The following is a 57,671-nucleotide window of genomic DNA, read 5'->3' on the forward strand; positions in this document are numbered from 1 at the left end:
CATGAGTGTAAGATATCCGTCAGCTTCACCATCATTGCCTGATGCTGCTTTTGCTGCGGATGTAACGAGTGGTAATGCTCCTCTTACTGTAAATTTCACTGATCAGTCCACAGGTACGCCAACCTCATGGCTTTGGGATTTCGGAGACGGTACCAATACTACCGAGCAGAACCCTTCGCATATTTACACATCAACCGGTACTTATTCTGTGAGCCTCACGGTTTCAAATGACGATGGAAGTGACAGTGAGATCAAAACAGATTACATCGTAGTCTCAACTCCGGAAACTCCAGATACGACAAACCCTGTGATTGAGTCGGTAGTTCTATTCCCTGCCAACACAACCGCAGGTTCCACAATCAACATCAGTGTAAATGCAACTGATGACACTGGAGTAACTGCGGTTACGGCAGGAGATCTCCAGCTCACAAAAACGGATGGCATCTGGCAGGGCAGCATAACCGCTCCTTCTTCAGTCGGGAACTATTCTCTGTCAATAAATGCAACTGACGCAGCTGGAAACACTGCTGAAACTTCAGTACCTTATAGTGTAGTCAAACTGTCAGGTGGAGCTAATATTGCTGTTTCGCCCAGAGCCAGCAGTGTTACAGCAGGAAATACTGTTTCCCTGAATCTCAAAGTGAAAAATACTCAGAACATCGACGACACTTTTAAAGTTAGGATCAGTGTCAGTGAACTTCCTGCTTCCTATCAGGTAGATCTGTCCTGGTTTAATTGGACTGAGAAAACTATAACTCTCAAAGCAGGAGAAGAAGTTCTGATCCCGGTGAAAGTAACTGTTCCTGATGGAGCTGCATCCGGGCGCAAGCTTTTCAGGGCAAATGCGAACTCTGAAACGTCTTCGATTACAGGGTTTGATACGGGGTATCTGACAATAAGCTGAAAAATGTGATCTTGTGAAATGTTCGTTCCCATGAATTATTTTCATGGGACTTTTTTAAAATTTCCAGCAAATATGTGAAATTTACTTTTATCCATACAATTTGAAGAGGATACGAAAAAATGTCTCCGCCAGTTTTTCTGGCGGTTCTTCAAATAGATGTCGCATTATTTAAAATGCTGACTGCAGGTTACAGAGATGTTATTCTTTTAAAGTCCCGACAACAGGATATTTATTCATTATTTCAGCTCCATGTGGTGTGTTTTCTATCATTCCTGTAACGTCTATCCCGGCAGGGCATCCCTCGTGATCGCCATTTCTCCAGAGCTTACTATCAGAAGAGACGTCATAGACCTGGCCCTGATAAGCAACGTATATAGTCCCATCCTCATTATTTCCGTCGTATTCTGCAAGTTCTTCAAGTGTGAATTCTTTCAGTCCTGTTGACTCTGTCACATTCTGCGTTTCAGTAACAGTCGGTGTTTCAGCTGCCTCTTCTTCAGCTGGAGTTACAGATTTATCTTCCACGCATCCTGTTGCGAGGAATACGCCAAACAATACTAACAATACAATCAGTGTTTTTTTCATTATTTCACCCATATGATGTAAGTTGCTTTTTAACGACTCAGTTCCAAAATGAATTCGTGAATTGTTATCGAAAGCACAAATGCAGCTTGATTACGATGCCAAATTGGCTTTGAGTCAGTTCCACTACCTCGAAAACTGGAGAATTTTAACTGGTCGGAATCGTGATATAAATCTTGTGATTATGATGTTCATAAACCTGTTTTCATATTCATCGATTTTCATCATATTCATAATTATCATTAAAAGCAATATCAATAACATTTTTTGACAGGCTGGATAGTTGCCAAAAATTTTAAATAACTAATATATACATTAAGCTATGACCAAAAAAATCAATAATTCATTGATCTTACTGGTTTTTTATTCTTGAATTCATAAGTTCAGATTTTATTTACTCAACAAAACCCGGGAGGCTGTTCCCAGAAGAGGTGAGCCACTGAGATCTTTTACAGATGAAGAAAGGGAGATCATAAAAAGAAATATTATGAGCCGCGGGAAGGACTGCTTTGCCAGATACGGCGTTAAGAAAACCAGTATTGAGGATCTTACTGAGGGATTGGGAATTTCCAAGAGTTCTTTTTACTCCTTTTTTGACAGCAAAGAGGACCTCTTTCTGCAGATCTTTAAGGAAGAACGGGAGGCTTTAAAGGACAGCATACTCGAAAATTCCTTCCTGAAATACAGGGCTGAACCCGACAAGGCTATCAGAGCTTATCTTCAGTATGTGCTTAATATCGTTAATAACCACCCGATCTGGAGAAAAGTTTTCATCGAGAAAGAGCATCTTGAACTGAAAATTTTCCGGTCTTCAGAGGAAGAAATTAAAAAGATTTGCAGGGATAATGTGGCTACAATTCTGCCTTTCTTTGAAGAATGGGAAGCAGCCGGTCTCCTGATTGATAAACCAGCCAGGATTCTTGCCGAAACAACGCAGGCGGTTCTTTCTCTTATCCATTTCAGGAATGAAATTGAAGATGAGGATTTTTCTGAAATAATGGATATTTTTGTTGATCTCCTGACAGAGAATATTGTAAAAAAGAGCAATTAGAATTTCAGGCTTCAGTTGAAGGAATAAAAGAAAGTCCTCTGAGAAGGAGAGGACTTCAGAAAACTGGGTTTAATAGAGCCAATAACTTTAAACTAAATAAATACATTAATTGTGGAAACTATTCAAAAGAGTAATTCTCCCGAAATAATTAGTCTGAATTCGAGTCTTATCTTCCTGAAAAGGAAGTTTATGTAACAAAAGAAGATTCCAGAAAGCTGGAAAAAGGTTTATTAATAAATCATAAGATTGATAAATATAATTTGAAAAGATACTCTCGGGAATTCCGTTACATTTATCAATTTAAATAATGTGGGACTGCATTACCATGCATTTCCATTTACGCTGAATCTTTCTCAAAAAAGACAGTATCTACTGGTTAAAGATCATGATTTACCTTTAAATTTGACAGGTGAGCTGGTGAGCATCAACATAAATAGATATAAATGTGGATATTGTGGGGCCTGTGTGGGAGTTTGTCCTAAAGGAGCACTTGAACTTGTAGAAACCTGGATTGAAGTAGATGAAAGTGTCTGTATCGTATGCGGGATATGTGATCGCATATGCCCTGTGGGAGCAATCGAGGTAATGAAATGAAGGACAAGTACGATGTTCTGGTTATAGGAGCCGGTCCTGCAGGTTCCATCGCTGCAAAAACAGCCGCTGAAAAAGGGCTTGATGTACTTTTAATTGAAAAACGTCAGGAAATAGGTGATCCTGTACGCTGTGCTGAAGGTGTGAACAAAGAGTACCTTAAAAAACATGTCGAAATTGACAAACGCTGGATCTGTGCTGACCTGAAAGGTTCCTATATTTTCTCCCCTGACGGCACAAGAATAGAGATGGCCGAAGAAATCTCCGGAGGAGAGGTAGGTTACGTTCTTGAGAGAAAGGTTTTTGACCGCGCCCTTGCAGAACAGGCTGCTACAGCCGGGGCTGAAGTAAGGGTAAAAACAAGGGCTACAGGTCTTATCATTGAAGACGGCTTTGTAAAAGGAGCCAGGCTCATGCATCTCGGAAAAGAATACGAGGTGCGTTCCAGAATAGTAATAGGAGCTGACGGAGTCGAATCAAAAGTAGGAAGATGGGCAGGAATCGATACCTCACTGAAGCCCGTAGATATTGAGACCTGTGCCCAGTACCTGATAGCAGGTGCGGATGTAAACCAGGAATACTGCGAGTTCTACATAGGAAGCGAGATCGCTCCCGGAGGCTATGTCTGGGTTTTTCCCAAAGGAGAAGGCAAAGCCAATGTCGGGATAGGTATCCTTGGAAGCAAAATGGGAAAATTCAAGCCGAGACCTGTTGATTATCTGGACAAATTCCTGCAAAAAAGGTTTCCTGGTGCCCGCGTAGTTGAGATGGTTTTTGGCGGAGTTCCGGTGTCAGGCAGCATTGAGAAAACCTCAGCTAACGGGCTGATGCTTGTGGGAGATGCTGCACGTCAGTCCGACCCGATCACAGGCGGCGGGATACTGAATGCCATGGATGCAGGCAAACTGGCAGGAGAAGCTGCTTACGAAGCCATATCTGCAGGAGATGTCTCTCTGGAAAAGCTTGAAGAGGTATATGAGAAAAGGTGGAGAGCTACTGTAGGTCATGATATCGATATGAGCCTTATCGTAAAGAACTGCTTTATCAACCTTACCGATGCCGACCTTGACTCGCTTGCATATTCCTTAAAAGATGTTAAATTCGAGAGTATGCGCCTCCTTGACCTGCTTCATGCCCTCTTTAGGGCCAATAAAAAACTTCTCTGGGACCTTCGTGTACTTTTCAAGGATGCAGCAAAAGAAGTAATAAAAAATAAGACATAATGCCTGTTTTTTCAGGCATCTTTATTCTGTTTTTTTGTTTATTCACATCTTTTAAATAGCTTCTCTACAAGCCCTGTTTCTCTGAAACTTTGCTTTTCTCGGGTCATTTGAATTTTTTCATTTAATCATTTATTCCAGAACTCCGGCGTAAAGAGAACGATTACAGTGTATATTTCAAGCCTTCCAATCCACATATTCGCTATCAGAATTAATTTTCCTAGAGGAGGAATGGGGTCAAAAGAGCCCATAGGCCCTACCACATTCAGACCCGGACCTATATTGCCAAGGGTAGCTATGGAAGCGGTAATCGAGGTTATGATGTCCATTCCCAGAACTGAGAGAATGAGTGCACTTGTGAGAAAGACGAGGAGATATATAACAACAAATGAGACAATAGAGCCGATAATCTCATCAGGCACGGCTTTATTGTTGAATTTGACACTTTTTATGGCTCTTGGATGAAGGGCCTTGAATAATTCTGCCCTGCTGTGCTTGAGTAAAATAAGAATGCGCACAACCTTGATTCCTCCTCCTGTAGAACCGGCGCAGGCGCCTATGAACATAACTACAAGAAGCACCATTTTCGCAGATTCTGACCAGAGATTAAAATCTGTTGTCGCAAACCCTGTACTTGTCATAATAGTGACAACATGGAAAATTGCAAATCTGAATGAATCAAAAAGGCCTGTACCCATGTCCCTCCAGAGCAAAAGGGTAAGGAGTCCGCTTGCTGAAAGGACAATAGCGGTATAAAACCTGAATTCTTCGTCTTTAAGAAGGAAGTCCTTGTCAATATAAATCGCTCTGTAATGGAGAGCAAAGTTTGCACCTGCAACAAAAGTAAAAAAAGTTATTATGTACTCAACGAGAGGGCTTTTAAAAGCTCCAATACTCAGCCCATAATTTGAGAAACCTCCGCAAGCCATTGTGGTAAAAGTATGATTTACTGCATCGTATAGAGAAAGTCCTGCAAGAAGGAGAGAGATAACCTGGGCGAGCGAGATTACAAAGTAGGCCATCCACAGGATCTTTGCGGTTTCCCTTATTCTTGGTTTCAGCTTATCCTCGGTTGGTCCAGGAGCTTCAGCCCGGAAGAGCTGTCGGCCAGCGACTCCGAGTTTGGGCAGAATCGCCACGAAAAGCACTATAATTCCCATGCCTCCGAGCCACTGCATCATCCCCCTCCAGAAAAGGATGCCTTTGGGATGGCTTTCTATATCGGTAAGAATTGTCGAACCTGTGGTGGTAAAGGCCGACATGGATTCAAAAAGGGCGTTAAGGGGAGAAATCCCGTCAAGCATAAAAGGAATTGCTCCGAAAACTGCAGCAGCAAACCAGCCAAGGCCAACGATTGCAAATCCTTCTTTGCGCATCCATTCTTCGTCGGTTTTATAGGAGAGCAGGATTAAGCCGGTAAGGACGGTTATTACTATAGATACAAGAAAAGGCGTCAGATTTTCTCCATAGTAGTACGCAACTCCGAGGGGAACCACCATGAGTATCCCGAGAAGCCTGAGTAAACCTCCAAGCACATAAAAAACAATCTTTATATTCATGGACCCTCTTTTTTTGAAACTTATGACTTTTTGGATGTATTTGTATTTATTCCTTATTTAACAACTTATCTTCATGAGGGGCAGTGAAAAGAGATCTGTGCTCATTCCTTATTTAAATAATTTCTCAACAGATCTGACTGCAGAAGAAAGAGCAAAGACAATAACTCTATCCCCTTCCAGGATGATGGAATCTCCTCTCGGGATAATGACATCGTCGCCGTGAACTATCATGGTAACAATTGAACCTTTAGGGAATTTAATCTTGTTGAGAGGCTTTCCTGCGATTTTTGATTGCCCTGATATAGTGTATTCGATAATTTCTGCTTTTTCACCCTCAAGCGTCGCAAGGGCTTCTATGCCTTTTCCCATGGTAAGCTTGAGGACTTCATTTACTGTCGCTTCTCTGGGGCTTACCGCAATATCGATTCCAACCATCTCAAAAAGAGGAACATAGTCCGAGCGGTCAGCTCTAGCAATCACTTTTTTTGCGCCCATTTGCTTTGCAAGCAGGGAACAGAGGAGGTTTTTTTCATCATTGTCAGTAACCGCTATAACAACGTCCATCTCCTCTATATTTTCTTCTTTGAGAAGGCTGACATCAGTGCCGTCCCCGTTGAGTATAAGGGCATTTTCAAGAATCTCGGCAACTTCTATACAGCGGCTTTTCCTGTATTCAATAATTTTAAGGTCTGTATTCTCATCCCTGTCTATAATCTTGGCAATGTAAAAGCCTACAATTCCGCAGCCAATAAGGAGAATTTTATTTCTGTGAGGCTCTTCATTTCCAAAAAATTTCTCAAGGTTTTCCATGCCTCTTGGTTTGCCTACAACTACTATGTGGTCATTTGCCTTGATCAGGTCGTCTCCGTGAGGGATGATTATTTCGTTTTCCCTGAATATCGCACTGACAATGCAGCAGTCGTCAAGTTCGAGGTCCTGCATATGCTTTCCTGCAAGCCTGTTGTCAGGGTGGATGGCAAATTCCATCATCTGGACTTTGCCCCCTGCAAACATTTCCGCATCTATTGCAGAGGGGTTTGAAAGCACCTCTGCAACTTCCGAGGCAAGAGCAAGCTCGGGACATATCATAACATCCACCCCCACCTGAGCTCTGGAAGTAACAGGCACATCAATGTAGTCAGGGTTGCTGACTCTGGCAATGGTTTTTGTTTCTTTCCAGCCAGGATGGGACCTTATGATAAGCTTTGCAGTCATACAGGCAACTATATTGATTTCATCAACCCCTGTGACAGCAACGAGAATATCCACATCAGGAAGGATACTTGCAAGAATATCCGCATTTGCACCGTTTCCTTCCACAACCTGAACATCCAGTTCATCTGCCCTTTTCAGTGCATCCTCATCCTTCTCTATGACAACCACATCGTGCGTGAGGGAAAGAAACTTTGCTATATGATACCCGACTTCACCTGCGCCGATAACCACCGCTTTCATAAGACTCCCTTGAAGAAAAGACTACTTCCAGATAAATTGCTCTTATTTGCTTAAGTAGTCTTTGGAAATGTGAACCGTAATTGGGCGGGTTTCTAAGGAATCATGTGATGTGAAAAAAATGAAAAAGAATCAAAGAGTAAAAAATTAAGAATGATGGATATTAAGCCAAATTTACGGATGGAAGAAGTTAGAGGCTTATGTTTTTACGAAATGTACATATCAAAAAAATAAGCCTGAAAAATCAGGCACATCAATGTTTTTTAGCACCTGTGAAAATCCGTTCAGGAATGCCAGAAGTCACTTGTAAAAAGCACAAGTACAGTATAAACCTCAAGTCTCCCGACCCACATATTGTTTATCAGTATGATTTTTCCCAGGGGAGGGAGTGATGCAAAGTTTGCCATAGGCCCGACTACATTAAAACCAGGTCCTATATTCCCAAGAGTTGCAATCGAAGCGGTGGCAGAACTGACCATATCAACTCCAAGTAAAGTAAGGAGCATCGCACTGAAGATAAAAACTAATATGTAAATCACAATAAAAGAAAGTATGGATTGTAATACATCATCCGGCACTGCTTTGTTATTGAATTTGATAGGCTTGATAAGCCTTGGATGAATAACTTTAAACAATTCTCTCCTCGCATACTTTAGCACCAGAAGAAAACGCACAACCTTCGGGCCTCCACCCGTAGAACCTGCACAGCCTCCTATGAACATGACTGCAAAAACCAGAACCTTTGCTGAGTCTGTCCACTGGTTAAAATCAGTTGAAGCAAAACCAGTTGCTGTCATGATAGAAGTAATCTGGAATATGGCATAGCGGAAAGAATTGAAAAGGGAAAATTCCATATCTTTATAAAGAACCAGGGTTAGCAGGCCTGCAAATCCCAGGAGAATAAAGGTATATGTCCTGAATTCCTCATCTTTGAGAAGAAAGTTCTTGTCAATAAAAATCGCCCTGTAATATAGTGCAAAGTTTGCTCCTGCTGCAAACATAAAAAAGGTAAGAATAAACTCGATAAGAGGGCTGTGAAAAGCTTCTATCCCGGCGTTGTAAGTCGAAAAACCTCCGCAGGCCATACAGGCAAAAGTATGTGTGACGGCATCATACAGTGACATTCCTGCAAGATCCAGCGCAACAATTTCAAAAGCAGAAATCACAATATATAGTGCCCACAGGATTTTTGCAGTATCTTTTATCCTTGGTTTGAGCTTATCTTCGGTAGGTCCTGGAGCCTCAGCCCTGAAGAGCTGTCGCCCTGCAACTCCGAGTTTGGGCAGGATGGCAATGAAGAGCACGATAATTCCCATGCCTCCAAGCCATGAGTTAAAGGATCGCCAGAAAAGAAGACTCCTTGAAAGAGCCTCAATATCCACAAGAATTGAAGATCCGGTTGAAGTAAAACCCGACATTGTCTCAAAAACTGCATCAATAAAAGAGATTCCCTCAAAAAGGAAAGGAATCGCACCAAAAATAGCTGCTGAAAGCCATGTTAGAGCCACAATAGCGAGAGCTTCTTTCTGCTGCCATTCAACACTGCTTTTAATGCGTGTAAGGAGCAAACCTGCAAGAAGGGTTATGAGAATAGAAACAATAAAAGGCTTCAGTGGCTCATGATAGTATAAAGCCACTAAAAGAGGAACAAGCATTGTAAAAGCCAGAAGTACCAGAATTCTACCCAAAGCATTAAAAACAGCTTTATTATTCATGGAAAACCCCTCTCCCATTAATATTTACTTGAAAAACTTTTCTACCTCAGAAACTGCTGAAGCCATAGCAAAAATAACTACACGGTCTCCTTCATTGACAATAAAATCTCCTCTTGGAATTATAGTTTCCTGTCCGCGTACTACCATGTTGATAAGGGACCCTTTCGGGAACTTCACTTTGTTCAAAGGCTTGCCTACAATCTTTGATTTCTCGGATGCCGTATATTCTATAATTTCGGCTCTCTCGCCTTCGATGGTTGTAAGTGTCTGTATGCCTCTTCCCATGGTAAGTTTGAGGACTTCGTTTACTGTTGCTTCTCTTGGACTTACAGCCATATCTATTCCAACCATCTCAAAAAGAGGCAGGTAGTCCGAGCGGTCCGCCCTTGCAATTACCTTTTTTGCCCCCAGCTGTTTTGCGAGCAGGGCACAGAGAAGGTTCTTTTCATCGCTGTCTGTAATCGCAACAACAACGTCCATATCCTCAATGTTCTCTTCTCTGAGAAGGCTGACATCAGTGCCGTCTCCATTAAGCACAAGGGCATTTTCAAGTATATCAGCCACTTCTATGCAGCGGCTCTTGCTTTGCTCAATAATTCTCAGATCAGCGTTCTCCTCTCTGTCGATCAGTTTTGCCAGATATAAGCCTACAATTCCGCAGCCGATAAGGAGAATTCTTGTCCTGTGAGGCACTTCACTCCCAAAAACACTCTCAAGATCCTCCATAGCTTCCGGCTTTCCCACAACTACCATGTGGTCATTTGCTTTGATTAAATCGTCTCCGTGAGGGATAATTATTTCGTCTTCCCTGAAAACAGCACTGACAATGCAGGAATCAGCAAGCCTGAGGTCCTGGATCTGCTTTCCAACGAGTTTGCTTCCTGGACTTATTGCAAATTCCGTCATCTTTACTTTTCCTTCGGCAAACATTTCAGCATCTATTGCTGAAGGGCTTGAGAGTATATCAGCCACTTCAGAAGCGAGTGCAAGTTCAGGGCAGATCATCAGGTCAACTCCAACCTGAGCTCGTGATGTAACCGGAGAATCTATGTAATCGGGATTACTGACTCTTGCTATGGTTTTTGTATCCTTCCAGCCGGTTTTGTTTTTTGTAATCAGTTTTGCAGTCATGCAGGCAACGATATTAACTTCATCAACGCCAGTAACAGCTACAAGGAGGTCTGCATTTTGCAGGATTCTTGAAAGGATCTCTGCGTTTGCGCCGTTTCCTTCAATTACGAGCACGTCAAGTTCATCTGCCCTTCTTGCAGCGTCCTCGTCTTTCTCTATAATTACCACATCATTTTTAGGAGAGAGAGCCTTTGCAATATGATAGCCTACTTCCCCTGCACCAATAATTACAGCCTTCATAGAACACCTTCAAAAAAACTGTTTTTAATGAGTCTGCCACTGCAGAAATTCTTGAACAAGAAGAAATGAATACAGGCTTGACAGGTATAAACATTAATTAAAATCAAAAGAATTAAAGTAAAAGTAAGTGGAGTAAAAGCAGCCAGAATAAAACTGATTAAAACTATATTAATTAACACTAATGTAAGCGTAAGTAAGATCCCGGGCATAATATTGATATTTAATTCGCTGCCCGATATGTGATGAGTTGAAGTAAAGTTTCTCAGCGTGTTGACCATCTCTGGAAATTAAACGTTTTACAAAACCGGAATTTCTCAAACTTATGCTTTTGCGAAATAGCTATATTCTTAAGCATAGAATTTAACAGGTGTATATAAAAGTTTTTCAAATTTTCGTTACAGGACAAAATCTTACTAAAAAAGAATCCTGCATGAAAAATTATAATCAAAAAAAAAGGTTAAAAAAGGGAAAAGAGATATAAATCTGAGAAAAGGAGGTAAAAAGGTAATATTTAAGCAAAATGCCTTATATTCAACTTTCAAAGGCATCTTTTACCTTTTCAAACAGTCCTTTGCTTTTCCTGGGTTTCTCGTTTTTTTGCCTTTCAGCTCTTCCCTTTTCCTCTGCTTCGGACCTCTTTCCATTGCTCAGATATTCTAACTGGCGAAGAAGTTCTTTCTGCTCCTGAGTGAGCTTTGTGGGGGTCTTGACTATAACCCTTACGAGCTGGTCTCCTTTGCCGTGCCCGTGGATGCGCTGTATACCTTTCTCTTTAAGCCTGAATACGGAGTGTGTTTGAGTTCCGGGGGGAATGTTCATTTTGACCTGGCCATAAAGGGTATCTACCATAACATCCGCTCCGAGTGCAGCCTGAGTGAAGGATATTGGCAGTTCGGAGATTACATCGTAGTCAACCCTCTTGAAATATTTGTGTTCCATTACATGGACGACAATATAAAGATCTCCTGAAGATGCTCCCGGTTCTCCTGCATCTCCTTCCCCGCTGAGCCTTAGGGTCATGCCCGAGTCCGCTCCTGCAGGCACGTTGACTGTTATTGTTCTCTTGTTTCGGACTCTGCCTGCGCCGCTGCAGGCAGGGCATGGAGACTCAATTATCTGGCCTCTGCCGTGACAGGTACTGCAGGTTGTTGTGCTCACGAACTGCATTCCAAGAGTTGAGCGGGTGGTACGGACCTGCCCTGTGCCGCCGCAGCCAGGGCAGCGTTTCGGGCTTGTGCCTGCTTTTGCCCCTGTGCCTGAACAGGCAGAACACTTTTCTGTCCTTGGAATATCGACATCCTTACGGACTCCAAAAGCAGCTTCTTCAAAGGTTATGTAGAGGTCGTACTGGAGATCTGAGCCTCTTCTCGGGCTCATAGGACCTCCTCTTCTGCCGCCTCCGAAAAACATTTCAAATATATCTCCAAAACCGCCGAAGTCCGCGCCCCGGAAGATGTCCTCTGCACTGTACTGGTTATCGATTCCGGCATGTCCGAAGCGGTCGTACTGAGCCCTTTTTTCGGTATCTGAAAGAACGGCGTAAGCCTCGGATATTTCCTTGAATTTCTCCTCAGCCCCAGGATCCTTGTTCCTGTCAGGATGGTACTTAAGGGCAAGCTTCCGGTATGTCTTCTTTATATCTTCGACTGAAGCGTCTTTGGATAATCCGAGAATTTCGTAATAGTCACGTGTGGTAGCCATCAGGATTCCCTGTTGTTTTAAAAAAATAAAGGGACGGAACCTGTGAACAGGTTTCCGGTCATGCCTGAGAATTCCCAGGCGTTTTTTGTTAGTGTTAATTCTTCTTTAATTACTTACGCTTTTCGTCGTCAACCACTTCGTAGTCGGCGTCAACAACGTTCTCGTCAGGGCCTCTTGCATCAGGGCCCCCAGCTCCGCCTGCAGCCTGCTGAGCCTGCTGGGCTTTCTGGTACATGGCTGTTGAGATCGGGTACACGGCTTCCTGAAGTGCCTCGGTCTTTGCCTTAATATCTCCTGCGTCCTTGCCTTCAAGTGCCTTCTTCAGGTCTTCAATTGCGGCATTGACTTTTGACTTCTGGTCCTCGGTGGCTGCATCCCCTGCTTCTTTGAGGGTCTTTTCTGCAGCATTGATGAGGGCTTCGGCGTTGTTTCTGATCTCGACTTCCTCTTTCCTCTTCCGGTCTTCTTCTGCGTGCAGTTCTGCGTCCTTGATCATGCGCTCGATTTCGGCATCGGAAAGTCCGCCCGGTTTCTGGATGGAAATGGACTGCTGCTTGCCTGTTCCGAGGTCCTTTGCGCTCACGTGAAGGATACCGTTTGCGTCAATGTCGAAAGTAACCTCGATCTGCGGGATACCTCTCGGAGCCGGGGGTATGCCGTCAAGAGTGAACCTTCCAAGGGTCTTGTTTTCGGAAGCGATTCCACGCTCTCCCTGAAGTACATGGATCTCGACTGAGGGCTGGTTGTCAGCTGCAGTTGAGAAGATCTGGCTCTTTTTGGTAGGAATGGTGGTGTTCCTCTGGATGAGCGGGGTTGCAATGCCTCCGAGGGTTTCGATACCCAGGGTAAGGGGAGTGACATCGAGAAGAAGGACATCTTTTACCTCTCCGCCCAGGACTCCTGCCTGAATTGCTGCACCGATTGCAACTGCCTCGTCAGGGTTGATGTTTTTGTAGGGCTTCTTACCTGTGAAGTTTTCTACAAGTTCAACTACTGCAGGCATCCTTGTAGCTCCTCCGACAAGGATCACTTTGTCAATGTCGTTTGGTGTAAGCTTTGCATCGCTGAGTGCGCGGCGCATGGATACAAGGGTCTTTTCCAGGAGGTCTTCAGTCATTTTCTGGAACTGGGCTCTGGTCAGGTCGATGTCCATGTGCTTTGGTTCCCCGTCAGTGCCTACTGTCAGGAAGGGAAGGTTGATGTTGGTGCTTGCGACACCTGAAAGCTCAATTTTTGCTTTTTCAGCAGCATCTTTCAGGCGCTGGAGTACAGCCCTGTCTTTGGAGAGGTCAATTCCTTCTGATTTCTTGAATTCTGCAAGAAGGTAATCCATAATGCGCTGGTCGAAGTCGTCGCCTCCGAGGTGGGTATCTCCGCTTGTGGACTTCACTTCAAAGACTCCGCCTCCGAGTTCCAGAATGGATACATCAAAGGTTCCGCCTCCAAGGTCATAGACGAGGATCTTCTGGTCTATATCTCCTTTGTCAAGCCCGTAAGCGAGGGCTGCAGCTGTGGGCTCATTTATGATTCTCAGGACGTCGAGCCCTGCAATTGCTCCTGCGTCTTTTGTAGCCTGCCTCTGTGCATCGTTGAAGTAAGCGGGAACTGTAATGACAGCCTGTTTGAGTGTTTCTCCAAGGTAAGCTTCTGCATCTGTTTTGAGCTTCTGGAGGATCATTGCAGAAATTTCCTGTGGGGTGTATGCTTTTCCGTTAAGCGTAACTTTGTAATTGGCTTCTCCCATGTGCCTTTTAATAGAATAAACCGTATTCTCCGGGTTTGAAATCGCCTGCCGCTTTGCGACCTGGCCCACTAGTTTCTCTCCTTTCTTGGAAAACCCGACAACTGAAGGAGTTGTTCTGCTGCCTTCGGCATTGGGGATCACGACAGCTTCTCCACCTTCCATCACTGCCACACATGAGTTGGTAGTACCAAGGTCAATACCCAGTATCTTTGCCATATTATGTCCTCATAGTTAATTCTTAAATTATATTAATTCTTAAATTATATTAATTCTTAAATTATATTGCCTGATTTGTCTGATAGATTATAGTTAAATTTCAGGTTAAGTTGCCTGATTTGAATAATTAATAATTTTACCTGATCGGAGCAATTAGCCCCATTAATTCAGTTAAATTACTCGAATTCAGTAAATTGCTCAGTTGATTTTGCCAAATTACTCAGCCTGAGAGATTTAAAGATTACTTCCTTCTAAACTACTGAGTTAAGTTATTTAATAAAGTCCTTCTGTTACTCAGAGGTTAGAAGCTTTGATTTCGCTTTTGGCAATTGAGTTGAATCTTGAATTTTTAGTCTTCATCTAACTTAAATCTGGTTTAAGTCTAAATTCCAGGTAACTGACTTTGACTAACTTTATTTCTCTGTCTCGTCAGGGTTTCTCGCCACTGAAACAAGAGCTGGCCTGACGATCTTGTCGTTCAAAGCATATCCGTGTTTGTAAACATCAACAATGGTGTTATCCGGAACTTCTGAGGTTTCTATGTGCTGGATAGCTTCATGCCTGTGAGGATCAAACTCGCCTGCTTTTTCGCATTTTATCCTTTCAAGCCCGTACTTCTCCAGGATAGAGAAAAACTGCTTTGAAAGCTGCTCTATTCCGCTTACGATTGAACCCATGTCTTCTGCAGTACGTGCAGATTTCAGGGCACGGTCAAAGTTATCTGTTACTTCTACAAAGTCAAGAAGTACCTGTTCAAGTACAGCTTTCCGGTTTTCTTCCATCTGACGTGCGGTCCGTTTTCTGAAGTTATCAAAATCTGCTGCAAGCCGGATAAGCTGGTCCTTGAGAATTTCGTTTTCCTCCCTGCAGGCAGCTTCAGGGCTTTTCTCAGCCCCGGGACTTACAGGTTCTTTTTCAGGGCTTACTGTTGTTTCACCGGTTCTTTCAGCCGAAGATTCTGAATTCCGGGTTTCGGAACTTTCAGCCTCTTTCTGGTTTCCTTCTTTAGAATCCATGTTTTCCTTTTTCCTGGACTTTTTCATGTATCAATCCCCATGAAATTATTCTAACGGTCTCGCTCGTCCTGATCTGTGATTGTTTGTAATTCTATAAATACTTTTCTATCGGCTGGGTGGTAAATCCTCTTTAGAAAGAAGAAAAAAAGAAAAATCAGTAAGAGTGGTTCTCAAGTTTATGAGATAGTGCTTTGATCATTATTATACCTGCAATCATGCAGGCCGCAACTGCCGAGATAACCTGTTCCCATCCGAGAGCGGAAATGCCTCCTCCCAGAGCAAACTGAACGCCTCCCACGAGAGTGACAAACACGAAGGAAAGCCCGAAACCTGCAAAAGCTCCTGCAACAAGGGAACTCACAGTATTAAGGCCCTGTTTCTCATAAAAAACCATCCCACCAATAAACATCACTGCAAAAATCATGAGCACAAACGCCGTAGGCAGGGGACTCGATTTAGATGAGAATATATCAAATAACCCGAGCCCCATGTCAACCAGAAATATACCCATAAGCAACGCGACAGCAAGGGTCTTGACAAAAGGATTTTCAAACAAAGACTGAGAATTTGGGTTTCTGCTGTTGATTTTACCAGCCACCGTTAATATTATGTGTTTATTTTTTAAGCTATAAACTATATAAATTATATAAACTTTTACTTAAATCTCCAGCTCAGTTGCTTAACTTTCTTTTTTCCTTCACATCCCTTCATAATTTTGTTAGCGTAACTTTCTATTGTCCTGCCCTGTCCCTTCTAACTAAAAAACTCCCCCCACTATCCTGTTTGATTTCAAATTTCAACTTAAAACGCCTCTCCTGCTTCTCTGGCAGCCCGCCAGAAGTAGAGGAAAATTTTCCTCTCCTCCCCAAAAAGGAATTTTTTAAATCATATTTCCCGGACCTTCCCCAGCCTGTCTGGCGTCTTTTCCACAAAAAGAGAACGAAGCTGAGCAAAAAGTTGAACGAAAAGAATTGAGCAGTCCTCTCGAACTCAGTTCACTTTATAACTTCCAAAGTAGTCCTCTTGAGCGAAGCGAAAAGGACCGCGTACTCCCGAGGCGCAATTCGGGAAGGACCTCGTGCTCCCGAAGCGAAACTCGGGAGACAAAAAGTAATATAAAATGACCGGGTTTTTCTTTTCCGATGAAAATCCTGATTGCAGAATTTGCTGTGGGCACTGATATTGAAAAGTCTCTTATTCCTGAAGGAGCAGCTATGCTGAAAACGCTTGCAGAAAGCTTTGTCCGCGCAGGGCATGAGGTATATTACCCTGCTGCAGGAACTGAAATCGGTGCAGGCACAGCATTGAAGTCAACTGCTGAAAGCTTCAGGCAGGTAATTGAACGGGAAGCAAAGAAGTGTGACGCCGGACTGCTTATTGCTCCAGACGGAATGCTTCCGGAGCTGAACAGGATTCTTGAAGAGAATACCGTAAACCTCGGGTGCTCTCCCGACGCTGCAGCCTGCTGTGCAGACAAACTCCTGTGCACGGAAATCCTGAAAAAAGCGGGAATTAATGCCCCTGAAATTGCACAGAAAGCAGAAAAAGGCAAAAAGTATGTTATAAAGCCAAGGTTCGGATGCGGGGCAGAGGAAACGTATCTGGTTACGGATTTTGAAAACACCGGCGAGTTCATTGCAAGCGAATACGTCGAAGGAGAACACCTGAGCGTAAGCCTTATTGCAGGAAAAAAGACGCTTCCACTTGCGGTAAACCGGCAGTTTATCGAATTTTATGAGAACAGGGGCGTGGAAGGAAAAAATCCAGAGAAAACCGGAGCATCGGGCATAAAATATAACGGGAGCCTGACCCCTTACCAGACTCCCAGAAAGAATGAACTTTATGAGACTGCAATATTCACAGTAAAATGCCTGGGCTGCTCTGGATACGTGGGCGTGGATATTGTTCTTTCTGATTTCCCTTATGTCGTGGATGTAAATCCAAGGCCTACAGCTTCAATATTCGGGATCAGCAGGGTCATGCGGGAGGAAATAGGTGAACTCCTTCTCATGAATAGATTCGGAACACTCCCCGATTCCGTGCATATCGAGGGAGAATATCATTTTTCAAAAGACATGCTGGGCGAGCTTTTTGGAAAGAACTGACACTGGTAAATTGCGGTTTTATCTATCTGGAGAATTACGGACCTGGAAAATACACGGAAAGGAATTGAAATGCATTCAAAAATCATAGGGCTTGACATTGGAGGGGCGAACACAAAACTTGCTTCCTCGGACGGAACTGCTGTGGAACTTCATTACCTGCCGCTCTGGAAAAACACCAGGCTTCCGGAAGTCTTAAAAGAGATCTCTCAAAGGCTGAAACCTGAAAAAGTCGCTGTTGTGATGACAGGAGAACTCGCGGATTGCTTTGAAGATAAAGACCAGGGCATCCGCTTCATAAAAGAAACTGTTGATTCTGCTTTTGGCTCCGAAAAAGTCTCGTATATAAACAGCCAGGGAAAGTTCCAGAGTGAAACCGATTCCCTCAGAGAGCTTGCTGCCGCAAACTGGGCAGCCTCAGCCAGGCTGATAGGAAAAGAGATCGGAGACTGTATTTTTGTTGATGTTGGCAGTACCACAAGTGATATTATTCCTATTATTTCAGGGGAGCACAGGGCAGGGCATACGGACTTCGAAAGGCTTCTCAGGAGTGAACTCGTATATGCAGGCACTCTCAGGACAAACCTTGCGGCACTTCTTGAAAAGGTAACTCTCAAGAAAGGCATATGCCGAACATCTTCGGAACTTTTTGCAACGACAGCAGATGCTTATTTAATTCTCGGGAACATTGATGAAGGGATGTATACATGTGAAACTGCTGATGGGGCTGGCAGGAGCAGAACAGATTCCATGCGCAGGATCGCAAGGCTGGTCTGTGCGGATCTTTCAGAGGTAGGGGAGCAGGAGATACACGATATCGCAGAACAGGTAATGGAGAAACAGGTTTCTGTGCTTGCTGAAGCTATTTCTGAAGTTGCGAAAAGGAACGGACTTACAAAGATTGCAGCAGCAGGCCTTGGGGAATTTCTTATAGCTGAAGCCACAGAAAGGCTCGGATTTGAATGTATTTCTGTTGCCGGGCACTGGGGAGAAGATATCTCAAAGGTATTTCCTGCATATGCTGCCGCTTGTTTGCTGGAAGCTGAGACCTCAAAAAACTGAGGCTTGAATAGCCTGTATACCCTGTATTTTTAAGGAAATAAGAAGAAATCGAGGAAATAGAAGAAATTGAAAGCTGCTTTGAACAAACTGCAACGGATAAGAAATGCAGGATAAGAAATGCATATGGAACCTGTAAGAGTGGTTATTAAGGTAGGAGGAAGCCTGATCCGGGAAGCTCCTGAACTTGTAAACAGGCTCGTAAAAGAATTTGGTATGGGGAGTGGTAAAACTGCTCCCAACAGGCCTGGTTCAGAGAAAATACCTTTTTTCATCCTTATAGTTCCCGGTGGAGGGATATTCGCTGATGCCGTCAGAAAAGCTGACGAGAGCTTTGGGCTCGGAGACGATGCAGCTCACTGGATGGCGATACTTGGAATGGAGCAGTATGCCTGTTATCTGCAGGACAAAAGCTGTGCAGCAGGCACGGATTCAATAAAAGAACTGCCTCCGGGAGTTTCAATTCTTTTTCCTTACAGGCTGCTGAAGGCAGAAGACCCTCTGCCCCACTCATGGGACGTAACCTCTGATACGATTGCTGCATGGGTAGCCAGGCAGACAGGAGCCCTGTTTATTAAGGCTACGGATGTTGACGGGATATTCAGGGAAGGAAAAATTAGCAGAGAAATCTTTACTTCGGAGTTATCTGAAAATTTTGAAAGCTGCATTGATCTTTCTCTTCCAGGATTCCTTCAAAAAAACAGAATGGAATGCTTAATTCTAAATGGAAAATTCCCGGAAAGAGTGATTCAGGCAGTGTACGGGAAGCCTGTGCCCTGTACGGTGGTAAAGGGGAATATTTAAATTGTATATCGTATATGACTAGGGAGAGAAGCAAACCGTGTCCAAAAAGCATCATTACATTCAGTTCACCAGATTTGTTGATGTTAATACAGGTGCCGAATAAGAGCAGGATACTGAAGCTTAAGGAAGGTGCCTGATTCACCGGTTAATTCATTGCGTTTTACTATAAGGAACGATTAAGGAGAAGAAAAATGTCATCAGAGAAAGTTGAATACTGTACCTCGTGCGGAATCCGCCTTGTGGAAAAAGGCTATGTGAAGTTCCCCTGCCCCCAGTGCGGAGAAGAGATCGGAAGATGTACAAGCTGCAGGCAGCAGGGTAACGTATACACCTGCCCGAAGTGCGGATTCAAAGCTCCGTGATTTCGGACAGAGTTCAAGAAAATCCAGACGCAAATTGTAAACTCAGCTTAAAACTGGTTTGCAGATATCATAAAATATAAGAGGAATTGAAATGGGTGATGTTGCAGCAAAAATAAAAATCATGCCAGAAAGTGTTGACACCGACCTTGTAGGGCTGAAAGAGAAGCTCAAAGCCGTAATTCCAGCAGGAGCCGAGCTTCACGGGGACATAGTCGAAGAGCCAATAGCTTTCGGATTAAAGGCTCTGATTGTTACACTGATCGTTAACGACGAAGAAGGCGGAACTGAACCTGCAGAAGAAGCCTTTGCAAAAGTTTCCGGCGTCGAGAATGTTCAGGTCATTGAAGCCTACCGTATCTGAGAAGGAAAAAAGAACCGGATAACGTTTCCGGAAAACTTTTTTCATCATTCTCTTTTTCGCAAAAGGGCTCGTAGATCAGGGGAAGATCGTTACGTTCGCAACGTAAAGGCCGCGGGTTCAAATCCCGCCGGGTCCATTTTAAGTTTTGTCAGTCCTTATTGATACTAATTTTTGTGAGGATCCGTATCTAACAAGTACGAATACAGGTCCTGATCAATCAGTTATTGCAGAACTGGTGCTGATATCTGATTATTTTCTTCTGCCAGTGTGAACCTTATAGTAAATTCTGTTCCATTATTTCTTTTTAGTTCAAATTTCCCGTCTATCTGATCTACAAGAGCGGTTATCAACTGTATGCCCAGACTGTCAAGATTCTGGATACTGAGATTTTCAGGAATGCCTATTCCATTATCTGAAACGCTCAGAATAAAACTGGTAGCCTTATTGCCTTTCTTTTTGTGTCCGCCATTTTCTTCTCTACGGAGTTCGATCCGGATCTCTCCTCTGTCTCTATCCGGAAATGCATGTTTAAGGGAATTGGAAACGAGTTCATTTACAATTATTCCTAATGGGACAGCAACATCCATATTAAATAATGCATTTTCTTCCAGATCCATTTTCAGGTCAATATTTTTGCTACTAAGGCTGTATGTCCGAAAAAGATTTTCAGTTAGTTCTTTAATGTACTCACAAAAGTCCAGTGTATCGGTCCCTTCTCCTTTATAAAGTTCTTCATGGATAAGAGCCATAGATACAACCCTATTCTGGCTTTCTCTGAAAGCTTCAATTACTTTCGGGTTATCAAACTTATCAGCCTGAAGGTCAAGAAGGGAAGAGATAACCTGCAGGTTATTCTTAATTCTGTGATGAATTTCTTTCTTACGGGTAATCTCAATATTTGCAAGAGCTTTCTGTGTCTTTTTATTCTCGGTAATGTCGAGAACGAAAGCTGTGCCTCCATTACGCACCTTATCGAAAGTAGCTGCCCCCACAATCACAGGCACACGTGAGCCATCTTTGCGGATGTATTCCTTCTCTCTAGGTCCTTTTAGACCGGTGCTTTTCAGTTCCGCGATGATTTGCTCATCTAGGGAACGGTACTCAGGCGGTGTCATTTTGTTCCAGTTTACCTTTCCTGCCTGCAAATCTTCGCGCGTGTAACCGACTATTTCCAGAAACCTGTCGTTGGCATCTGTGACCGAACCGTCCACATTATAGTAACAAACGCCAAGCATATCCGATTCGTAAAATAGGCGCATGCGCGCTTCACTCTCACGCAGAGCTTTCTCAGCCCTTATACGCTCAGTAATGTCCTGAACTATTCCCTTCTCTCTTACAGGAATATTTTTCTCATCAAAAATGACTTCGCTCTGTGCATGGACTGTGCGCTCTTCTCCACCGGCTGTGATAATTCTGTAATCAATGCTGTACGGCTCTCCCTTTAAAGCTTTTTTAATGGCATTCTCCATATAGTTTCGATCGTCCGGGTGCACATAATTTAAAAGTTCACTGTAAGATGGTACTGATTCCTGAGGATCGCGGCTGAAAATACGATACATCTCCTCAGACCAGTGCAGCTCCCCGTTTATAATATCCCATTCCCAGTTTCCAATATGAGCCATCTTTTGAGCTTCAGAAAGACTTTTTTCACTTATTTTCAATGAATTGTAAGCCTTCTCAAGCTGGTTCGTTCTTTCTTCAACCAATTTTTCTAAATTGTCATATGCTTTTTTTAGGGCTTCTTCTGCTTTTTTGCGCTCGGTGATATCCTGGTTGGTTCCATACATCAAAACTATCTTGCCAGATTCATCCGTGACGATTTCGTTTTCGCTCAATAAGATTTTCGGCGTACCATCAATGCGGATGATATTGTAGGTGATGTTATACTTATGGCCGCTCTCTACAGCCTTCTGGATCTCCCTGTCGACCCTTTCACGGTCTTCGGGCACGATGAAACTTAAGAACAGCTCATAAGAGGGCTTAACCTCTCCCGGCGCCAGCCCGTAGTTCCGGTACGATTGTTCAGACCATGTTACCTCGTCAGTAATAAGGTCCCAGGTCCAGCTGCCGACCTGAGCGACTTTCTGTGCTCTCGCAAGCTCCATCTCACTCTTCTGGAGCGCCTCCTCTACTCGCTTGCGTTCTGAGATATCTCTAATGATCAGGCTCGTTTTTATACTGCCATCAGCATCTACAAAGAGTTTAGAGCTTGTATCGCAGATGAAAGTTGACCCATCTTTTCTTCTATGTATCAGTTCAACCCTCATCCGGCCTGTCAGCCTTCTTTCCTCAAGTGCAGCCGCAAGCTTCTCATCATTGACTACTATACCTTCTCTTCCAGCCTGTATAATTTCATCTTCGGTCATGCCGAACATCTGGCATGCTTGAGGGTTTGCACAGAGAATAGTGCCGTCTGGTCTTGTAAGCAAAATTCCGTCGAGGCTGTTCTCATATAGAGATCGGTAGCGCTCCTCACTCGCCCGCAGTGCTTCTACAAGTACATCGCGTTCTGCCAGCAACCTGGTCAGTTTAAAATTGCTGTAGCTTAGCTGCGAGATCATGTTGGCAAGCGTCATGAAGAAGGCCATACAGGTATCCACAACCGTCGAGCTCAATCTCGGGACTTTTTCAAGCGCTGCTATGTATTCCTCTTCATTGAAGCCGTATTTTCTGGCCTGGGATCGGAAAAGCTCATAGTCCAGAGGTTCGTCCTCAAAAAAGAACTGCCCTGAGAAAATATTTCCTGCGTGCTGGCCGCCCGCGATAACAGGAGTAGCGATATCCCACATATTGTTCCTGCACCTGTACAGCTTAAACTCTCCTGGAAGAATTCCTGAAGACAGCTTCGTATCGCTTTCTACGCAGTGCCTGCAGGTTTCAGGGTGAACCCTGTGGAACCGCGTGCAGATATCCTGCCATCCGGCGCTTACCAGAACATTGCCTTTGAGATCTACCAGGGCCATGGCAATGTGAGCAAAATTATAGAAATCATCCATAAGGGACTGTATCGCCCTGGTATCAACGATATCAGCAAGCCCAATATTCTCCATTTCCCTCTCAGGCGAAATAATTCCTTCCAGATTTACCCTGGCATGCTGTTCACTCTTCTGTGGCTCCTCCTCGGCACGTTTGCGATTATTGATATTTTGCCGGTTGGAACCCTCTATTTTTTCCCATTTTCCTTTCTCTTTGATAAGGGTTAATTGATGATTAAAAGCCGCGTTTATTATTTCAGCTGAACTGCACCTGTCGAGAGAATAGGTGTATAGAGCCATTATCGGGCGGTTTTTCAGCGAATTATCCAGATTTTCCTCAAAGCCGGTGAAACCACTCCAATTCTTTTTAATCTCTGAAGTATCCTCTGCCAGCCTCAAGCCTTTATAACCACTGGTCAAAGCCCTGTCAAGTTTTTCAAGCCATCTATTCATTGCTTTTTCAGAGTTTAATATATCTACATACCAGTGACTGTGGGGAATAATTTCTATTTGCCCTCTTTCCTGATAGGTGTTTAAATCAGGAACGGACTTTCTCAAAGCTTCCTTTGCTTCTTCTACTTCCAGCGGCGGTGAGGTAATCCAGATGCAAAATTCGTTATTTTCCAGCCCGGCTTTAAAATAAGGGATAAGTATATCCATCAGGTCTTCTTTTGTCTGGTAGAACTGGCAGAAGTGTGTTCCCCAGGGTACCTCGCCAATAATATCAATTCCAGAGTCTCTAGTATTTTTTCTCATCAATATTGTCTCCGTTTTTTGAGGACACCAGGACAAGATTTTTTTTGCATCAGGGTGTTCTATTTCTTCTTCACCTATAATATCCATTTAGACCTGATTTCATTCCCTAAAAGTTTCCAGGAAACTCATATTTGCTCAAATCTTCTCAAAAGCTTACTGGAAGGCTAATCCTGGAAGATTTGTCTTATGACGTCTTTTTTGTGCTGTTTAGAACCCGTTATTCTGGAAATATTGGGTTCTAATTCAAATGATTTTTCCACAGCAAGAGCTGAAACCCAATAAATAACTGGATTGAAATAAAATAGAGGAGACAGGTATATTAAGCTTGCTGGTTTTTGCGGTGAGAATACAGCCAGATCTTTGTCTGGCGGCTGACTTGTGGATTCTCCCTCAAATTCTTCTCTTTCTTTACTGTTTTGTCAATTTAATATCTTTAGTTTCCTGATTTCCAAAAAAATTTGATTTGTTATCATGGAGTATTTCATTCAATAGATGCGTATTTTGAGAGTTATTTATTATATAACTTCATAAAAATAGCAAAGAATTAAATACAAATAACTCTTTTTAAATATTGGTGTGGGCATCCCACGCTAGAATAACCCCCTCAGATGGCCAGGGAAAGTTGAAGCTCCCCCTGGCCACTATATTAACAAATATTCTTTCCAGGGCAATTCTTTACAGAAGATCTCAATTCAACTCCCTTTTTATGCGATCTTTTGTGATTCTGCCAGTGGAATTTGATTTCTTTTGTTTTCCCTTTTTGATCAGGTTCTCTGCAGAAAAATAATAAACAAATATTTTTATATTTTTCAAAGTTCACTGGATCTTTTCGTCCCGAAAAATACTTGTGGAACCTGAACTTGAAAAACATGAATCCGAACTTTTCAAAAAGTGGAAACACATCATATAGTTTTTAAATAATGGGGTTCATTATAGACCAGCTTATATCTTTTTACGATAATGTTCCGGATGTATGGGATTTAAGGGAATAAATAGCGGAAAAAAAATGGAAAATCCGCAATGGCTATTTTTAACCCTTTTTTTGAGCGAAAAAAAATTGATTCTCACCTGAAACCTGCAGTCCAGGCAAAGAATGAAATGGGGGACTGGTATTCATTAAAAGTAACAGGTTGCCCGAAAGAAAAGAAGAAACTGGGGAAATAGAAAAGGAAATCTCTATAGGAATGCAGGAAAACATGATAAATCATTCTCCTGCGGAGAACCCTAACCCCGTTCTCAGAGCAGATCCAAACGGGAAGGTCCTTTATGCAAATAAAGCAGCCTTCTTTCTTCTTGAATACTGGGGCATAAAGGAAGGAGAAGAGCTCCCTCAATTCCTCAGGAACGATATTAAAAGAACTCTTTCTCAGAAAGGTCCCGAACACCTTGAAATCAATGCAGGAAAAGTTACGTATTCTCTGATGCTTCACGCCAGTCCGGATGGCGATTATGTAGATATTTATGGATTTGATATCAGTTACAGGGTACGGGCTGAAGAAAAATTCAGGTTCCAGCATGAGGAACTGGTCAAACTGAAGACCATTGAGTATTCTGAACTAAATGAAAAACTTAAAAATGAAATAGCGGGGAGAAAGAGGGTTGAAGAAATCCTCAGGAACAATCTCCAGTTTCTTGAGGTACTTCTTGACAGCATTCCAAGCCCTGTATTTCAGAGAGATCTTAATGAAATTTACGTAAACTGTAACGAAAACTTTGCCAGGCAAATAATGGGGCTTCCCAAGGAGATAGTCATAGGAGGCTCTTTCTCTGAGTTCCATAAAAAAGTTCCAAAGGAGCTTGCTGACATTTATTACAAACATGACAGAATACTTCTCGAAAAGGGGGGCAGTCACTATTTTGAGACCAAAGTCATCTGTGCTGATGGTGTTGTTCGGGATTTTCTTTTCCATAAAGCTACTTACGAAGACAGTACCGGAGAGATTGCTGGAATTGTGGGTGTAATGCTGGATATTACTCAGCGGAAAGAGGCTGAGAAATTTTTCCGAAAAACCGAAGAGAAATACAGGCTTGCTGCCGAGCAAACCGGACAGCTGGTTTATTATTATGAGACAGAATCAGATCTAATTGACTGGGCAGGAGCAATCCCGCAGCTTACCGGCTATACCCCTGAAGAGTTCAGGCAGGTAAACCTGAAAGGCTGGATCGAACATGTTCATCCTGAAGACCGCGAAAGGGTATGGAAAGTACATGAAAAATGCATGAAAGACGGGGGCAAATACTTTGAAGAATATAAATTCCGAAGGAAAGACGGAAGCTACTTCTATGCAGAGGACAGTGGTATGTACCTTCTGGATAACTTTAATAAGGTTTACCGGATTGTGGGGGTAATAAAAGACATTACTGAAAGAAAACTCTCCCGTGAGATTCTTGAAAGAAGTGAGGAAAGGTTCCGTATAATTGCTGAACAGACAGGACAGCTTGTTTATGATTATGATGTTGAAAATGGCCATAGTTCCTGGGCAGGGGCAATTGAAGAACTTACAGGATATAGTTTTGAAGAGTTTCAGGGATTCACTCCTGAGGTATGGGTTCAGCATGTTCATCCTGATGACCGGGATAAAGCAGTAAAAACGCATGAAGAGTGCATTAAAAACGGGGGCAAATATTTTGAAGAATACAGATTCAGAAGAAAAGATGGGAGATATATCTGCGTTGAAGACGGCGGGATTTACCTGAAAGCCAGGGACAGAGGTATATATCGGGTTCTTGGGGTTATAAAAGATATCACTGAGAGGAAACTCGCCCATGCTGAACTGAAAAATAGTGAAAGCCGCTATCGTCTAATTGCAGAAATGACTAAAATGCTTCTGTATTACGATAACTACAGGGAAGACAGAATTGACTGGGCAGGAGCAATTCCTCAAATTACAGGGTATAGTAATGAGGAATTCCAGAAAGTCAGGACTGACGGCTGGATGAATATGATTCATCCTGAAGACCTCCCGAGAGTCAGGGATGCTCACGAATATTGCATGCAGCATGGAGGTGAATTCCATCAGAACTACAGGTTCAGGAGAAAGAATGGGACTTACTTCTATGTTGAGGATGAGGGAGTTTACCTGAAAGATGAAAATGGCTGTGTGTATATGACAGCCGGAGTGATAAAAGATATCACAGAGAAAAGATCTGCCCGGGAAAAACTTCAGGAGAGCGAAGAAAGATTCAGAATAGCTGCAGAACAAACAGGGCAGATAGTGTTTGAACATGACCATGGGGACAGGAATATCAAGTGGGCAGGAGCTATTCAGGATGTTACAGGATATACAGTAGAAGAATTTATAAAATTCGATTATTCTGCATGGGCAGACCATATTCATCCTGAAGATAGGGAAAGAGCTCTGAATGAGCTCAGAGCCTGCCACGGAAACGAGAATAAGTTTCGTATTGAGTACAGATTCAGGAAGAAGGACGGGAACTATATCCATGTGGAAGACAGCGGGGTTTATCTGAGAAACGAAGACGGAAGCATTATAAAGTCTTTAGGCGTAATGAAAGATATTACGGGCATAAAACTGGCTTCGGAAAAACTGAAGGAAAGTGAAGCGCGTTACGTCTCCTTCATGAAAAACTTTAGAGGAATAGCTTTTCAGATGGGACTTGACTTTGCTCCGATTCTTGTAGACGGCAATGTAGAAGAAATTACGGGGTACAGAAAGGAAGACCTGATCTCCGGAATAATTGACTGGTACCAGCTTGTTTACCCCGATGACAGAGAAAAACTTTTCGAGAACAGGAAGAAACTGGTAGAAGATCCCCTTCTTTTCATAGAACACGACTACAGAATAGTGCATAAAAACGGAAGTACAAGGTGGGTACATGAAATTTTTCAGAATATTTCGGACTCCATGGGCAAAAAGAGAATTCTTCAGGGTGCAGTCTATGACATAAGCAGGCAAAAAGAAGCTGAAGAATCTCTCGCAAAAGTTGAGGAACTCCGTAAAAAGGAAATACATCACAGGATAAAGAATAATCTTCAGGTAATCTCAAGCCTTCTTGAACTTCAGGCAGAGAAATTTAAAGATATGGATGTTCTGGAAGCCTTCCGTGAGAGCCAGAACCGCGTTGCTACAATGGCAATAATCCACGAAGAACTGTACAGGTCAAGAAATAATGATACTCTGGATTTCTCGGCATACCTCCAGAAACTGACAGAGGAACTGTTCCACTCATACATTGTCCGAAAAGGAGATGTTGATATGCAGCTCGACATCGAAGAGATTTTTCTGGGAATGGATACTGCAGTTCCTCTTGGGATTATTATCAATGAGCTCGTATCCAATTCTCTGAAGCATGCGTTTCCAGCAGGCAGGAGAGGAAATATTTGCATCAAGCTCAGCAGGACAGAAGGGAATGCCGGGAATAAAAGTATAAGTAATATCACTAATAATATTGGTTCTAAGAGTTCAGTTGAGAAAAATATTCAGTATACGCTGGTAGTTTCGGACAATGGGTTGGGTTTTCCGGAAAACATTGATTTCAGGAGCACGGATTCTCTGGGTCTGCAACTTGTAAATATACTCGTCGAGCAGCTGGAGGGTACAATTGAACTTGAAAACGGTTCAGGAACCACGTTCAAAATCTGGTTTAAGGATCCCTGACAGTCATCTGAAAATTTATCCAGCATTAAAGGGGAGATATGATGAAAAAGGCAAAAATTCTGGTTGTTGAAGACCAGAACATCGTCGCTCTAAATATCAGAAACAAACTCAAAAATTTGGGTTACACTGTACCCGGTACTGCATCCACAGGAGAGGAAGCGATAAGAAAAGCAGAGCTGACGAACGCAGATCTTGTTTTGATGGATATCATGCTGAAAGGGGACATGGACGGTATTGAAGCTGCCCGTGAAATAAAATCCCGCCTTAAAATTCCCGTGCTATATCTGACTGCTTACACTGATGACGAAACTCTTGAAAGGGCTAAAATGACAGAGCCTGCAGGATACATTTCCAAACCTTTCAAAGAAGAAGACCTGCACAGCAATATTGAGATGGCCCTCCATAAACACAGGGCAGAAAAAAAAGAGATTGAAACTTTAAGCAGCGATGGATAAATCCTGTGGCAGTTTAAAGCGGATATACCCATTTGGGTATATCTCAAATCCTTTTCTATAAAATATGAGAGAATTCAGGCTTTATTAATGCTAAAATTCTCTATTCAAGTGGGTTTTGTTCAGAGCTTGAGGACCTTTGCTGCTTTCAAAGCTTCGCTGACCATAGTTTCGATGTCAAGTCTTTTCTCTTCAAGTACTATAAGGTCATAGTTTGCCTTTACTTCGGGACGCTCAGGGACTGCAGTGCAGTTTCCTGCCGACCTTGTAGAGATGTCATAGGTTCCGATTTTGCGGGCAATATCCATGACCTCGCTCTTGTCAAAGGCAATTAAAGGGTGATAAATCGGGATCGCAAGCTGGTAAATCTCGGCGTGCATGTTGGCAGCAGTCTGGGAGGCTACCTGCCCCAGGGAAGAGCCGGTAATGATTCCGCTTGCACCTTCTTTTTTCATGACCTCGTAGGCTTCCCTGTACATCATACGCTTGCAGAGAAGGCAGGTATTTTTTCGATCGCAGGCGTTTATGAAGGACCTGAGATTGGGACCATGGGGAATCTCGTAGGTAGTGAACTGGTGACCGGGAGCCCATGCCTGAAGCTGCCGGATGCAGTCAAAAGCCCGCTCCCTGGCAGCATCTCCTGAATAAGGAGAGGTATTGCAGTAAACAGGGGTGATCATCACGCCCCGCTTCATCATAAGCCATGCAGCAACCGGAGAATCGATGCCTCCTGACATCAGCACTACCATATTGCCCTGCGTGCCCAGGGGCAGCCCTCCCACTCCTTTAACTGTTTCCAGGTAAACGTAAGCCAGGTCCTGCCTCATCTCTACAAAAATTTCCTTATCCGGAGAACTCAGGTCAACCCTGGGATGTTTTCCTTCTTTTTCAAGCATATCCCAGACAGCATCTCCGCATGCTCTCCCAATATCCGCCGATGAGAATGAATGCTTTCCACTTCTTCTGGCACGGATGGCAAAAGATTCACCTTCCTGGATAAGGTCTTTTCCAACAAGGGCACAGGTTTTAGCTGTGTTCTCAAGGTTTGGTTCTGTTATCAATGCAGAGGATGTCGAGACGACCCCGAAAACATCTGCAGCCGCCTGAGCAGCACGCGGATCTGTCGTCTCAATAAATATCCTGCCCCATTCTCTCCGCATGAGGGAGTATGGAATATTTTTTGAGTCCAGCATTGCGGCAATGTTTTTCATAAGTATTTTCTCATACCAGTTCCTGACTCCAGGACTTTTGAGAGCAAGCTCCCCGTACCGGACTATAACAACATTCGTCTGTCTTGCAGCTTCTTTATCCATACTGTTTGTGAAAGCACCCTGCATGTTCTTATTATCTCTCTTTACTTTTTATCAATAGCAGATTAAAGCCCTTTTTCGGCTTTCAGATTTGTCTGTCGTATACGCTTAATGTCAGTCGTTATATCTCCTTCTGTACTATATCAGTTTATGTGGAGCTAATGTCCGGTCAAAAATACGCGCATGATATTCTTCGAATAACATGCCCAAAATGGAAGTACTTGAGAGCACTTTCATGCTAAAGAGAAGAATATTGGTTCCTGTGCCTGGAAACGTTAATAAAAAGGTTCAGGCATTTGGATTAATTATTGCACTGTTATTTGCAACCTGCCAGATTTGTTTTGATAACTCTGTATACTGAGTTTTCGGGTCACTTGTTTTCAGAATGAAAGAATTTGCACCATTTTGTATTGCCTGATGCATAAGTTCTTCTCCGACTCCCGTAAACAGAATGAAAGGAATGTTTATTCTCTTGTCACGGATAGTCTTCAGGAATGAAATACCGTTCATAACAGGCATATCATAGTCCGAGACTATCACATCATAGGAATCTTTCTCTAACATATTGAGAGCTTCTCCTGCAGAGTCAACAGTATCGGAGTCTATATTGTGGAAGACTTCTAAAAACGTCTTTGATATCTCTAAAAATGAGGGGTCGTCGTCTACAATCAATACTTTCATGGGGGTTCTCCTTGCAGTTAAGACTTGATATTCGATTTACTGACATCAATTCAGAGATAATGTTAAAATGTGTGTAGCTGATGCTGAAATTAAATATTTTTTCTAACTATATTAAATTACTTAAGTGGAAAATTGTCTCTAAGCAAAAAAATTGTTGAGATTAAATATTTCAAACCTAGCATAAGTTCTTTGTTTACTCTGTTTGTCAGAGTAAATTTTAAAGCTCTGTTTAGAGGTTTTGTACAATACTGTTTAACGGTGTAACTCCGGGCTGCAGCCCAGCCCACAATTGATTAAGGAATACCTGAACTGAGATTCAACCTGATTTTCTTAAACTTTTAGTTTTTTATTTTATTGTTTTGCGCAAAAACAGATATATGTCTTAATAATTATATATTGAATTAACTAAAATATTCTAATATTTATTACAGGTTATAGCAATGTGTTTTTTGCAGTTTAATCCTGAATTTTCTAAAAATTTCTTAGTAATTGATACTCTAAAATTTTAATTATTTAATCTTAATTGGGCAAATATATTAAATAAGTTTGGAACCATAGATAGTTACTACATGATTTTTGTGGCTGCACCTCAAATCATGAAAAATGGAATTCAAGATGATGGAATTGAACGTTTTAGATAAACCAAAAGTTCTCATCGTTGATGACGATAGGGATCAGGTAGAATTACTATGCCTGCAGCTTGAAGATGAATATCTTCCAATTCCTGCATATGCCGGGAAAGAAGCCATTGAACTTGTGAAAGCTGAACTTCCGGACCTGATTTTATTAGACCTGATGCTGCCTGAATGTGATGGTTATGAGATATGCAGCATACTCAAAAATGATTCTGAATTCAGGTTCATACCTATAATCATTATTTCCGGTTTCTTTGAGAAGCCGAACAAAGTGAAAGCAACTCAATGCGGGGCTGATGACTTCATCCATAAGCCAATAGACAGGTTTGAGCTTAAAACAAGGATCAAGTCTTTAATCAGGATAAAAAAGAATTATGAGGCTCTGCAGGAAAGCGAAAACAGGTATAAGCAGCTTTTCAACAATAGCCCGGCTGTCACCCTCCTGATAGATCCTTCCAGTTATTTTATTGTAGATGCAAACGAGCCTGCATGCGCTTACTATGGGTATACTTACGAGGAAATTACTGCAAAAAAAATATTTGATATTAATGTATTATCTCCAGAAAGAAACAGAGAAATTTGCCAGCAGGTGTTTTCCGAAAAAAAAGGCAATTTCTATTCCTGCCATAAGCTTGCCTGTGGGGAAATAAGGCATGTAGAGGTTTATATTAATGCAATTTCTATCAGAGACAAAGAACTTTTTTTTACTAATGTCTACGATATAACTGCCAGTAAGAAAGCAGAAAGAAAACTGGCTGAATCGGAAGAAAAATTCAAACAGGTTGTAGAATTATCAGTTGACGGTATAATTATAGGGGCAAATAACGGAAAAATTGTTGATTGTAATGGGGCAGCCTGCAGGATCTTCGGGTACGATAAAAAAGAGATCCTGGAATTGAAATTAATTGATCTTCTTCTTGAGGATTTTCATAGAATCATTCCTGATGCTGCAAACGGCAGCGAAATTACCGGCGATAAGATAGTCGAGAGATTATTTAAAAGAAAAGACGGTACGCTTTTTTCCTCTGAAGTTGCAACCCGAAAATTCAAACTGGGGAATGAAGAAAGGCTGATAGTGTACATCCGGGACATTACGGAACGTAAAAAAGCTGAAAAGGCATTGAAGGAAAGTGAAGAGAACTTCCGTACCCTTGTTAATAATACTCTCGACGGCATACTGATACTTAATTTCGAAGGGGAGGTTATAACAGCAAACGCTGCTGTTGGAAAAATGTTTGGTCTTGATCTCAAAAATGTAGCCGGTAAGAGCATTACAAAATACCTGGCTCCTGAATCCGTACCCAAGGCAATTGCAGACCAGATAAATGTGCTCAATGATAAGGGAGGCTATCTCAGCGTTTACAGAGCAATCTCTGCCAGTGGAGAGCCTTTCTGGATTGAAGGGCTGGGTACGAAAATAATCTACCAGAATCAGCCCGCAAATATTGTGGTTATAAGGGATATAACCGCCAGAAAAGAAGCAGAGGATGCTCTGATATGTGCAAAGACTGCTGCTGAAGCGGCAAACCGCACTAAAAGTGAATTCTTGACTAACATGAGTCATGAATTGAAGACTCCTTTGAATTCTATAATCGGTTTTTCGGATCTGCTGAAGGAAGGAATTGCAGGTCCTCTGAACGAAAAGCAGTCCAGGTATGCTCAGTTCATTTCTACAAGCGGTAAAAACCTCCTTAATATTATCAATGACATATTGGAGTTATCAAAAGCTGAAGCAGGTGAGGCTGATCTCAATTTAGAGGAGTTTTCGGTCGATGATTCCATAAATAAGGTTATCTCAAATTCCCTTCCGCAGATTCAGAAGAAAAACATTAAATTCAATTACAATTCTGAAAATAGGGACTTATGGATCTCTGCCGATGAAAATAAGTTCAGAAAAATTATATCCAGTTTATTAAGTAATGCTGTAAAGTTTACTCCTGCAGAAGGTTCGATTGAAATATCCTCCAGGCAGGAAGGGAATCTTGCAATTATTACGGTTAAAGACACGGGAATAGGTATCCCTGAGGATGACCTTGATAACATTTTTAAGCCTTTTGTCCAGCTTGATCCTTCTTTAAGCCGCATCTTCGAAGGTACGGGACTGGGGCTGACCCTTGTAAAAAGGTATGTTGAAATGCACGGTGGCAGCATATCTGTAGAGAGTAAGGAAGGGAAAGGATCATCTTTTAGAATTGAACTGCCAGTAAACAGAAAGAAAAAAATTGAACCTGTTCTGCAGAGATTGGAAAAGCAGACCGTCGAAAGCTGAAAACCTGCAGAGATATAGCCTGAAGCTGAGACAGGTTCTTTTTCTCTGTATTCAAAGATACCCTTATATCTCTATTCTGTCATAGCACTGCCGATGACAAGCTACAAAGTTCTGGTAAGGGATGTCATAAATAAAGCTGATGTCCTTCTTGAGGTCGTAGACGCCCGGTTTCCGGACGAGACCCGAAACAGTGAGGTTGAAAAAGAGATTATTCGCTTAAATAAGCCGTTTATAATAGTCATCAACAAGTGCGACCTTGTCTCAAAAGAAAAACTTGATAAAGCCAAAGCACGCCTGTCCAGAATTGCTCCCACGGTATTCATATCCAGCAAAGACAGATCCGGAACAACCATGTTAAGACACCAGATCCTTGCATCCGCCTGCATAAAAGGGCGTGATATCCTTGTAGGTACACTCGGCTATCCCAATGTGGGCAAATCCTCAGTTATCAATGGAGTTACAGGCAGGCACAGGGCGAGCACATCTCCCATATCCGGCCACACAAAAGCAGTGCAGCATGTGAATGCAGGTTCGCATATTATGTTTATGGATACGCCCGGAGTCATTCCCTTCGATGAGAATGATGAATATGTGCAGGGACTTCTCGGGATGAAGGATGCAACCCACCTGCGGGACCCTATCGGAGTTGCCCTTAAAATAATAGAAAAAATACTTGTAGAAAATAAAGCAGCTCTTGAGTCCTTTTACAGTATTACCCTTGAAACCCAGGACTCTTACCCAGTCCTGGAACAGATAGGCAGAAAGTGCAATTTCCTGCAGAAAAAAGGCGAGATCGATGAAATGAGGACAGCTACCAGAATAATTTGTGACTGGCAGAATGGGCTGCTTCTTGTTTAAGAAACCCGCAGCTGAAATGAGTTAAAACTATCTTAACTAATTTCCAAACATCTTCTTTATTCTTTTTTCTGAAAAGGAATTCCAGAAGCTTGTAGAGGCTTTTTTGCAACTATATGGCATATTGTTTCAGAGAAAAAGATCTGTCTGCGGGTAGGCTATACCTGCGGGTAGGGTATACCTGCGACTCGATTCAGAAAAGCTGGCTGGCAAAGCAGTTAAAGATTGTTTCAGGCAACTCGTTCCGGTTTTTCTCGTCAACTGTCAAAACTTCAAACTCTTTCCTGATCCTCTGTGCAAGCGGGTGTCTGCTTGAATGATGGAGTACAGCCAGAATGGGTTTATCAGATTCCAGAATCTCTCCCACAGCAGCTGCAAAAGCTCCTGATATAAGTTCCATAGGTCCTATCTCATCGATTACGACAAGATCACAGGAAAGGGCATTCCTGATGGCATTTGCCCCTATCCTTTCAAGATCTTCCAGATTTACGCGATACTTCCCAAATCCGGGTCCTTTGCCTTTGATGTGGCTGAGCATCCCTGTCTCTCCAGTTGCAAGGTTTTGGATTGAAAAACCTTCTCTATGCCCTTCCTTTCGTATTTCAGCAGTCTGGATACCGCCAATTTTGAAGCCCGGATGTCCTGCAAGCTTTTCGGTGACTTTTGCCACTACTGTCGATTTTCCCACTCCAGGACTGCCAGTTACTGCAATTCTCAGCGTAATAATCTTCCCCCCATGTTTCTCTGTCTCCCTGAAAATATAGTCCTGATTTTATTTAAACTGGCTCAGAAGTGAATCTTCGCGTTGATTATATGAACATTGCAGAGCATACTTGAATATACGTTAGAATTTTTCCCTAGCTATCGTATATAATAAGGAGATGAAAATATGACTGCAGACCAGGAAATTCTTGCCAGACTGGGTGAGATCGAGAAGAGGATGGAAAAGATGGAAGCTGCACTGGAAAGCATAAACAGTATACTTAAAAAAGTGGAGCAAAATACCTATTTCGGGTGCTATGTGGAAGGAGAAAAGCTGGATTAAAGCTTAAAGATTAAATTTTTTAGAAACATTTGCATTCTCATTTTGAAAAAGAGGGAGATAATAATGGATATTTTAATCCGCCCGGAAGATGAGAGCGATTTTAGAAATGTGGAATTTCTGATAAGAGAAGCATTCTGGGATCTGTATAAACCGGGATGTGACGAACATCTTATTGCCCACAATATGAGAAAATCACCTGATTTTGTAAAGGAACTGGATTATGTTGCATGTGACGGTGACATAATCGTGGGCAATATAATCTATTCCAGAGCAAAAGTGGTCAATGATGAAAACGATGAATTCGAAGTACTGTGCATGGGTCCGCTTGGAGTACTGCCTTCATATCAAAAAAAAGGGATTGGCTCTTTACTGATGAACTGTTCTATTGAAAAAGCAAGGCAGCTGGGATATAAAGCCATATTTCTTTTTGGCAATCCGGAATATTATAAGAGGTTCGGTTTCAGAAATACCAGAGAATATGACATTCAAACATCTTCCGGTGAAAACTTCGATGCTTTTATGGCATTGGAACTCTACAGCGGAAGTCTGAAGCAGGTATCCGGAAAATTTTTCGCCTCAGGTTCTTTTGAGGTCGCTGAGGAAGAACTTGAGAATTTCGAAAAGGAATTCCCTCATAAAACCAAACATGTTACAGACACCCAGTTATTTCATTGAATGTCATCCCTGCTCCAAGCAGGAAAAGAAGGTTTGGAGAAGTACTGAGAGAAAGAAAGTTCCAGAGAAAAGAGAACATTTTTTGCTAAAAACATATCTTCAAGTTGTGGCTTGAAATCATAGAAAAAATGCGGTGATATGTTTATCTGTGCACATATCTCAACGATATCTTTCCTTCTTCATCGTACTTTGTCCAGACTGTAGTGTTTTTGTCCTGTGACCACATGTACTCGAATCTGGTGGTATTTCCTTCACTTCCAGTCTCTATCATGGCTTTGCAAAAGGTTTCGTTTTCGAACTCTTCAGTGCCGGTAACTGTCATATTCAGAACCTTTCCTGTGGTTGGATTTTTCACCTGGATATGGGATCCTGCAGGGCACCAGCTTCCTTCGGCTTGCTTGGATAAATTGATATTTATTTCGGTATTATTCCCCGAAATTGACAGGTTTTTTCCTTCTTCATCCATACAGCCTGAAACCATAAGAGAGGACGCTAGAAGGAATATGAGCAGTATCTGTTTTTTTGACAAATTTATCACCTGAGTTTCTGTTTTCACCTGGCGTTTTCTTTTTATTCAAGGAATTTATCTCATGCAAGTTTCATTTCTAACTTAAGATCTGAGGCAGCCCATAAAAATTATTCGATTATACCCGTCTAAAATGGCTGTTTGCAGAAAAAAACTCCTTCTTTGAGAGATTCTCTTGATTATGGTTTTCAATAATTCCTTCACATTATCTGGGAATTTAATTATTTACCTTATTAATAAATATGTATGAAATGAGATCTTTTTTATACAGATTGTTCAATATCTATGCACCATAATATGTTATTAACACATGGGGGAGTCTTGTATAATTACTACTGCAGCAATAAATGGAGAGAGGAGACCTCACGATTTTTGATTCTTCTCCACAGGCTTTCAGTTTCAGTTTTGAATTCTTTATTTATTCCATAAAGACACGGAAGAAAGAAGTTTAAACATTGAAGTAAATGGTATATAAAGAATATTCGCTCACTCTCGAAAGGCAGAAAACGGATATCTACACATTCACTGGATGGGTCTATCTCAATGACAGCAAGTAAGAAAACATTATTTATGGAGGAAGAACAGCAAGAAGCATCTCTTCAAATCCTGATGAACCGAACTGCAGAGAAGGTAGCTTCTGCCCTCAAAGCCGAATTCTGCAGAATTTTCAGGCTCTCTCACGGCTGCGCTGATCTTCTGGAAAATCCACTCTCTGTTCAGGAAATTGGATGTATAGGACGGCCTGAGAAGTTTGACGAACTTGCGGGCGGGATAAGTGTTCTTACACGAAAAAAGGGAAAAACCAGTATGGTTATAACACTTTACAGGACCATGCTGGGTGAATTTTCCCCTGAAGAGGTACGTTTTTTAAGGTATATCCTGTCTCTTGTCTTTAAAATTCAGGAATGTACGAAAATTAACACCAGAATTCAGGACCGGATACTTCTTTTAGAATCCCTTCTCGAGAATATCCCGGATCCCTCTTATTTTAAAGACATGCTCCCGTCTATTCAAAACTACAGTGAAGAATTTACTCCCGGAAAATCCACTAATTTTTTAAACAAAAAAACTGCAGGACATTCCATGCATGATCTGGAAGAGGTAATCCCAAAGGGACTGACATCTATTTACAAAAGAAAAACAGGAAGATCTTCGAGAGTATCCGGGGAGCTTACAGGGATGATTCCAGGAATATGTGTTTTCAGGGAAAGTGAAGAAGCACTGAAAATAGCCCTTGAAGTGCAAAAAGTGCTCTGGACAGTAATCAATAACAGTCCTGCAATCGTCTTTCTATGGCGTAATGAGGATAAATGGCCTGCCGATTTCGTATCTGAAAATATCTCCCAGTTAGGGTATGAGGTTGAGGACTTCACTTCTGGAAGAATCCTCTACGGAGATATAGTCCACGAGGATGATATAAAAAACGTAACTGAACGGCTTGACCGCTGTGTAGCGGATAACTGTGACGGCTTCAAAATGGACTACCGTATTTTCACAAAAAACGGAGAACTGCGCTGGGTCGATGAGAGAACTTTCATTCAGAGGGATGAAGAGGGCAGAGCTATTTATTTCCAGGGTGTTGTCATTGACATTACTGAAAGGAAGCTTGCAGAAGAAGCCCTTGGGAAAGCCGAAAAGCTCCGGAAAAAAGAGATCAACCACAGAATCAAGAATAACCTTCAGATTGTCTCATCCCTTCTGGACCTTCAGGCTGAGAAGTTCAGTGATAAACAGATTACCGAGGCTTTCAAAGAGAGTGAAAACCGCATTGTGTCAATGTCGCTTATACACGAAGAACTTTATGAATCAGGAAATCTTGACATTCTCGATTTCTCTTCTTATGTCTGCAAGTTAATAACTGACCTCCGCAGATCCTACAGTACCGAGAGTTCGGATATCCGGGTACACCTTAATGTGGATAATGTTTTTCTCGGGGTTGACACAGCAGTTTCTCTGGGTATTATAATAAATGAACTTTTCACCAACTCCATCAAATATGCTTTTTCCCAGGACGGGGGAGGGGAAATAAAAATCGAACTTTTCAGGGAAAAAACCGGTGAAGCTGCAGACGAAAAAGAAATTTCGGATAAAACAGCTTTCAAGAAAGGTTCCGGTGAAAAACAGAGTATTTATGAGCAGTTTACTCTCGTTTTTGCAGATAACGGAAAAGGCATTCCTGAAGAAGTGGATATCAAAACTCCGGGAACTCTCGGTTTACAGCTGGTGAATGCTCTTGTGGACCAGATAGAAGGAAGCCTTGAGCTGAAAAGAGAAAACGGTACGAAATTTACAATTAAATTCAGAGACATAATTCGGATGGATGCTCTGAAAAATGAGCAGGCATAAAATTGAACAGGCATCTCAAGAAGTGAGCAGACTTGTCCCTCTAGACAAACAAGAGCTGCCTTTTAAAAATGATAAAAAGAAGAGAACAGAAAAAATAGTTGCTTCTGCTCTTATTACAAATTCCGGCTTTCTTTTCAGAAATTAAAGTTCTTTAACCTTCGGTTTTTAATCTTCAAATATCCCTGATCCCTTAAATATGTCTCTTGCTTCCTCAAGGCTCAGGTCTTCCGGAGGCACGATAATGTCTGACTCCATTATCTCTTCTGTCCCGATTGCTTCTCCTTTTTCCTTTATTCTGGAAATCAGTTTTGCAAGTTCTGTACGGAATTCTTCATTTTTTCCTTCCGTAACAAGGGCTACTATTCTGTTGTCTATCTCGTTTAATTCTTCGCAAAGAGCTTCAGGCGCCCTGTACTGGCCTTCCCCCATAATCCTTATAATCATTTTCAGACCTCCTTTCCCCCTTCCGGGCCTTTAACTTCTTCAGAAGTTTTTGTCTTTCCGCCTGCTTCGGCTTTGAGTTTAGCAAGTTCAGATTCTACACTGGTCTGGGTGCTGATTTTTGCCAGCTCACGTTCTATATCGTCCCTGCCGCCTGTAAGGTCTTCGAGTGTGCCGGCTTCCATCAATTCGTCAATAGCTTCAGCGCGGGCTTTCATCTCTTCGGTTTTATTTTCAGCCCTTTCAAGGGCAAGGCCTACATCTGCCATTTCCTCGCTGATTCCTGTAACTGACTCGTTAATTTTCACCTGGGCTTCAGCAGCAGAGTACTGGGCTTTAATAGATTCCTTTTTTGTCCTGAAGATCTCGACCTTTGTTGAAAGGCGCTTTTCTGCTGCAATGAGCTTTTCTTCCTGCTTTTCGAGCTCGGCAATTTCCCTGTCAATCCCGTCTACCTGCTGCTGGAGGGCAGCCTTCCTTTCAAGGGCAAGCCTTGCAAGGTCTTCACGGTCGGCTGCAACTGCTTCACGCGCCTGTTTTTCAAGCTTCTCATTGCTCTGGATCAGTTTTGCCCTCTGGAGCTGGAGGCGCTTTTTAGACGTCGTTACCTCTGCAACGCCCCTTTTTACATTCTGAAGCAGTTCCAGCTGCTTCTCATAGGAATAATCAAGCGTTTCCCTTGGGTCTTCCATTCTGTTAAGCACTTTGTTCATTTTGGACTTGAACACCGTTTCCATCCTTGAGATCAATCCCATGTGTTTTCCCCTTTGATTTTTTTTCAAAAATTATTCGTCTACGGGCTGGATTTATTTTTCTTGCTTTTATTGGGTAAGGGTTTCAGAAAACCTTCTACACTATTTCTCGCAGCACCCTTTTCATCCTGTGTATTTTGGCTGGAGTTCTATTTTTAGTTTATCAGTACTCTATTTCATTCTGCTTCTCATTTGCTTTTCCGCTCATTCCTGTCTGCTTAATTTTGTTCAATACTCCTCGCTCCACCGCTCTTTTTTAATATCTTTTTATCTCTGTATTATTATATATTATATTTGATTATTCGTAGTCACGCGAACGTTTTATATATTCAAAATACAACTTACCTAAAGATATTATGGCAAAACCTGAGACCAAGACTGAATTCTTTTATACCGAAAAAGGGCTTGTAGCCGTAGACAGCCCTGTTAAACTCCAGATCCTGAATCTTCTCAGGGGAGAGCCAAAGTCTTTTGATGAAATCGTAAAATATACGGCAAAAGCCAAATCAACCATTTCAGTTCATCTTAATGACCTGAGATCATGCGAACTGGTTGAAGAAAAGTTTGATCCTGAAGACCGGCGTAAAAAAATCTATTCCCTGACTTCCTATTATATGGGCTGCTCTCAGGAGCCATTTTTAGGTCATTACAGGAGTCTGCTTGATACAGTAGCTGCAAGCGGAAACGACAGGTTCCGCTTTATGGAAGCCCTTATTCATGCGCTTCGGTACGGTTTTGAAGCTTACGGGATTGATAATTCCCCTGTTGTAAGGATGATCGGGGTCGATATCGGGAAGCATCTCTCCTGTAATTTTGAATCCAGTACTCCTGAAGACCTGCTAAATGAGATTGCAGTTTTTCTGGAATTTCATGGAGACTGCCGTGCCTCAGTGATTATGGGGAACTCTCCTGTTCTTCGGGTTGAAGATGAATTCAAGGCTATGTCCATGCCTGTAACAGGAAAGCCCTTCTGTGCCTTAAGGGAAGGAATTATTGAAGGGATCCTCAAAGAAAAGCTGGGAAAAGAGTGCGGTGTTCTGGAAATTGAGTGTTATGGAACCGGACACCCCCACTGCCTTTTCGAGATTACAATCTAAATTCTTTTTTAAAATCTACAGTTTTACATAAATCATTTTGTCAGGAACTGCTCTTTAAGAAACAGTTCTTCTGACATAACCGAAAAACGATGAAAGTTAACGGGAATCCCCTATTACGACTCCCATCTCTGATTTCAGGCGGGGTCCTATTGCTGCCACAATTCCCGGCCCGTCTGTTGTTTCGCGGCATACGACTGCATGTTCAAGAAGGCCAAGGCGTTCTATTTCGTAAATATCCCTGCCGTGCCCTGTCCTTTTAATTGCACTTTTTATTTCCGAGCGGGTAGCAGCATTAATGACAACTCTGTCAGTACTTGCTTTTTTCCAGCTCCACCACAGGTCAAGCTGTTTTTTGGTGAAGCGGGCTTTTATTTTTTTGTCTGCTTCCAGTATTTCAATCTCAACCGGCAGGTGAGGGATCAGGCCGAATCTTGAAGCAATCTGTTTTGGCTTTCCACTGCCCAGGGCTTTGAGTTCCTCAGCTTCAACCTGCACAGGGATCCCTATATTGACCGTAAAAGCATCTTCCGGAAAAGCCTGAAGAAAACCCATGTATACCTTTCCAGGTTCAGCTTTCTTTGCAGGGGTTCCATACCTGGATGCCAGGAGGTTTGCTGACACCTCTTCGTCTTCCCCTTCAAGGGAAAATTCTGCCCAGTTTTCCGGGGTGATAGAAACCTCAATCTTTACTTCGAGGTCTTTCAACTCATTCTCAACCAGTTTTTTCAGGAGTTCAGCCATTCTTTCCCGGTTTTTTCCATAAATATGCTGGAGGGTTACAACTTTTCTCATTTTCTTCCTGCCGATTTATTCTTCTTTGCCTTATCACGTACTATCTGGCTTTGAGCCCTTCAGGTAAGATTCAAGGAGTCTTTCTGTTTCTTCAAGGGCTGAAACCACCGTTTCGTCAACAGGAGTCTCTGCTTTTTCAATTTGATTATACAGCTTTTTGACGTCCCGGCTGTTGGGGCCAAGTTTTCTTGAAACCATTTCCTTACTCTGCCCTTTCTCAACCGCTTCTCTGTAGATACTCTCGATTTTGTTTCTCAGATTCCTGACCTTCTCCAGGATTTCTTCACTGAGAGGGTCAAGTTCTTTTGCGTTTACACTTTCGGTTTCCTCTTCCCATTCTTCGGGCTCTTTGTCTTCCGTTCCTTCTCCTTCCCCGCTTTTTTCTGCTTCTCCTTCTTCTGCCGGTTTTTCTTTCCTGAAAGGAGATTCTTCTGCAATTATATTGCGGAACTCTTCAAGTGCTGATTCTACTTCCTTTCCATACTCCGTAAGTTCAACAAATTTTATCCGGCCTTCGAATGTGAATCTTATAAGTCCGGACTGTTCCATTTTCGAAAGAATTCTCGTAGTATGGGCAAACGTCGAGTCTATCTCCTTTGAAATGACTGAAGCATAGGTTTTTCCCGTAGAACCTATGAATAGCAGTGCACGCGTGGGTTTTTCCTGCAAAAACAACTTTTCTGCATCTTCGTCAGACATGAATATCACATAGAGTTTTTTAGCGGATTATTTTCCGGATCTGAGCTCAGGCGTTTATTATTCTTTAATAGTTTATATAATATTGTAACATTCTTTCTTTCTATTGTTTTCAAAGGAGTGTAAAGTCATCCTGAAAGTGCCAGGATTATCTTCTTTATTTCGGCTACAGGAGCATCTGTTTTAAATGACGTTCCGCTGAAATGAGTCCTTGAAGCTTCAAACCCGCCGGCTCTAAGTGCCTCTATAAGACTCTCAATAGCTGTTGCAGACGCCCCCAGTTCTTTGCAGATTACATGCTGGTCATAGAACATGGGAATATCGAGTTCATCCCTGCAGAATGTAATTATTTTTCTGACTTTATCTTTTGTATTCAGAGGGTGTGCTTCAAGCTCGGAAATCACTTCATTGCAGAATTCGGGTTCTCTGTAAGGTCCAAGCCATAAAGGACCCGCAATTTTTGTAAGTCCCCCGCATTCAGGGCATTCCTTTTCAATATGGACTGCAAGCCCGTAAACAGGTTCCCTGTATCCGCACCTGGGACAGTGTATATTGAATCCCATGGACTTCAGAGTCCTGTCAGCATTCTTTGACCCGGGGAGGATTTCGAGGTAAGTACGGACATAATGGCGCGTAACATGGGAAAGCAGGGGCAGCATGCCTTTTTCGTGTTTTGCGAGTTCTCTTGCACAGGCTCCAAGCAGGACCCTCAATCCCATTTCGCTGTGGTATTCGGTGTTCAGGGGTACGGATGCATACTTTCTGATCCCTGAGTTAAGGTGGGCTCCACACAGGGGCGCCGTATCCGTTGCGGTTACCGAAAGCATACTGTATGCCGAACTTGCAGCAGCATCCAGGTAAGGTGAAGGAGTCCCGAAGGGGTCAACGTCAACAATATGGAACTTCTGCTCATGAAGCAGGACATTTGCATTCTTACGTGTAGCCTGGGCTTTTTCTTCAAGCCCGTTGATTTTTATATTTTCCTTTATCAGTTCAAAGGCTTCAGGGCTCCAATCATTCATGGTTGCGTGTATCCCTACTTCCCCCGCGACCCTGAGCCCACGGATCCCTGATGCTGAAAAAGCATCCACGTAACGGATCTCCTCTCTCTGTATCTCTTTTTTTGAAAGCAGCCTCTCCACAAATGCCGCAGTCGCTGCAACATTGGTATCACGGTTCAGCTCCATTTCCGGGTTATAGAACACCGGCGCTGCTGAGGGAGGGAAATTCGCATCAGGGGGCGGGACCGGAACCGATACCTTTGTTGTCCCTTCCACTATAGTTCTACAGATCATCTAAAGTTGCTATACTTTGGGATATTATTTTACAGTGATGGTTGTCCTCATGTTCGGGTATCCATCCACGCTGAAATTATAGCTTCCGGTTTCATTGAATGTGTAATTAAAGGTGTTTCCGATAAGAAGCAGGATCATTTTTTTATTCCCATTGCTTCCCTCCTGAATTGTTTGCTTTTTTACTCCCAATTCAATATAATCCTATTAAATAATGATACTTTCATATAATAAATCTTATTTTTAAAAATAGTTTGTTTGTAGCCCATTAGAACTGATTTCTGGGGCTGAGTTTTTCCCTGTTCGCTGGCTGTTTGCCTCAGAAACGCTTTCTCTGGCTGAGACAGCAACAGCTGTCAGAAAGAATTGATCAAAAAAAGTTTAATCCAAAAAAGTAAATTTGCTGGAAAGTTTTGCTTCCTTTCCAGAAAGGTTACTAAATGTTTTTGAAGTTTCTTTTGCATTTCCCGGGAATCTACTCAGAGTTCTGAGATAATTATTCAGGGTTAACTCACAGTCACACTGACATTCATCTTTGGCTGCCCGACAACAGTAAAGTTGTATTCCCCTGTTTCATTGAAAGTATAGGCAAAGGAACGCCTGTACGAAAGGCTCGTATTATTAAAGAGTCCCTGTTCACTTACAAGGGTAAAGACTCTTCTCGGGCTGTCCTGGTAGTTCAGCCAGGCAACTGTTTCTCCTTTATTGATATCAAGACTTGAGGAAGATGCCCTGTAGTTATCCAGTCTTATGGTATAGACCCTTGCATTGGAGTTGTTAACTACCACTCCTTCTTCGGTTTCATTTTCTTCCGCAGTTACATTTTCTTCTTCTGTCTCTGTTACTGCAGGAGTCTCAACTTCTTCTTCGGTTTCCGTCTCTTCCGGCGTTACAGTTTCTTCCGGAGTTGCAACTTCTTCCGGGGTTACTGTTTCTTCAGGTGTGGCGTTTTCTTCCGGGGAGGTCTGTTCTTTTCCAGCGCATCCCGAGAACAAAACCACACTTAAAACTAAAAGCAAAATAATGAGTTTTGTTTTCATTTTATTCCCCACATCTTTTTTGGTCAGGAAATCTATAGAAACAATTCCGGGTTTCAATAGTTTGCTTTGATTTTTGACTTTAATAATTCAAAATTTTTTCAAATATTAATTAATAATTCTTGTTTATTTAACAGCTAATGTTATTTAATCTTAAGTTCTTGCTTTAATAGACTTTTTCTTTTTTTAGCTGTTAGCTCTCCTTATACGCTTAGCACATATTAATATATTTTTGTGATTTTCCTTTTTATTTGTCTATCCTCAAAGCAAAATTCTTTATGAGATTTAAGCTCTTTGCTTGCATATAAAGATATTTTAGTTTTTTGTTGAGGAGTTTTTAACGGGATTAATAAAAAAGTAAGCTGGTTAAAAAATTATTCCCTTCTGGAAAAGCTTCTTTTCATTTTTGTTCACCTGAATTAGTTTCTTTTCAGCTGTCTTTCCAGTGAGGGATCTGAGTTACTATTTTTTTTGTTTCATTGAATTTCATTTCTTATTTCACAGTTATGGTGAGTTCTATATCCGGAATTTCCTCCAGCGTAAAAGTATAGTCTCCAGCTTTATCAAAGGTATATGAGAAGCTCCTCCCATAACCCATGAGCTGATCCTCGAAAAGTTTCTCTTCGCTTACCAGCTTAAATGAGCGTTTGGGCTTGTTCAGGTTTTTAAAGACCAGAGTATCTCCTTTGTTAAGCTCAAGAGTATCCGGGTAAAAGACAGATCCACGTATCACTACCGATTTTTCGGAAACCTGCATTAATTTGGTTGGTTTGATTACTTTCTCAGTTGGTTTGGGAGTTACTTTCTCAGTTGGAGTAGGAGTTGCCTCTTCTTCCTCCAGTCCGGTTTCTTCCTGCTGTATCTGGCGGGTTTCTTTTTCAGTGAGTGGAGCTCCTGCAGTTTCCCTTGATTCTCTCACCACAACAGTGCCTTCCAGGTCGCTTTCCCCTTCAGCGCCGAAACCAAATGTACCGGTTTCATTAAATGTATACTCAAAAACTCGACCATAGCCAAGAGTAAAATCTTCCCAGAGCCCGTTCTTGCTTTCAAGAACAAAGGTTCTTTTCGGCTTGTTCAGGTTGCGCCATACAACTGTATCATACTGGTTTATTTCCGTTGTTTCAGGATCAAAGGCATTATTGATTAATACAATAGTATACGTCTGAGATGTCTCTCTCGTTTCTTCGGAAATTCTGGTCTGATTCGTCGTATGATTCATCGTCACAATCATAGTCTGATTCTTTTCTGTGGTTCTGGTAGTTTTCTCCTTAGTTTGGGCTGAAGCTGCCAGACCCGTAAGCAGAATAAAAATGAAAACTACCACTATCCCGAGTTTAAATATTCTATTAACTACCATTTCCCCCTCCAAAGCTATCATGCTGACGGATACGCATCCGTTTAATCATTAGATATGCCTAGCTTTTTATATATATTGTATTATTGGAAATATTTTATTTTGCAAAGAGAAAAAGTAAAACCAGCATTCCTGTTTTATGAAAATGCGCTTCGCTCGAAGTACTTCTCACTATTGTTTTTTCTTACAGGATATTCCATAAAAGCAAAGCAACGGTTCCGAGTATTGCAGTAATCCCAAAATCTTTTTTTGCAAGGGAGAAAAGGCTTGCTGAACCTGAAATCTTTGAAAGCAGGATCTTATTTACAGTACTTATGAGGCTTGCAAGTATTGCAGTATTTGCTGCTACTTCATAGGAGATGTTTCCGCTTACGGCAAGGAGGGTTACAGAGACTATCACTCCAGAGCTGCTAACAAGAGCTCCAAGAGCAGTTAGATATATTCCAGTAGTTCCTGCAGCGCTATAGGCAAAGTTTCCTATGACAAGAATAAGAGTAAAAGCAATGCCAAACTTAAATGCCTGACCCAGTGAGAAAGGAGACTGAATCTTAAGATCCCCTCCTACTATCGGGCAGAACTTTTTACTGTGCCTGAAAGCCATCGCTGTGGAAACTATGATAAGTACAAATTGGGGAGGAAGCATGAGCAGAGTTGTCTGTCCTTTCGGGTCAACTATAAATGCCAGCACAAGGTTTCGGATAAGCATGGAAATGTTGCTGAGCAGAATCCCGGTAAGAACCGGATCAGCCATTTCTTCCGCTCTTTTTGAAAGCCCTGCAAGTGCCCCTGTAGTTGCTTCGCTGTTAATAAAGCCCCCAACAAAACCCGAGTAGTAAAGTCCTCGTTTTGTTCCGTATTTTCTTAGAAGAACATAGCTTGAAAAGCTGATTAAGGAGACAAGAATTACAATAAGAATTGCATATCTGAGGTTTACAAGCCCGAAGAACTTTTTTTCCGGCATAACCGGGTAGAGTATGAAAGCGATAGCCAGAAACTGTATGGCATTATAAAGCTCTTCTTTTGTCAGGCTTCCTGCAAACTTATGAAGGGGCTGTTTCTGAATAAGGAGGATGGATACAACTATTGAAGAGACAATGGCAAAGAGGCCGTAATCATAGCCTACAAGGACTCCCATCACGAATATAAAGAAGAGAGATATCGGGCTTGTAACTCCTATCCGCTTGAAAAGGAATATCTTGGAATAGGTGATTATGGAACAGATAGCTGCAAAAAAAAGCGTGGCTACGTAAACAAAGCCCACACCTGCTGATCCACTTACAAGAGCAACGAGCATACCTGTTATGGAGGTTATGCTGTAACTTCTGACGCCTGCAAAAATCTCGTGCTCAAGTCCTCTATGTTCCCTTTCCACACCTACCATAATCCCTATCAAAAAGGCAATGGCAAGTTTTGTAAGAAAATCCACAAAAACAGGATCCAAACCGAACTCGCTAATTACGTCCGTAGTTCACCCTCTCAGCTGTTTTATCTGTTTCTGAATTCAAGTAAAATAGCATCATTAAAATGGATTCTGCAATACATGTGAAGAGTATTATATGAAGAATATGAAGAGTCAAACAAAATATAATTATATAGTAAGTATGTTCTTACTAATGAATGTACTCCTCAGGAGAGAAATCTTGAGTATATGGAAAAAATCCATTTAATGAAGGCTCCTGAGGTAATTTGTGAAGCAGAAATCTGCTATGTATTTAATGGGATTTTACACTTCCACGAACTCGACATCAATGGTTTTGTTTTCGTTTTCTTCTATGGTTACAAGAGCACAGGAACCTTTGCAGGCTTCCCCGGGGTTCAAAACAACTGTTTTTCCGGCTTTTTCCACGCCTTTTGCTTCATGAATGTGCCCGCAGATGATAAGGTCTGCCCTGTCCAGGAATTTCTGGATGGCTTTGCTTCCCACGTGCCCGAAGGGGAGTTCATCTCTGGCTCCATGAGGAGGCGCGTGTGTAAGGAGCACTATTTTCCCGCATTCTCCGGAGTTTTCGGCTGAGCAGACCATTCCTTCAAGGGCATTTTCTATCTCTTCTTCGGAAAGCTCAAAAGGAGTATTGAACGGGGTGGGATTTGAGCCTCCAAGCCCGATAAACCGGATATTTCCAATCTGTTCGGCTTTTCCGTGAAGGTTTACGGCTTTTGAACTGTCAAGGGCTTTCAGGATACTCTTATAGTCGCAGTTCCCGGGAATCGCAAGTAAGGGCTTATCAAACATTTCAGCCAGCTCATTTACTTTTTCATCGGGCCCGAAGTTGGTTATGTCTCCGACCACCACAGCCAGGTCAAAGTCCCCGGCTTTTTCTATCATCTTTTTTATTTTCGAATAATCCCCATGAGGGTCGGAAATAGCGAGTATTTTCATCCTTATCCCATCCTTTATTATTTTTTCAATTCACTGATCGTTTATCATGTTTTTGGATTCAGGTTTTATTTCAATCAAATTCTTAAATACTATCTCTTTTACACTTTATGCCGTGTGTTCTTCTGTGAACATGCATACATCTTTTATATCCCTTACGTAATATTACTGCCCCATGCGTGATATCGTTATCATAGGGCATAAAGCAAAAACGAGCGGCGACTTCTCTTTAAACGACCTTCCGGGATCTGCAGGAAGAATGGATATTCTCTGCCGCTGCGTAAGCTCTGCCCTTTTTCTCTCTTTCGGAATGCGCAGGGATGTAAATGTGCACCTGCTCCTTCTGGGAGAGCCCGAGCCCGGAAAAATAATCAGGTTTGAAGGGCTCCACCTGAGATACCTCAATCCGGACGAAAGAAGCAGCGGTTCGCTTATCCAGAAAGCCCTCCAGAAGGAGGCGAGCGAAAAGGATGTAAGGTCCACGCCCGGCGTCTGGATCCGCACTGGAGATTTGAAATCCCTGCTGGCTTCTTTTGAGGGCAGGACTCTTCTCTACCTCAGGGAAGACGGAAAGGATATCAGAGAAATTGCCCGTGAGATCCGGGACCCGGTTTTTATTCTGGGCGACCACACAGGCGTTACGGAAGAAGAGGAAAAGCAGCTTCTTGATGCAGGAGCACAGATTATTTCCGTTGGTCCCATTTCCCTTCACTCCAACCACTGCATAACCCTTATCCATAACGAACTTGACAGGGCTGAAGCAGAAAGAGGGGAAATTCCAGGGGGAAATACTCCCGTGTCTGAAGACTGAGATCCAATATTTGTCGGTTTTTTATCCTAAAAGTTATATCCTATTTCCCTGTATCAGGACAGAAACTTACCCGTATGCGCTTTTCAGGGCAGACGCCTTGATTTGCGTATTCTCCGGTATCAACCCTCAGATAATTTACCGGTAATAGCTTAATATAATCCGGTTAACTTAGTCTTTCAATTAAACCTGATCTTTCAATATTACCTCTCAATAATCCGCTTCAGATCTATTTCCCGAACAAAGCTAGAGAATGTGAAATAAAATGGATGTACTCGAAATTTCAAAAAAGATTCTGCACGAAGGTCCTATCTGCGATCATTGCATGGGCCGTCAGTTTGCAAAATTATCCACAGGCCTCAGCAACAAGGAACGCGGGCAGGCGATGAAACTCGCCCTTGTTCTTGAAGGGGACCGAATTTACAAGAGTGAAAATGATGACTCACTTTTAAAGGAGCTTGTTCCATGCAGTGCTCTTGCAAGGAAGACTCTCAGAATCGAGGGCGAAGACGAGCAGTGCTGGGTCTGCCTTGACCAGTTTAAAAAGCTGGATTTCTGGGCAGAGGAAGCTGCAAAAGCTCTGGAAGGGCTTGAGTACTCCACCTTCCTTGTCGGCACAAAGGTCAGCGGGCTTCTCAGTGAAAACGAGGAGATCCTGTGGGCTGAGGCAGGAACTGCATATGCTGAGCAGTTGAAAACTGAGCTTAACAGGGAAGTGGGGAAGCGGATTGCGGAAAGGGTCAACAAGGACGTGGATTTTGAAAACCCTGATATCGTGATCACCCTTGATCTTGCAACAAACAGATTCGAGCTTCAGGTCCGCTCAGTGTATATTTACGGGCGCTACCTGAAAAAGGTCCGCGGAATCCCTCAGACCCGCTGGCCCTGCAGGAAATGCAAGGGTAAAGGATGTGAAAGATGCGGGTTTACAGGAAAACAGTATCCTGAATCCGTAGATGAACTGATTAAGGGGCCCGTTATCGAAGCGTTTGAAGCGGTTGACACAGCTTTCCATGGTTCGGGAAGGGAAGATATCGATGCACTCATGCTCGGGAGCGGCAGGCCCTTTGTGGTGGAAGCAAAGTCTCCTGTAAAACGTACGGCTGACCTTGAGGCACTTACTGCAAAAATTAATGAAAGCGCTGCCGGAAAAGTTGAGGTAAAGGATCTTCGCTTCGTTGAAAAAGGAATGATCGAAACCCTGAAAAGCTCAAAGGCGGATAAAACTTATAAGCTTAAAGTTACATTTAAAGAGCCTGTTTCAGAGGAAAAGCTTAAATCCTGCCTTGAGTCTTTGAGTGGCACAGAGATCGCCCAGCAGACCCCAAAGCGTGTGGTTCACAGGAGGGCGGATCTTGTCCGGAAGAGATACGTGCACAGCATTACGCTTGACGAACTGACAGATGACGGTTACGCTTATATCACAGTAAACTGTGAAGGCGGGCTGTACGTCAAAGAGCTGATTTCCGGAGATGATGGCAGGACAAACCCGAGCCTGACAGGGCTTTTAGGAATCCCTGCACTCGTGGAAGATCTTGATGTGGTTAACGTTGAAATTTAAGCCTGACATCTGAATCTTCCCTGAAAACCAGATTAATCTAAATAATTTGGATAGATCTGATCTGAATTATCCTGATCTATCTGAACTAAATGAATCTGATCCATCTAATCGGTTTCACTTGCCGGTCGAGTCACAGGGAATGAGTGGCTTTATGAACGGTTCATTTAAATAATATCCATCTTATTTAGACGAAAACCAATATTTAACAGAAGCTTTATTTAAGAGAAATTAATCGAGCATTCTAACGGAGGAACATGCGATGACAAATTCCCACGGTGAAAAACGCTGCACAAGGTACAAATTACAGAAGACGGTTCGTGAAAGAGGAATTTCCCCTGTAAGCAGGGCAATTCAGGAATTCGAAGAAGGACAGATGGTTCACATTGACATCGACCCCAGCGTCCAGAAAGGGATGCCAAACCCGAAATTCCAGGGCTCCACAGGAAAAGTCATAGGACAGCGCGGCCGCTCATATATTCTGGCAGTCCGCGAAGGAAACGCAATGAAGGAAGTCTTTTCTCTTCCGCAGCACCTGAAACCCCAGAAATACTGATTTCGAGTACGGCAGTTAGGTTTTACAACCTAATCTCCCTCTCATTCCGGGTTTAAGGCATGCAGGCCTCCAGCCGGAGGTTTAAAATCCTGCCAGAAATTCCAGCAAATAACAGGCTGAATAATGGCCATTATATACAACTGATCTCCCTTAAAACAAGCGTGCATAATAGGGATCTGGAATAACTGCTTTTTAAAATTAATCTCTTCTCCGGTAACGGAACATCTATAATTATATATCATTTGCAAAACATATGGTTGAGACATATCATTTGTGAACATAGCAGAGATAGTTCAGGATGACGTTATTTGAAATAGTTCCGGCTAATCGGATGAATACCAGGAAAGAAATGCTGGCAGCAGGAATCAGAGCTCACAATTAAGCATTGGAGCAGGTCGCTCTGTAAGGAAGTACAGATACCTGAAATTTTTAATTCAAAAGAGTGTATTTCAATGATAGTTAAGGAAGTCCTCAACGAAGAATTATTGACACTGGCCGAGGTCAAGGATATACTTTCCGGGATCGCTGAAGAGCGCAGAGAGCAGGGGCTCGAGGTTTCATACAATTTCAGAAAAGCCCTGCACCATGCGGAACAGTTCTCCAAAATAAGCGGGGCAAAGTCAAGAGAACTTGTTAATAAGCTTCTTGAGCTTGAGAAAATGAAGCCCGCGATTGCGATCAGGATAGCGGACATTCTGCCCCAATCCAGAGATGAACTCAGGTCAATATATGCAAAAGAAAAGTACACACTGAGCAATGAAGAGCTGGATCAAATTCTGGATTATGTATTCGCAGCTATGGAATAATTAAAAGGTAAAGAGAATAAGCTATATAGCAGTTTACTTGTTATTTATGAGGGAAGTATCCGAAATCCGGTTAGAGTACTTTAAAGTATGTAAGTACCCTGACCTGAAAAATTTAGTAACAGAGAGTTCTCCGGTTCTTTAAATATCTGAACCTGAGAATTACCGGCCATTTTCCAGTTTTCAGAACTGGTTCGGGGAGTAGGGAAAGACCCTTAACCAGTATAAGAGCTTGGGCATATCGAGGTTTGAGCAAACCCTGAAAAATAAATAAACCCGGGTTTCATATTTAATGGGTTTTCATATTAACTGAAAGGATGGGTGCTGATGAAAGTAGAGAAGTCGCAATCAGGTAGACCGTACACTGGCAGGTCCTCTGCCGAAAGACCTTCTTCTGGCGGCAGGCGTCCGGCAGGCAAACCGCAATTTGAAAGACAGTCAGAAAGAGCTCCGCGCTCATCCGGAAAAGCCATGGAGAATTCACAGGACAGAGAGGAATACGTATGGGTGCTCGATTATCTTCCCTACGGAAAGTCCGTTGACGGCAAGTCAGCTTATCAGAAAAAACCTCTTGTGCAGGCTATCGGGGATAAAAAGTTCACCCTTATGGAGCTTGTCCCCAAAATTGGAGTAGTTCCTGAAATCCAGTCAAGGGTCTATATCGGTCCGGGAGACAGGAATGAAATAGACCACGTAAAACAGAGGATAAGCTATGCTGACCTTACAACCGGAGCAAACCTGGAACTGCCCTTCATCCTTGAAGCCATCGTCAGGCACAAAGAAGAAAGGTTTGTAAAGTTCTTCAACGATGCCCATTCCATTACAACCCGCCTTCACATGCTTGAACTCCTTCCCGGAATAGGCAAAAAACTTATGTGGTCTATAATTGACGAGCGCAAGAAAGGTGACTATAAAAGTTTTCAGGATATCCGCGAAAGGATTCCAAGTCTTCACGACCCTGCCAAAGTTATTTCCCACAGGATTGAAGAAGAACTCAAGGATGACTTCATCAAGTACAGGCTGTTTACCACTCCGCCCCGCCGCCAGAAACCCGAGTGAGCGGGAAACCTTTTTTCTATTTTTTAATATTATTTTTGCCTGTCTGGCTTCTGTGCACTCGGCTTCTGGATTCATATTTCGACATACTTTGTTTATTTAAACATTTAATCTATTCAGGAGGTTTCGTTTCTGGTTCGTTCTATTCTTAAAAAATATAATATCAAAGGAGGCACCTTTGACCAGCATTTCCTCATTGACACATGCTATCTGGACAGGATAGTCACTGCCGCTGATCTGAGCCCTCAGGACACGGTTCTTGAGATCGGTGCAGGAATCGGAAACCTTACAGAAAGGCTTTCGAGAAGGGCAAAAAAGGTAATTGCTGTCGAGCTTGATCCTGCTCTTGTTTCTGTCCTGCACGACCGCTTCGATTCTGTCGAGAATATAGAAATCATCGCAGGCGACGCCCTGAAAGTCGATTTCCCCGAGTTTGATAAGGTCGTCTCAAACCTCCCCTATTCTATCTCCTCGGAAATCACCTTCAAGCTCCTGCGCCACAAATTCAAGCTCGGGGTTCTTATGTACCAGTTCGAGTTTGCAGCCCGCATGGTCTCTCCTCCAGGCTGTAAGGATTATTCCCGCCTCACGGTTGATACTTATTATTTTGCCGATGCGTCCATCCTTATGAAAGTCCCGAAAGGCGCCTTTCAGCCGGCACCTGAAGTTGATTCTGCAGTTGTCAAACTTGTTCCGCGTCCTGCCCCTTTTAAGGTCCGCGACGAGGATTTCTTCCTCGAGTTTGTAGCTGCAGTCTTCAGCCAGCGCCGAAAAAAGCTGAGGAACTCGATCCTTAACACCAGTTATATGCTCAAAATCCCGAACGTTAAAGAAGTTGTAAGCCATCTCCCTGAAGAATTCATGAGCAAAAGGGCTGAAAACCTTACCCCTGAAGAGCTTGCCTGCGTTGCAAACATGATATATGACCTTAAATCCCGATAAACCATGGTTGAAATCGAATATAAAAACACCAGGGTCAAACTTGGACCCTCAGACCTTGTTTACGAGCCGGCAGAGGATTCCTTTTTGCTCGCCGATGCTGCCCTTGGAGAGGCAGAGCCGGGAATGCGTATCCTTGAAATAGGAGCAGGTTCGGGTTTCGTATCTGCCGTGATCAGGGCAAATGTTAAAGGAGCCCGCGTATTTGCAACCGAAATCAATCCTCATGCCGCCAGGTGTGCAAAAGAAAACGGGGTCGAAGTAATCCGTACCGACCTTTTCAATGGGCTGAAATCCGGCTTCAGGGGAGTTTCTTTTGACCTTATCCTTTTTAACCCACCTTATCTTCCAACTTCCGAGGACGAAAAAGTTCCAGGATGGCTTAACTATGCTTTTGACGGCGGAGCCAGCGGGCGGGAGACCCTTGACCGGTTTCTGGAAGAGGTTCGAGACTACCTGAAGCCCGGGGGAAAGGTTCTGGTCCTGATCTCTTCGATTACCGGGCTCGAAGCTGTAAAAGAAAAAATGATGAGATCAGGCTTTGAAGTTGATGTTGTTGGGAGAAAAAAGGTTTCTTTTGAAGAGTTAATGGTTGTAAGAGGGAAACTTATTTAAGTTTCAAAATCTGTTTTCTGGAATATATTTTTTCTGTCTATTTTTTAACTAAAGCTCCAGATTTTTTCTAAAACCTTAAATATTTCAGAAATTCTCCATATAATGTTCTGATTCTTTATACAAAACTCTATATCTAATTAGTGTACTTATCATCCTCTTGAATATTACATTTAAGATTGACAGATTGTGAATGCTTTCAATCAAAGGCGTTTGCCTTATTAACTGGAGATAAATACTGGATGTATTACGATGAAGCCGCAGAAGCGGTTCTAAAAAACCTGAACACATCCCAAACCGGACTTAGTTCGGGAGAAGCAGAAAACAGACTTAAACAATACGGAAAAAACGAACTCAAAGAAGAAGAAAAAACTTCTGTAGTAAAACTTTTTCTTTCCCAGTTCAAGAGTTTCCTTATTATAATTTTGATGGCTGCCGCACTGGTTTCTGCCTTCCTTGGAGAGCTTGTTGATGCCTTTGTAATCCTATTCACGGTATTTCTTGCAGGAGTCCTTGGCTTTGTCCAGGAATACAGGGCAGAAGAATCTATCAAACTTTTAAAATCACTGACCAGCCCTGAAGCTCTTGTGGTCAGGGATGGGAAGGAAGTAAAAATCCCTTCCTCCCTGCTTGTCCCTGGCGATATCCTGATTTTGCAGGCAGGGGACATGATACCTGCAGATGCCAGACTGCTTGAAGCTCAGTCTCTGAAGATTGACGAAGCTTCTCTCACAGGAGAATCCGTTCCTGTAGAAAAAAGCACTAAAGTTTTTCCTTCTGAAACCCCGCAGCCCGACCGGAAAAACATGGCTTATACCGGGACTTCGGTTACCTATGGCAGAGGAAAAGCAGTAATTACGGCAACGGGAATGAGCACTGCTTTTGGAAAACTTGCGGGGCTTCTGGGGGAAATTGAAAGGGAAAGAACCCCTCTGCAGGAAAAGCTTGACCAGTTCGGGCGCTGGCTAGGAGCTGCAACTCTTATTGTTGTGGCCTTTGTAGCAGTACTCGGAATCCTTAAGGGTTTTGATCCTTTTGAGATGTTTCTCTGGGGTGTTGCCCTTGCAGTTGCAGCAATTCCCGAAGCCCTTCCCGCGGTTGTGACTGTAGGGCTTGCCCTTGGGGTCAGAAGAATGGTCAAAAGGCATGCTCTTGTAAGAAAGCTGCCTTCTGTCGAGACGCTTGGCTCCACCAATATTATCTGCACGGACAAAACCGGAACACTCACCCAGAACAAGATGACTGTTGAAAAGGTGTATGTAAACGGGACCATGTTAAGTGTTACAGGCAACGGATATGAGCCTGCAGGAGACTTTTTCAAGGACGGACAGCCTGTTTCCGAGGATATTCACCTTCACAGGCTGCTGGTTACAGGAGCTCTCTGTAATGATGCAGGTTTGGTCCAGAAGGAAGGAATAGGGGATATTATTGGAGATCCAACCGAGGGTGCTCTTGTGGTTGTGGCAGCCAAAAAAGGAATCTGGAGACCTGATCTTGAGCTGAAGCACAGGCGTATCGGAGAGGTTCCTTTCTCTTCCGAGAGAAAGATGATGACCACTCTTAACACGTCGGAAGAGGGTCTGTATGCATATTCAAAAGGAGCTCCGGAAGTCATTCTTGGCTGCTGTACGAAAATCTTCCTTGGAGGAGAGGAGAGAGAGTTAACTCCAGAGATAAGGCAGGAAATTCTGGATACCGTGAACGAGATGGCAAACCAGACGCTTCGAGTAATGGGTTTTGCTTTCCGCCAGGTTCCGGAGAAAATCGTTCCTGAAGACTCTGAAAGAGACATGGTCTTTGCAGGACTTATGGGCATGCGTGACCCTCCCAGAGAAGAGGTTAAGGTTGCTATTGCCACCTGTACGAACGCAGGGGTCAGGACTGTAATGATCACGGGAGACCACAAAACAACCGCCTTTGCAATTGCAAGAGAAATAGGGATCTACCGGGAAGGAGACCTTGTACTTACAGGCACTGAACTTGATGCTCTGGGAGATAAAGAGTTTGAAGATATAGTGGAGAAGGTTTCAGTCTATGCGAGGGTTTATCCCGAGCACAAGCTGAAGGTTGTTAATGCTCTTAAAAATAAAGGTTACATCGTCGCAATGACCGGGGACGGAGTAAATGATGCTCCTGCTCTGAAAGCCGCAGATATGGGCATTGCCATGGGAATTACCGGAACTGAGGTCAGCAAGGAAGCTTCCAGCATGATCCTGACAGACGACAATTTTGCTTCTATTGTTTCTGCAGTCGAAGAGGGCAGAAATATATTGAAGAACATTAAAAACTTCATTGCGTACGGTCTTACCTGCCACATAGGAGTTGTCCTGATCGTCCTTGTCGGGGTGCTTGCCTGGCAGATCCTGCCTGTAATTGCAGTCCAGATTCTCTGGATCAACCTGATTACAGACGGCCTGCCTCCGATGGCGCTCTCTCTGGAAGCTCCGGACAGGGGGCTTATGAAGCAGAAACCCAGAAAATCAACGGAGGGGCTTGTTTCCAGAAGAATGCTCATAGCAAGCCTTGGGCTGGGGGCTTTGATTGCAG

The 57,671-nt window shown here is 42.7% G+C and carries 48 protein-coding genes and 1 tRNA gene (1 of these 49 running past the window's edge); 26 read left to right on the forward strand and 23 right to left on the reverse strand.

The features are described 5' to 3' along the window. Window positions 1-904: PKD domain-containing protein (locus tag PLL47_RS04655; RefSeq protein ID WP_324445037.1), on the forward strand; the 904-nt coding region annotated here is incomplete at its 5' end. 198 nt (window positions 905-1,102) lie between these two features. On the opposite strand, the gene PLL47_RS04660 is transcribed toward PLL47_RS04655, so the two are convergent. Further along, window positions 1,103-1,501, reverse strand: coding sequence for a cytochrome b5 domain-containing protein (locus PLL47_RS04660; protein WP_324445038.1), 399 nt, complete (start codon window positions 1,499-1,501; stop codon window positions 1,103-1,105). Window positions 1,502-1,973: 472 nt separating this feature from the next. Between PLL47_RS04660 and PLL47_RS04665 the strand changes: the two genes are divergently transcribed. The 3 genes from PLL47_RS04665 (at window position 1,974) to PLL47_RS04675 (ending at window position 4,351) form a co-directional block, all read left to right on the forward strand. After that, complete coding sequence (locus PLL47_RS04665; protein ID WP_324445039.1) at window positions 1,974-2,537, forward strand: TetR/AcrR family transcriptional regulator; 564 nt, start codon at window positions 1,974-1,976, stop codon at window positions 2,535-2,537. Window positions 2,538-2,954: 417 nt separating this feature from the next. After that, the gene (locus PLL47_RS04670; RefSeq protein ID WP_048140861.1) at window positions 2,955-3,131 is read left to right on the forward strand and encodes a 4Fe-4S binding protein; all 177 of its coding nucleotides are present in this window, start codon (window positions 2,955-2,957) and stop codon (window positions 3,129-3,131) included. Next, on the forward strand, window positions 3,128-4,351 hold the full coding sequence (locus PLL47_RS04675; RefSeq protein ID WP_324445040.1) for a digeranylgeranylglycerophospholipid reductase: 1,224 nt from the start codon (window positions 3,128-3,130) through the stop codon (window positions 4,349-4,351). The genes PLL47_RS04670 and PLL47_RS04675 overlap by 4 nt, the downstream gene beginning before the upstream one ends. Before the next feature lie 125 nt (window positions 4,352-4,476). Here the strand turns inward: PLL47_RS04675 and PLL47_RS04680 are convergent, their stop codons facing one another. The 8 genes from PLL47_RS04680 to PLL47_RS04715 all read right to left on the reverse strand — a co-directional run bounded on the left by PLL47_RS04680 (window position 4,477) and on the right by PLL47_RS04715 (window position 15,678). Next, on the reverse strand, window positions 4,477-5,907 hold the full coding sequence (locus tag PLL47_RS04680) for a TrkH family potassium uptake protein (RefSeq protein ID WP_324445041.1): 1,431 nt from the start codon (window positions 5,905-5,907) through the stop codon (window positions 4,477-4,479). A 108-nt stretch (window positions 5,908-6,015) separates the two neighbouring features. Then, on the reverse strand, window positions 6,016-7,362 hold the full coding sequence (gene trkA, locus PLL47_RS04685) for a Trk system potassium transporter TrkA (RefSeq protein WP_324445042.1): 1,347 nt from the start codon (window positions 7,360-7,362) through the stop codon (window positions 6,016-6,018). Between the two features lie 281 nt (window positions 7,363-7,643). Then, window positions 7,644-9,074 (reverse strand): TrkH family potassium uptake protein, encoded by a 1,431-nt coding sequence (locus PLL47_RS04690; RefSeq protein ID WP_324445043.1) that lies wholly within the window; start codon window positions 9,072-9,074, stop codon window positions 7,644-7,646. A gap of 24 nt (window positions 9,075-9,098) precedes the next feature. Next, a complete protein-coding gene (trkA, locus tag PLL47_RS04695; RefSeq protein WP_324445044.1) occupies window positions 9,099-10,445 on the reverse strand; it encodes a Trk system potassium transporter TrkA in 1,347 nt (448 codons plus the stop codon). A gap of 531 nt (window positions 10,446-10,976) precedes the next feature. Then, entirely contained in the window at window positions 10,977-12,146 is a 1,170-nt protein-coding gene (gene dnaJ / locus PLL47_RS04700) for a molecular chaperone DnaJ (protein WP_324445045.1), read from the reverse strand. A gap of 109 nt (window positions 12,147-12,255) precedes the next feature. After that, entirely contained in the window at window positions 12,256-14,106 is a 1,851-nt protein-coding gene (gene dnaK / locus PLL47_RS04705; protein ID WP_324445046.1) for a molecular chaperone DnaK, read from the reverse strand. Between the two features lie 413 nt (window positions 14,107-14,519). After that, entirely contained in the window at window positions 14,520-15,149 is a 630-nt protein-coding gene (grpE, locus tag PLL47_RS04710; RefSeq protein WP_324445047.1) for a nucleotide exchange factor GrpE, read from the reverse strand. A gap of 127 nt (window positions 15,150-15,276) precedes the next feature. Then, window positions 15,277-15,678, reverse strand: coding sequence for a heat-shock protein (locus PLL47_RS04715; RefSeq protein WP_324445048.1), 402 nt, complete (start codon window positions 15,676-15,678; stop codon window positions 15,277-15,279). A gap of 586 nt (window positions 15,679-16,264) precedes the next feature. On the opposite strand from PLL47_RS04715, the gene PLL47_RS04720 reads away from it, so the two are divergent. The 6 genes from PLL47_RS04720 (at window position 16,265) to PLL47_RS04745 (ending at window position 19,946) form a co-directional block, all read left to right on the forward strand. Further along, a complete protein-coding gene (locus PLL47_RS04720; RefSeq protein WP_324445049.1) occupies window positions 16,265-17,227 on the forward strand; it encodes an ATP-grasp domain-containing protein in 963 nt (320 codons plus the stop codon). Window positions 17,228-17,296: 69 nt separating this feature from the next. After that, a complete protein-coding gene (locus PLL47_RS04725) occupies window positions 17,297-18,286 on the forward strand; it encodes a hydantoinase/oxoprolinase family protein (RefSeq protein ID WP_324445050.1) in 990 nt (329 codons plus the stop codon). Window positions 18,287-18,403: 117 nt separating this feature from the next. Beyond that, window positions 18,404-19,087: an amino acid kinase gene (locus tag PLL47_RS04730; protein WP_324445051.1), complete on the forward strand. Its 684-nt coding sequence runs from the start codon at window positions 18,404-18,406 to the stop codon at window positions 19,085-19,087. Window positions 19,088-19,278: 191 nt separating this feature from the next. Further along, a complete protein-coding gene (locus PLL47_RS04735) occupies window positions 19,279-19,449 on the forward strand; it encodes a zinc finger domain-containing protein (RefSeq protein ID WP_324445052.1) in 171 nt (56 codons plus the stop codon). A gap of 91 nt (window positions 19,450-19,540) precedes the next feature. After that, window positions 19,541-19,810, forward strand: coding sequence for an elongation factor 1-beta (locus PLL47_RS04740; protein WP_324445053.1), 270 nt, complete (start codon window positions 19,541-19,543; stop codon window positions 19,808-19,810). Window positions 19,811-19,874: 64 nt separating this feature from the next. Further along, window positions 19,875-19,946: transfer RNA gene (locus PLL47_RS04745), tRNA-Ala, on the forward strand. A gap of 85 nt (window positions 19,947-20,031) precedes the next feature. On the opposite strand, the gene PLL47_RS04750 is transcribed toward PLL47_RS04745, so the two are convergent. After that, entirely contained in the window at window positions 20,032-23,541 is a 3,510-nt protein-coding gene (locus tag PLL47_RS04750; RefSeq protein WP_324445054.1) for a PAS domain S-box protein, read from the reverse strand. Window positions 23,542-24,671: 1,130 nt separating this feature from the next. On the opposite strand from PLL47_RS04750, the gene PLL47_RS04755 reads away from it, so the two are divergent. Then, entirely contained in the window at window positions 24,672-28,160 is a 3,489-nt protein-coding gene (locus PLL47_RS04755; protein WP_324445055.1) for a PAS domain-containing protein, read from the forward strand. A 41-nt stretch (window positions 28,161-28,201) separates the two neighbouring features. Then, on the forward strand, window positions 28,202-28,615 hold the full coding sequence (locus PLL47_RS04760; RefSeq protein WP_324445081.1) for a response regulator: 414 nt from the start codon (window positions 28,202-28,204) through the stop codon (window positions 28,613-28,615). Between the two features lie 119 nt (window positions 28,616-28,734). On the opposite strand, the gene thiI is transcribed toward PLL47_RS04760, so the two are convergent. Together thiI and PLL47_RS04770 are read right to left on the reverse strand one after the other, a co-directional pair. Next, complete coding sequence (thiI, locus tag PLL47_RS04765) at window positions 28,735-29,949, reverse strand: tRNA uracil 4-sulfurtransferase ThiI (protein WP_324445056.1); 1,215 nt, start codon at window positions 29,947-29,949, stop codon at window positions 28,735-28,737. 261 nt (window positions 29,950-30,210) lie between these two features. Next, the gene (locus tag PLL47_RS04770) at window positions 30,211-30,603 is read right to left on the reverse strand and encodes a response regulator (RefSeq protein ID WP_324445057.1); all 393 of its coding nucleotides are present in this window, start codon (window positions 30,601-30,603) and stop codon (window positions 30,211-30,213) included. 615 nt (window positions 30,604-31,218) lie between these two features. Here PLL47_RS04770 and PLL47_RS04775 point away from each other — a divergent pair. Both PLL47_RS04775 and PLL47_RS04780 read left to right on the forward strand, forming a co-directional pair. After that, on the forward strand, window positions 31,219-33,507 hold the full coding sequence (locus PLL47_RS04775) for a PAS domain S-box protein (protein ID WP_324445058.1): 2,289 nt from the start codon (window positions 31,219-31,221) through the stop codon (window positions 33,505-33,507). Between the two features lie 93 nt (window positions 33,508-33,600). Continuing rightward, on the forward strand, window positions 33,601-34,365 hold the full coding sequence (locus tag PLL47_RS04780; protein ID WP_324445059.1) for a GTPase: 765 nt from the start codon (window positions 33,601-33,603) through the stop codon (window positions 34,363-34,365). A 190-nt stretch (window positions 34,366-34,555) separates the two neighbouring features. Here PLL47_RS04780 and PLL47_RS04785 read toward each other — a convergent pair whose 3' ends face one another. Then, window positions 34,556-35,122, reverse strand: coding sequence for an NTPase (locus PLL47_RS04785; RefSeq protein WP_324445082.1), 567 nt, complete (start codon window positions 35,120-35,122; stop codon window positions 34,556-34,558). A 129-nt stretch (window positions 35,123-35,251) separates the two neighbouring features. On the opposite strand from PLL47_RS04785, the gene PLL47_RS04790 reads away from it, so the two are divergent. Beyond that, the gene (locus PLL47_RS04790) at window positions 35,252-35,407 is read left to right on the forward strand and encodes a hypothetical protein (RefSeq protein ID WP_324445060.1); all 156 of its coding nucleotides are present in this window, start codon (window positions 35,252-35,254) and stop codon (window positions 35,405-35,407) included. 63 nt (window positions 35,408-35,470) lie between these two features. Next, entirely contained in the window at window positions 35,471-36,082 is a 612-nt protein-coding gene (locus tag PLL47_RS04795) for a GNAT family N-acetyltransferase (RefSeq protein ID WP_324445061.1), read from the forward strand. A gap of 142 nt (window positions 36,083-36,224) precedes the next feature. Here PLL47_RS04795 and PLL47_RS04800 read toward each other — a convergent pair whose 3' ends face one another. Then, window positions 36,225-36,620 (reverse strand): hypothetical protein, encoded by a 396-nt coding sequence (locus tag PLL47_RS04800; protein ID WP_324445062.1) that lies wholly within the window; start codon window positions 36,618-36,620, stop codon window positions 36,225-36,227. A 531-nt stretch (window positions 36,621-37,151) separates the two neighbouring features. Between PLL47_RS04800 and PLL47_RS04805 the strand changes: the two genes are divergently transcribed. Next, window positions 37,152-38,954, forward strand: a complete 1,803-nt coding sequence (locus PLL47_RS04805) for a histidine kinase dimerization/phosphoacceptor domain -containing protein (RefSeq protein ID WP_324445063.1) — start codon at window positions 37,152-37,154, stop codon at window positions 38,952-38,954. A gap of 165 nt (window positions 38,955-39,119) precedes the next feature. Here PLL47_RS04805 and pspAA read toward each other — a convergent pair whose 3' ends face one another. Beyond that, a complete protein-coding gene (gene pspAA, locus PLL47_RS04810) occupies window positions 39,120-39,398 on the reverse strand; it encodes a PspA-associated protein PspAA (RefSeq protein WP_324445064.1) in 279 nt (92 codons plus the stop codon). A 2-nt stretch (window positions 39,399-39,400) separates the two neighbouring features. Next, the gene (locus PLL47_RS04815; RefSeq protein ID WP_324445065.1) at window positions 39,401-40,150 is read right to left on the reverse strand and encodes a PspA/IM30 family protein; all 750 of its coding nucleotides are present in this window, start codon (window positions 40,148-40,150) and stop codon (window positions 39,401-39,403) included. Between the two features lie 353 nt (window positions 40,151-40,503). Between PLL47_RS04815 and msvR the strand changes: the two genes are divergently transcribed. After that, window positions 40,504-41,244: a transcriptional factor MsvR gene (gene msvR, locus PLL47_RS04820; RefSeq protein WP_324445066.1), complete on the forward strand. Its 741-nt coding sequence runs from the start codon at window positions 40,504-40,506 to the stop codon at window positions 41,242-41,244. A 96-nt stretch (window positions 41,245-41,340) separates the two neighbouring features. Here the strand turns inward: msvR and PLL47_RS04825 are convergent, their stop codons facing one another. The 7 genes from PLL47_RS04825 to PLL47_RS04855 form a co-directional block, all read right to left on the reverse strand. Further along, a complete protein-coding gene (locus tag PLL47_RS04825) occupies window positions 41,341-42,036 on the reverse strand; it encodes a DUF2110 family protein (RefSeq protein ID WP_324445067.1) in 696 nt (231 codons plus the stop codon). Window positions 42,037-42,069: 33 nt separating this feature from the next. Further along, window positions 42,070-42,735, reverse strand: coding sequence for a winged helix DNA-binding protein (locus PLL47_RS04830; protein WP_324445068.1), 666 nt, complete (start codon window positions 42,733-42,735; stop codon window positions 42,070-42,072). A gap of 125 nt (window positions 42,736-42,860) precedes the next feature. After that, window positions 42,861-44,027: a tRNA (guanine(10)-N(2))-dimethyltransferase gene (locus PLL47_RS04835; protein WP_324445069.1), complete on the reverse strand. Its 1,167-nt coding sequence runs from the start codon at window positions 44,025-44,027 to the stop codon at window positions 42,861-42,863. 503 nt (window positions 44,028-44,530) lie between these two features. Then, window positions 44,531-45,064 carry a cupredoxin domain-containing protein gene (locus PLL47_RS04840; RefSeq protein WP_324445070.1) on the reverse strand — a complete coding sequence of 178 codons (534 nt, stop codon included), beginning with the start codon at window positions 45,062-45,064 and terminating at the stop codon, window positions 44,531-44,533. A 490-nt stretch (window positions 45,065-45,554) separates the two neighbouring features. Then, window positions 45,555-46,418, reverse strand: a complete 864-nt coding sequence (locus tag PLL47_RS04845) for a cupredoxin domain-containing protein (protein WP_324445071.1) — start codon at window positions 46,416-46,418, stop codon at window positions 45,555-45,557. A 181-nt stretch (window positions 46,419-46,599) separates the two neighbouring features. Beyond that, entirely contained in the window at window positions 46,600-47,856 is a 1,257-nt protein-coding gene (locus PLL47_RS04850; RefSeq protein ID WP_324445072.1) for an MgtC/SapB family protein, read from the reverse strand. 282 nt (window positions 47,857-48,138) lie between these two features. Beyond that, window positions 48,139-48,795, reverse strand: coding sequence for a metallophosphoesterase (locus tag PLL47_RS04855; RefSeq protein ID WP_324445073.1), 657 nt, complete (start codon window positions 48,793-48,795; stop codon window positions 48,139-48,141). A gap of 172 nt (window positions 48,796-48,967) precedes the next feature. Here PLL47_RS04855 and trmY point away from each other — a divergent pair, with 172 nt between their 5' ends. The 8 genes from trmY to PLL47_RS04895 form a co-directional block, all read left to right on the forward strand. After that, entirely contained in the window at window positions 48,968-49,603 is a 636-nt protein-coding gene (trmY, locus tag PLL47_RS04860; RefSeq protein ID WP_324445074.1) for a tRNA (pseudouridine(54)-N(1))-methyltransferase TrmY, read from the forward strand. A gap of 262 nt (window positions 49,604-49,865) precedes the next feature. Continuing rightward, window positions 49,866-51,161 carry a tRNA pseudouridine(54/55) synthase Pus10 gene (locus tag PLL47_RS04865; protein ID WP_324445075.1) on the forward strand — a complete coding sequence of 432 codons (1,296 nt, stop codon included), beginning with the start codon at window positions 49,866-49,868 and terminating at the stop codon, window positions 51,159-51,161. A gap of 259 nt (window positions 51,162-51,420) precedes the next feature. Next, window positions 51,421-51,714, forward strand: coding sequence for a 50S ribosomal protein L21e (locus tag PLL47_RS04870; RefSeq protein WP_324445076.1), 294 nt, complete (start codon window positions 51,421-51,423; stop codon window positions 51,712-51,714). Between the two features lie 452 nt (window positions 51,715-52,166). Next, window positions 52,167-52,520 (forward strand): RNA polymerase Rpb4 family protein, encoded by a 354-nt coding sequence (locus PLL47_RS04875; RefSeq protein WP_324445077.1) that lies wholly within the window; start codon window positions 52,167-52,169, stop codon window positions 52,518-52,520. Between the two features lie 324 nt (window positions 52,521-52,844). After that, window positions 52,845-53,576, forward strand: coding sequence for a DUF655 domain-containing protein (locus PLL47_RS04880; RefSeq protein WP_324445078.1), 732 nt, complete (start codon window positions 52,845-52,847; stop codon window positions 53,574-53,576). A gap of 216 nt (window positions 53,577-53,792) precedes the next feature. Further along, window positions 53,793-54,515, forward strand: a complete 723-nt coding sequence (rsmA, locus tag PLL47_RS04885; protein WP_502883674.1) for a 16S rRNA (adenine(1518)-N(6)/adenine(1519)-N(6))-dimethyltransferase RsmA — start codon at window positions 53,793-53,795, stop codon at window positions 54,513-54,515. Between the two features lie 3 nt (window positions 54,516-54,518). Next, window positions 54,519-55,127 carry a HemK2/MTQ2 family protein methyltransferase gene (locus PLL47_RS04890; RefSeq protein ID WP_324445079.1) on the forward strand — a complete coding sequence of 203 codons (609 nt, stop codon included), beginning with the start codon at window positions 54,519-54,521 and terminating at the stop codon, window positions 55,125-55,127. A 239-nt stretch (window positions 55,128-55,366) separates the two neighbouring features. Then, window positions 55,367-57,671 carry the 5' portion of a calcium-transporting P-type ATPase, PMR1-type gene (locus tag PLL47_RS04895; RefSeq protein ID WP_324445080.1) on the forward strand. 353 nt of this gene lie beyond the right edge of the window, so only the first 2,305 of its 2,658 coding nucleotides appear in the window; the start codon lies at window positions 55,367-55,369; its stop codon lies beyond the right edge, outside the window.

This window comes from Methanosarcina sp., assembly GCF_035390745.1.
In the GTDB taxonomy this organism is placed as follows: domain Archaea; phylum Halobacteriota; class Methanosarcinia; order Methanosarcinales; family Methanosarcinaceae; genus Methanosarcina.

Excerpts from the sequence above, each read along its gene's own strand:
- PLL47_RS04880 (WP_324445078.1), top strand. The coding sequence starts at position 52,845 with ATGAAAGTAGAGAAGTCGCAATCAGGTAGACCGTACACTGGCAGGTCC.
- PLL47_RS04720 (WP_324445049.1), top strand. The coding sequence starts at position 16,265 with ATGAAAATCCTGATTGCAGAATTTGCTGTGGGCACTGATATTGAAAAG.
- PLL47_RS04825 (WP_324445067.1), bottom strand. The coding sequence starts at position 42,036 with ATGAGAAAAGTTGTAACCCTCCAGCATATTTATGGAAAAAACCGGGAA.
- grpE (WP_324445047.1), bottom strand. The coding sequence starts at position 15,149 with ATGAAAAAGTCCAGGAAAAAGGAAAACATGGATTCTAAAGAAGGAAAC.
- PLL47_RS04890 (WP_324445079.1), top strand. The coding sequence starts at position 54,519 with ATGGTTGAAATCGAATATAAAAACACCAGGGTCAAACTTGGACCCTCA.
- thiI (WP_324445056.1), bottom strand. The coding sequence starts at position 29,949 with ATGCAGGGTGCTTTCACAAACAGTATGGATAAAGAAGCTGCAAGACAG.
- PLL47_RS04750 (WP_324445054.1), bottom strand. The coding sequence starts at position 23,541 with ATGAGAAAAAATACTAGAGACTCTGGAATTGATATTATTGGCGAGGTA.
- PLL47_RS04730 (WP_324445051.1), top strand. The coding sequence starts at position 18,404 with ATGCATATGGAACCTGTAAGAGTGGTTATTAAGGTAGGAGGAAGCCTG.
- PLL47_RS04680 (WP_324445041.1), bottom strand. The coding sequence starts at position 5,907 with ATGAATATAAAGATTGTTTTTTATGTGCTTGGAGGTTTACTCAGGCTT.
- PLL47_RS04865 (WP_324445075.1), top strand. The coding sequence starts at position 49,866 with ATGGATGTACTCGAAATTTCAAAAAAGATTCTGCACGAAGGTCCTATC.
- PLL47_RS04735 (WP_324445052.1), top strand. The coding sequence starts at position 19,279 with ATGTCATCAGAGAAAGTTGAATACTGTACCTCGTGCGGAATCCGCCTT.
- PLL47_RS04790 (WP_324445060.1), top strand. The coding sequence starts at position 35,252 with ATGACTGCAGACCAGGAAATTCTTGCCAGACTGGGTGAGATCGAGAAG.
- PLL47_RS04840 (WP_324445070.1), bottom strand. The coding sequence starts at position 45,064 with ATGAAAACAAAACTCATTATTTTGCTTTTAGTTTTAAGTGTGGTTTTG.
- pspAA (WP_324445064.1), bottom strand. The coding sequence starts at position 39,398 with ATGATTATAAGGATTATGGGGGAAGGCCAGTACAGGGCGCCTGAAGCT.
- PLL47_RS04690 (WP_324445043.1), bottom strand. The coding sequence starts at position 9,074 with ATGAATAATAAAGCTGTTTTTAATGCTTTGGGTAGAATTCTGGTACTT.
- PLL47_RS04780 (WP_324445059.1), top strand. The coding sequence starts at position 33,601 with ATGACAAGCTACAAAGTTCTGGTAAGGGATGTCATAAATAAAGCTGAT.
- PLL47_RS04675 (WP_324445040.1), top strand. The coding sequence starts at position 3,128 with ATGAAGGACAAGTACGATGTTCTGGTTATAGGAGCCGGTCCTGCAGGT.
- PLL47_RS04795 (WP_324445061.1), top strand. The coding sequence starts at position 35,471 with ATGGATATTTTAATCCGCCCGGAAGATGAGAGCGATTTTAGAAATGTG.
- trkA (WP_324445042.1), bottom strand. The coding sequence starts at position 7,362 with ATGAAAGCGGTGGTTATCGGCGCAGGTGAAGTCGGGTATCATATAGCA.
- PLL47_RS04665 (WP_324445039.1), top strand. The coding sequence starts at position 1,974 with ATGAGCCGCGGGAAGGACTGCTTTGCCAGATACGGCGTTAAGAAAACC.
- PLL47_RS04805 (WP_324445063.1), top strand. The coding sequence starts at position 37,152 with ATGACAGCAAGTAAGAAAACATTATTTATGGAGGAAGAACAGCAAGAA.
- PLL47_RS04835 (WP_324445069.1), bottom strand. The coding sequence starts at position 44,027 with ATGATCTGTAGAACTATAGTGGAAGGGACAACAAAGGTATCGGTTCCG.
- msvR (WP_324445066.1), top strand. The coding sequence starts at position 40,504 with ATGGCAAAACCTGAGACCAAGACTGAATTCTTTTATACCGAAAAAGGG.
- trkA (WP_324445044.1), bottom strand. The coding sequence starts at position 10,445 with ATGAAGGCTGTAATTATTGGTGCAGGGGAAGTAGGCTATCATATTGCA.
- PLL47_RS04875 (WP_324445077.1), top strand. The coding sequence starts at position 52,167 with ATGATAGTTAAGGAAGTCCTCAACGAAGAATTATTGACACTGGCCGAG.
- PLL47_RS04770 (WP_324445057.1), bottom strand. The coding sequence starts at position 30,603 with ATGAAAGTATTGATTGTAGACGACGACCCCTCATTTTTAGAGATATCA.
- PLL47_RS04830 (WP_324445068.1), bottom strand. The coding sequence starts at position 42,735 with ATGTCTGACGAAGATGCAGAAAAGTTGTTTTTGCAGGAAAAACCCACG.
- PLL47_RS04775 (WP_324445058.1), top strand. The coding sequence starts at position 31,219 with ATGATGGAATTGAACGTTTTAGATAAACCAAAAGTTCTCATCGTTGAT.
- PLL47_RS04855 (WP_324445073.1), bottom strand. The coding sequence starts at position 48,795 with ATGAAAATACTCGCTATTTCCGACCCTCATGGGGATTATTCGAAAATA.
- PLL47_RS04725 (WP_324445050.1), top strand. The coding sequence starts at position 17,297 with ATGCATTCAAAAATCATAGGGCTTGACATTGGAGGGGCGAACACAAAA.
- PLL47_RS04815 (WP_324445065.1), bottom strand. The coding sequence starts at position 40,150 with ATGGGATTGATCTCAAGGATGGAAACGGTGTTCAAGTCCAAAATGAAC.
- PLL47_RS04660 (WP_324445038.1), bottom strand. The coding sequence starts at position 1,501 with ATGGGTGAAATAATGAAAAAAACACTGATTGTATTGTTAGTATTGTTT.
- PLL47_RS04845 (WP_324445071.1), bottom strand. The coding sequence starts at position 46,418 with ATGGTAGTTAATAGAATATTTAAACTCGGGATAGTGGTAGTTTTCATT.
- dnaJ (WP_324445045.1), bottom strand. The coding sequence starts at position 12,146 with ATGGCTACCACACGTGACTATTACGAAATTCTCGGATTATCCAAAGAC.
- PLL47_RS04870 (WP_324445076.1), top strand. The coding sequence starts at position 51,421 with ATGACAAATTCCCACGGTGAAAAACGCTGCACAAGGTACAAATTACAG.
- trmY (WP_324445074.1), top strand. The coding sequence starts at position 48,968 with ATGCGTGATATCGTTATCATAGGGCATAAAGCAAAAACGAGCGGCGAC.
- dnaK (WP_324445046.1), bottom strand. The coding sequence starts at position 14,106 with ATGGCAAAGATACTGGGTATTGACCTTGGTACTACCAACTCATGTGTG.
- PLL47_RS04760 (WP_324445081.1), top strand. The coding sequence starts at position 28,202 with ATGAAAAAGGCAAAAATTCTGGTTGTTGAAGACCAGAACATCGTCGCT.
- PLL47_RS04740 (WP_324445053.1), top strand. The coding sequence starts at position 19,541 with ATGGGTGATGTTGCAGCAAAAATAAAAATCATGCCAGAAAGTGTTGAC.